Source organism: Methylobacterium sp. GC_Met_2, assembly GCF_026540795.1.
Taxonomy (GTDB): Bacteria; Pseudomonadota; Alphaproteobacteria; order Rhizobiales; family Beijerinckiaceae; genus Methylobacterium.
Genome location: NZ_JALNUM010000046.1, coordinates 1 through 45,733, shown reverse-complemented (window position 1 = coordinate 45,733; position 45,733 = coordinate 1). Strand labels below are relative to the sequence as shown.

The 45,733-nt window shown below is 64.0% G+C and carries 42 protein-coding genes and 2 pseudogenes; 25 read left to right on the top strand and 19 right to left on the bottom strand.

Translation table 11 applies throughout. From position 1 onward, the window contains the following. Window positions 1-350: 350 nt before the first annotated feature. Window positions 351-1,142 carry a helix-turn-helix transcriptional regulator gene (locus tag OXS49_RS16805; protein ID WP_267425753.1) on the bottom strand — a complete coding sequence of 264 codons (792 nt, stop codon included), beginning with the start codon at window positions 1,140-1,142 and terminating at the stop codon, window positions 351-353. 173 nt (window positions 1,143-1,315) lie between these two features. Here OXS49_RS16805 and OXS49_RS16800 point away from each other — a divergent pair, with 173 nt between their 5' ends. The 4 genes from OXS49_RS16800 (at window position 1,316) to OXS49_RS16785 (ending at window position 6,306) form a co-directional block, all read left to right on the top strand. Beyond that, window positions 1,316-2,539 carry an MFS transporter gene (locus OXS49_RS16800; RefSeq protein ID WP_267425752.1) on the top strand — a complete coding sequence of 408 codons (1,224 nt, stop codon included), beginning with the start codon at window positions 1,316-1,318 and terminating at the stop codon, window positions 2,537-2,539. A gap of 48 nt (window positions 2,540-2,587) precedes the next feature. Further along, window positions 2,588-3,169: a peroxidase-related enzyme gene (locus tag OXS49_RS16795; RefSeq protein WP_267425751.1), complete on the top strand. Its 582-nt coding sequence runs from the start codon at window positions 2,588-2,590 to the stop codon at window positions 3,167-3,169. A 246-nt stretch (window positions 3,170-3,415) separates the two neighbouring features. After that, window positions 3,416-3,919: a Fur family transcriptional regulator gene (locus OXS49_RS16790; RefSeq protein ID WP_267425749.1), complete on the top strand. Its 504-nt coding sequence runs from the start codon at window positions 3,416-3,418 to the stop codon at window positions 3,917-3,919. A 149-nt stretch (window positions 3,920-4,068) separates the two neighbouring features. Beyond that, the gene (locus OXS49_RS16785; RefSeq protein WP_267425747.1) at window positions 4,069-6,306 is read left to right on the top strand and encodes a TonB-dependent receptor; all 2,238 of its coding nucleotides are present in this window, start codon (window positions 4,069-4,071) and stop codon (window positions 6,304-6,306) included. A gap of 302 nt (window positions 6,307-6,608) precedes the next feature. Here the strand turns inward: OXS49_RS16785 and OXS49_RS16780 are convergent, their stop codons facing one another. From OXS49_RS16780 to OXS49_RS16770, 3 genes are all read right to left on the bottom strand, one after another. Then, the gene (locus OXS49_RS16780; protein WP_267425758.1) at window positions 6,609-7,121 is read right to left on the bottom strand and encodes a DUF1697 domain-containing protein; all 513 of its coding nucleotides are present in this window, start codon (window positions 7,119-7,121) and stop codon (window positions 6,609-6,611) included. 454 nt (window positions 7,122-7,575) lie between these two features. Continuing rightward, window positions 7,576-8,478 (bottom strand): amino acid ABC transporter substrate-binding protein, encoded by a 903-nt coding sequence (locus OXS49_RS16775; protein ID WP_267425756.1) that lies wholly within the window; start codon window positions 8,476-8,478, stop codon window positions 7,576-7,578. A gap of 67 nt (window positions 8,479-8,545) precedes the next feature. Further along, window positions 8,546-9,556 (bottom strand): D-cysteine desulfhydrase, encoded by a 1,011-nt coding sequence (locus tag OXS49_RS16770; RefSeq protein ID WP_267425745.1) that lies wholly within the window; start codon window positions 9,554-9,556, stop codon window positions 8,546-8,548. A 296-nt stretch (window positions 9,557-9,852) separates the two neighbouring features. Between OXS49_RS16770 and OXS49_RS16765 the strand changes: the two genes are divergently transcribed. Then, complete coding sequence (locus OXS49_RS16765) at window positions 9,853-10,746, top strand: LysR substrate-binding domain-containing protein (RefSeq protein WP_267425743.1); 894 nt, start codon at window positions 9,853-9,855, stop codon at window positions 10,744-10,746. 582 nt (window positions 10,747-11,328) lie between these two features. Here OXS49_RS16765 and OXS49_RS16760 read toward each other — a convergent pair. From OXS49_RS16760 to OXS49_RS16740, 5 genes are all read right to left on the bottom strand, one after another. After that, window positions 11,329-11,886 carry a hypothetical protein gene (locus OXS49_RS16760; RefSeq protein WP_267425741.1) on the bottom strand — a complete coding sequence of 186 codons (558 nt, stop codon included), beginning with the start codon at window positions 11,884-11,886 and terminating at the stop codon, window positions 11,329-11,331. 94 nt (window positions 11,887-11,980) lie between these two features. Further along, the gene (locus OXS49_RS16755) at window positions 11,981-13,291 is read right to left on the bottom strand and encodes an SLC13 family permease (RefSeq protein WP_267425739.1); all 1,311 of its coding nucleotides are present in this window, start codon (window positions 13,289-13,291) and stop codon (window positions 11,981-11,983) included. A 482-nt stretch (window positions 13,292-13,773) separates the two neighbouring features. Further along, window positions 13,774-14,226 (bottom strand): MucR family transcriptional regulator, encoded by a 453-nt coding sequence (locus OXS49_RS16750; RefSeq protein WP_267425737.1) that lies wholly within the window; start codon window positions 14,224-14,226, stop codon window positions 13,774-13,776. A gap of 161 nt (window positions 14,227-14,387) precedes the next feature. After that, window positions 14,388-14,591, bottom strand: a complete 204-nt coding sequence (locus tag OXS49_RS16745; protein ID WP_267425736.1) for a hypothetical protein — start codon at window positions 14,589-14,591, stop codon at window positions 14,388-14,390. 13 nt (window positions 14,592-14,604) lie between these two features. After that, window positions 14,605-15,237, bottom strand: a complete 633-nt coding sequence (locus OXS49_RS16740; RefSeq protein WP_267425735.1) for an acyl-homoserine-lactone synthase — start codon at window positions 15,235-15,237, stop codon at window positions 14,605-14,607. 171 nt (window positions 15,238-15,408) lie between these two features. Between OXS49_RS16740 and OXS49_RS16735 the strand changes: the two genes are divergently transcribed. Beyond that, window positions 15,409-16,140 carry an autoinducer binding domain-containing protein gene (locus tag OXS49_RS16735; protein WP_267425734.1) on the top strand — a complete coding sequence of 244 codons (732 nt, stop codon included), beginning with the start codon at window positions 15,409-15,411 and terminating at the stop codon, window positions 16,138-16,140. 289 nt (window positions 16,141-16,429) lie between these two features. Here the strand turns inward: OXS49_RS16735 and OXS49_RS16730 are convergent, their stop codons facing one another. Beyond that, complete coding sequence (locus OXS49_RS16730; protein WP_267425733.1) at window positions 16,430-17,614, bottom strand: glutathionylspermidine synthase family protein; 1,185 nt, start codon at window positions 17,612-17,614, stop codon at window positions 16,430-16,432. Window positions 17,615-18,848: 1,234 nt separating this feature from the next. On the opposite strand from OXS49_RS16730, the gene OXS49_RS16725 reads away from it, so the two are divergent. The 6 genes from OXS49_RS16725 (at window position 18,849) to OXS49_RS16700 (ending at window position 24,449) form a co-directional block, all read left to right on the top strand. Then, window positions 18,849-19,439, top strand: coding sequence for a TadE/TadG family type IV pilus assembly protein (locus OXS49_RS16725; RefSeq protein WP_267425732.1), 591 nt, complete (start codon window positions 18,849-18,851; stop codon window positions 19,437-19,439). A 3-nt stretch (window positions 19,440-19,442) separates the two neighbouring features. Then, window positions 19,443-19,619, top strand: a complete 177-nt coding sequence (locus tag OXS49_RS16720; protein WP_267425731.1) for a TadE/TadG family type IV pilus assembly protein — start codon at window positions 19,443-19,445, stop codon at window positions 19,617-19,619. Further along, complete coding sequence (locus OXS49_RS16715) at window positions 19,620-20,057, top strand: hypothetical protein (RefSeq protein WP_267425730.1); 438 nt, start codon at window positions 19,620-19,622, stop codon at window positions 20,055-20,057. An 18-nt stretch (window positions 20,058-20,075) separates the two neighbouring features. After that, window positions 20,076-21,416 carry a pilus assembly protein TadG-related protein gene (locus OXS49_RS16710; RefSeq protein ID WP_267425729.1) on the top strand — a complete coding sequence of 447 codons (1,341 nt, stop codon included), beginning with the start codon at window positions 20,076-20,078 and terminating at the stop codon, window positions 21,414-21,416. Between the two features lie 509 nt (window positions 21,417-21,925). Then, on the top strand, window positions 21,926-23,290 hold the full coding sequence (locus OXS49_RS16705; RefSeq protein WP_346016955.1) for an MFS transporter: 1,365 nt from the start codon (window positions 21,926-21,928) through the stop codon (window positions 23,288-23,290). 28 nt (window positions 23,291-23,318) lie between these two features. Further along, window positions 23,319-24,449: a mandelate racemase/muconate lactonizing enzyme family protein gene (locus tag OXS49_RS16700; protein WP_267425728.1), complete on the top strand. Its 1,131-nt coding sequence runs from the start codon at window positions 23,319-23,321 to the stop codon at window positions 24,447-24,449. 299 nt (window positions 24,450-24,748) lie between these two features. Here the strand turns inward: OXS49_RS16700 and OXS49_RS16695 are convergent, their stop codons facing one another. From OXS49_RS16695 to OXS49_RS16680, 4 genes and pseudogenes are all read right to left on the bottom strand, one after another. Beyond that, complete coding sequence (locus tag OXS49_RS16695; protein WP_267425727.1) at window positions 24,749-25,840, bottom strand: DUF1963 domain-containing protein; 1,092 nt, start codon at window positions 25,838-25,840, stop codon at window positions 24,749-24,751. A gap of 376 nt (window positions 25,841-26,216) precedes the next feature. Further along, window positions 26,217-26,615, bottom strand: a pseudogene (locus OXS49_RS16690) (MFS transporter); the annotation flags it as partial. Continuing rightward, entirely contained in the window at window positions 26,614-27,693 is a 1,080-nt protein-coding gene (locus OXS49_RS16685) for an IS630 family transposase (RefSeq protein WP_267425725.1), read from the bottom strand. The pseudogene OXS49_RS16690 and the gene OXS49_RS16685, both read right to left, overlap by 2 nt. Window positions 27,694-27,760: 67 nt before the next feature. Beyond that, window positions 27,761-28,588: pseudogene (locus OXS49_RS16680) on the bottom strand (MFS transporter); the annotation flags it as partial. Window positions 28,589-28,762: 174 nt separating this feature from the next. Between OXS49_RS16680 and OXS49_RS16675 the strand changes: the two are divergent. The 6 genes from OXS49_RS16675 (at window position 28,763) to OXS49_RS16650 (ending at window position 33,905) form a co-directional block, all read left to right on the top strand. After that, window positions 28,763-29,560, top strand: a complete 798-nt coding sequence (locus tag OXS49_RS16675) for a helix-turn-helix transcriptional regulator (protein WP_267425724.1) — start codon at window positions 28,763-28,765, stop codon at window positions 29,558-29,560. A 334-nt stretch (window positions 29,561-29,894) separates the two neighbouring features. Next, the gene (locus OXS49_RS16670) at window positions 29,895-30,728 is read left to right on the top strand and encodes an AraC family transcriptional regulator (protein ID WP_267425723.1); all 834 of its coding nucleotides are present in this window, start codon (window positions 29,895-29,897) and stop codon (window positions 30,726-30,728) included. Between the two features lie 79 nt (window positions 30,729-30,807). Beyond that, on the top strand, window positions 30,808-31,500 hold the full coding sequence (locus tag OXS49_RS16665; RefSeq protein WP_267425722.1) for a hypothetical protein: 693 nt from the start codon (window positions 30,808-30,810) through the stop codon (window positions 31,498-31,500). After that, entirely contained in the window at window positions 31,500-33,179 is a 1,680-nt protein-coding gene (locus tag OXS49_RS16660; protein WP_267425721.1) for an FAD-dependent monooxygenase, read from the top strand. Before OXS49_RS16665 ends, OXS49_RS16660 begins: the two co-directional genes overlap by 1 nt. Then, window positions 33,172-33,468 (top strand): antibiotic biosynthesis monooxygenase, encoded by a 297-nt coding sequence (locus tag OXS49_RS16655; RefSeq protein WP_267425719.1) that lies wholly within the window; start codon window positions 33,172-33,174, stop codon window positions 33,466-33,468. The genes OXS49_RS16660 and OXS49_RS16655 overlap by 8 nt, the downstream gene beginning before the upstream one ends. Beyond that, window positions 33,465-33,905, top strand: coding sequence for a cupin domain-containing protein (locus tag OXS49_RS16650; RefSeq protein ID WP_267425717.1), 441 nt, complete (start codon window positions 33,465-33,467; stop codon window positions 33,903-33,905). Before OXS49_RS16655 ends, OXS49_RS16650 begins: the two co-directional genes overlap by 4 nt. Window positions 33,906-34,055: 150 nt before the next feature. Here the strand turns inward: OXS49_RS16650 and OXS49_RS16645 are convergent, their stop codons facing one another. Continuing rightward, window positions 34,056-34,361: a hypothetical protein gene (locus OXS49_RS16645; RefSeq protein ID WP_267425715.1), complete on the bottom strand. Its 306-nt coding sequence runs from the start codon at window positions 34,359-34,361 to the stop codon at window positions 34,056-34,058. Between the two features lie 302 nt (window positions 34,362-34,663). On the opposite strand from OXS49_RS16645, the gene OXS49_RS16640 reads away from it, so the two are divergent. The 3 genes from OXS49_RS16640 (at window position 34,664) to OXS49_RS16630 (ending at window position 37,153) form a co-directional block, all read left to right on the top strand. Then, window positions 34,664-34,936 (top strand): hypothetical protein, encoded by a 273-nt coding sequence (locus OXS49_RS16640; RefSeq protein ID WP_267425713.1) that lies wholly within the window; start codon window positions 34,664-34,666, stop codon window positions 34,934-34,936. Between the two features lie 230 nt (window positions 34,937-35,166). Next, window positions 35,167-36,546 carry an inorganic phosphate transporter gene (locus OXS49_RS16635; RefSeq protein WP_267425711.1) on the top strand — a complete coding sequence of 460 codons (1,380 nt, stop codon included), beginning with the start codon at window positions 35,167-35,169 and terminating at the stop codon, window positions 36,544-36,546. A 43-nt stretch (window positions 36,547-36,589) separates the two neighbouring features. Next, window positions 36,590-37,153, top strand: a complete 564-nt coding sequence (locus tag OXS49_RS16630) for a S1/P1 nuclease (RefSeq protein ID WP_267425710.1) — start codon at window positions 36,590-36,592, stop codon at window positions 37,151-37,153. A gap of 204 nt (window positions 37,154-37,357) precedes the next feature. Here OXS49_RS16630 and OXS49_RS16625 read toward each other — a convergent pair whose 3' ends face one another. Beyond that, on the bottom strand, window positions 37,358-38,863 hold the full coding sequence (locus OXS49_RS16625) for an FAD-dependent oxidoreductase (protein ID WP_267425709.1): 1,506 nt from the start codon (window positions 38,861-38,863) through the stop codon (window positions 37,358-37,360). 45 nt (window positions 38,864-38,908) lie between these two features. On the opposite strand from OXS49_RS16625, the gene OXS49_RS16620 reads away from it, so the two are divergent. Then, complete coding sequence (locus OXS49_RS16620) at window positions 38,909-39,388, top strand: MarR family winged helix-turn-helix transcriptional regulator (RefSeq protein ID WP_267425708.1); 480 nt, start codon at window positions 38,909-38,911, stop codon at window positions 39,386-39,388. Window positions 39,389-39,786: 398 nt separating this feature from the next. Beyond that, window positions 39,787-40,554, top strand: coding sequence for a site-2 protease family protein (locus tag OXS49_RS16615; RefSeq protein WP_267425707.1), 768 nt, complete (start codon window positions 39,787-39,789; stop codon window positions 40,552-40,554). Window positions 40,555-40,709: 155 nt separating this feature from the next. Here OXS49_RS16615 and OXS49_RS16610 read toward each other — a convergent pair whose 3' ends face one another. Continuing rightward, complete coding sequence (locus OXS49_RS16610) at window positions 40,710-40,973, bottom strand: hypothetical protein (RefSeq protein WP_267425706.1); 264 nt, start codon at window positions 40,971-40,973, stop codon at window positions 40,710-40,712. Window positions 40,974-41,109: 136 nt separating this feature from the next. Between OXS49_RS16610 and OXS49_RS16605 the strand changes: the two genes are divergently transcribed. Next, window positions 41,110-42,540, top strand: coding sequence for an IS1182 family transposase (locus tag OXS49_RS16605; protein ID WP_267425705.1), 1,431 nt, complete (start codon window positions 41,110-41,112; stop codon window positions 42,538-42,540). A gap of 276 nt (window positions 42,541-42,816) precedes the next feature. On the opposite strand, the gene OXS49_RS16600 is transcribed toward OXS49_RS16605, so the two are convergent. After that, on the bottom strand, window positions 42,817-43,707 hold the full coding sequence (locus OXS49_RS16600; protein WP_267425703.1) for a LysR family transcriptional regulator: 891 nt from the start codon (window positions 43,705-43,707) through the stop codon (window positions 42,817-42,819). A gap of 105 nt (window positions 43,708-43,812) precedes the next feature. Between OXS49_RS16600 and OXS49_RS16595 the strand changes: the two genes are divergently transcribed. Then, window positions 43,813-44,676: an NmrA family NAD(P)-binding protein gene (locus tag OXS49_RS16595; protein ID WP_267425701.1), complete on the top strand. Its 864-nt coding sequence runs from the start codon at window positions 43,813-43,815 to the stop codon at window positions 44,674-44,676. 330 nt (window positions 44,677-45,006) lie between these two features. Here the strand turns inward: OXS49_RS16595 and OXS49_RS16590 are convergent, their stop codons facing one another. Continuing rightward, the gene (locus tag OXS49_RS16590; RefSeq protein WP_267425700.1) at window positions 45,007-45,498 is read right to left on the bottom strand and encodes a hypothetical protein; all 492 of its coding nucleotides are present in this window, start codon (window positions 45,496-45,498) and stop codon (window positions 45,007-45,009) included. Between the last annotated feature and the right edge of the window lie 235 nt (window positions 45,499-45,733).

Genomic DNA, 45,733 nt, shown 5'->3' with positions numbered 1-45,733 from the left:
GATGGCCCAGACCTGCTGAGGTTTGAGGGCGCGCTTGGCGCCGAGCTTGCGGCCGGCGTTCCAGGCCGGCCGTCCTTTGGTGGCGGGATCGTGTGCGGAATGTCCCACCGCCTGTCTCCTTGCCGGCCCATGCCGACAAGGCGAGGAGACACCCGAACCGATGGACTGAGATGAGGGCGAGCATTTGCGGACAGCCTCCTGCCGACCCAACCCAGCCACCCGGACCGCCATCGGCGCTTCTCCAAAGCAGCCGTTCGTCAGCCCTCCGGCAACTTCGGCTCAGGGTGGGAAGTGGCTGTTGGCACGATAGCCGGAAGCAGACTTTGGCTCTGCGCCAATTCGATCGTAGATCAGCATTCAATGTGAGCCGACCGCTCGCGCTTGTAGGTCTGCGGACTGCAACCCATGCCGGTGCGGAATGCGAAGACGAACGCGGATGTCGAGCCGTAGCCGAGCTGCATCGCGGTCTGGGTGACGTTCAGTCCACCACCCATCAACTCGACCGCCTTGAACAGGCGTAGGCGTCGCCGCCACGAACGCAGGCTCATGCCAAGTTCGGTCTCGAAGCGCCTCGCTAAGGTACGCCCGGACATCCCGAGTTCGCGGCCCCAGACTTCCGGCCCGCGCGGGTCTGCCGGGTCGGCGTAAAGGGCTTCGCAGAGGCCGACCAACGGGCCTTCGCGCGGCCAGGGCAGTTCCCCCGGGAGGGGTTGCGCGCGACGTAGCTGATCAAGGATCAGGGCGCTGACACGGCCAGCATAGCCATCGTGGCTCTCCTGTCCCTCAATCGCCACGGCCTCGAGGATCAGCGCCCGCAGCAACGGTTGGACGGCGAACACGGTCGGAAGTTCCGCGACACCACGCCCTGCTTCGTCCGCAATCCATAGGCTGCGGAATTCGGCGCTTAAGAGCGACCCGACCCGGTGCCGGACGCCGGTCGGCAGCCACACAGCCTGCTCCGGTGAGATCACGAAGGAGCGTCCCTCAATCGCGACCGTCAGCACCCCGGAGGTGGCGTAGACAATCTGGTGCCAAGGATGCGCATGCTCGGCGAAGTAGCGCCGGGCTGGGATGGGCTGCGCCCGCACGGTGATCGGCCGGGGAGGTGCCAATCCGGGTGGTGCCTCAAGCGGCTCCCACATCGCCCAACGCCCTCATGTTGACAGGTGTTCTACACGCTCTGTCATCTCATCGAGATACGGACAAGCGAGGTGCCGCTATACCCAGCCGCTCACCGCCCCCGATGGGTCCCGGCCATCCGCACAGCCCGAAGCCACCCGTGCACAGGGCGCTCGGTCGAAGTCTGAGTATCTCGATGCCCCACACCTCCGCTTCGGCAGCCGAGCTTGCACCCGTCGATGCCGTCCGATCCGGGACCGCAAACGTGGTGAGGTTGGCAATTGCCCAGGCGCTCGCCGGGGCGAACTCCACGGTCGTTTTCGCCACTGGCGCCGTGGTCGGTGATATGCTGGCGCCGAGCAAGGTGCTGGCGACCCTGCCGATCTCGATCTTCGTCGTCGGGATGGCCGCCTGCACCCTGCCCGCGGGCGCCATCGCACGCCGACACGGCCGCCGGGCTGCCTTCATGGCGGGCACGGGCTGCGGCGTGCTCGTCGGCCTGCTCTCGGCCCTCGCGATCGTGACGGCGAGTTTCCCGCTGTTCTGCGTGGCGATGTTCTTCGGTGGCGCCTACGCCGCCGTGGTGTTCTCGTTCCGCTTTGCCGCCGCCGACTGCGTCCCAGTGGACCGCCGCCCGCGCGCCTTGTCAGCGGTGATGGCTGGCGGCGTCTTCGCCGGGGTGATCGGCCCACAACTCGTCACCCTCACCATGGACCTGTGGCCCCCGCACATGTTCGCGGCGACCTTCCTGGCTCAGGCCGTGGTGGCCGGGATGGCGGCGCTAGTCCTGTCCGGCGTTCGGCTCCCTACGCCCGCTGCGGAGGAGCGGTCTGGAGGTAGGCCGCTCGCAGCGATCCTGCGCCAGCCGCGCTTCCTCGTCGCCGTGACGTGCGGCGCCGTCTCGTACCTGCTGATGAACTTCGTGATGACCGCCGCGCCGCTGGCGATGCGCCTGTGCGGTCACAGCCAAGTGGACGCCAACCTTGGCCTGCAATGGCACGTCATCGCGATGTACGGCCCGAGCTTCTTCACTGGGCGGCTGATCGTGCGCTTTGGGGCGCAGCGCATCGTGGCGGTTGGGCTCGCGCTGACTGGCGGCGCCGCGCTCGTCGGCCTCACAGGCGTGGACGTGGCGCACTTCTGGGCAGCGCTGGTGGCGCTCGGGCTCGGCTGGAACTTCGGCTTCGTCGGCGCCTCGGCGATGGTGCTGGAATGCCACCGGCCGGATGAGCGCACCCGCGTCCAATCGGTCAACGACTTCATTGTGTTCGGGCTGGTGGCCTTAGGTTCGTTCTCGTCGGGCGGGCTGCTGACCAGCTTCGGCTGGGACGCGGTGCTGTGGGTGTCGTTCCTTCCCCTGGCAGGCGCTATTCTAACCCTTGCCTACGCGGCAGTCTCGCAGCGCACCCGCACGGCTTGATGACGCTGGCAGATAACGGCACACGACAAGCAACGATCGGAGAAACACATGTCGCAACAGGATCAGGCAGCGATCAGCCGCTATCCCGTACCCGCGATCGAGGACATGCCGGTAGACATTCAGACACGCATCCTGGCGGTGCAGGAGAAGTCCGGCTTCGTACCAAACGTGTTCCTGATGCTCGCCTATCGCCCCGACGAGTTCCGGGCGTTCATGGCCTACCACGACGCCCTGATGGACAAGGACGGCGGCCTGACCAAGGCTGAGCGTGAAATGATCATCGTCGCCACCTCCGCCGTCAACCAGTGCCAATATTGCGTGGTGGCGCATGGAGCGATCCTACGCATACGTGCCCGGAACCCCTTGGTGGCCGATCAGGTCGCCGGGAACTTTCGCAAGGCGGACATCACCTTGCGCCAAAAGGCGATGATTGAGTTTGCCATGAAGGTCTCGCAACAGGGTCATTTGATTGGGGAGGCCGACAGCGAAGCGTTGCGCGAGCATGGGTTCGACGACGACGACATTTGGGACATGGCCGCCATCGCGGCGTTCTTCGGTATGTCCAACCGCTTGGCCAATTTCACAAGCCTGCGGCCTAACCAGGAGTTCTACATGTTGGGTCGCACGTGATGGCTGCAGCGGGCACAACGCCGAACGTCCACTTCCGGCCGTAAAGCCAACTACCGCTTGCGACCTAGCCCGGACGCTCAGATCGTTATGTTTCCGTCTCGAAAGCGAACACGGACACCGAAGAGCATAGTGACGGGCAGGCGCAAGTTAGGGTTTTGCGTGGTGGCTGCCGATGGCGCGGATGTGATGAGGTCACGCCACAGGTTGATGTAATAACATCACCAAACCATCCGAGGAGCCCTCTCAGTGCAGGCTCAGGCCATCCGCACCGCTTCGCCGATCGCCGAGACCCTGGCGAGGGACGAGCCGCTGTCCTTCGTGGCCGCCGCCACGGAGAGCTGCCACCGCCGTGGCCTCAACATGACCCCGATCCGGCGACGCGTCCTGGAGGTCGTCGCCGCGTCCCCGACGCCGATCGCGGCCTACGCCATCATCCACCGCCTGTCCGACACGAAGCTGCTCGGGCCACCGACCGTCTATCGTGCGCTGGAGTTCTTGGTGGAGGCCAGCTTCGTCCGCCACTTGGCACTGCGCAAGGCGTTCGTGCTGTGCGCACGGCCGGACGAGCCGTTCGTCGCCGTGCTGACCTGCACCGCCTGCGGTGACACGAGTGAAGTGACCTCCGAGGAGATTCGGGCCGCGATAGCGCAGTTCGCTTCGTCGACAGGCTTCGCCCCAGACGGTCACGCCATCGAGATCGAGGGCCGGTGCGCGACCTGCAGAGGCGCAGGCGCCGATCACGTCTTCTAGAGCCCCCCTAATCCCGGCGCGAATGCGACACGGACCAGCTGTTGCAACACTGTTACATCAACGCGTGATGCGACGGCACAGGCTCAAAACCCATTGTCAAGTCAAGGCCGAACAGGGCATCTGAACTGTAATAACGTTCGGTTCGGACCATGATGCATCTCTCCTTCCGATCTGTCCTGCTCGCCGGCACCATCCTCGCGGCCGGTGCCTACGACGTCGTTCACGAGCCGGTCGCGGCCCAGGGCGCGTCGAACGTGGATCTCGGCGAGATCAGCGTGACCGCCCCCCGCGACAGCGCCTCCGCCCCCGGCACCGCCGCGCAGGGGGCGCCGACGCCCGTCGCGGCTCCCGAAGCCAACGGCCCCGCCGCAGTCGAGGAGCGCCGGTTCGGCGAGGCCCGCGACCGGATCTTCACTAAGGCAGGTGCGACCGTCACCACGCTGAACCGCAGCGCGATCGAGTCCCAGCCGCAGGGGGACAACCAGGCGTTCAACCAGCTCGTGCTGCAGTTGCCGGGCATCACGCAGGACAATGCCTCCAACGGCGGCTTCCACGTCCGCAACGAGCACGCCAACGTCCAGTACCGCATCAACGGCATCCAGATCCCCGACGGGATCTCTGGCTTCAACCAGTTCCTCGATCCCGCCTTCATCGGCAGCGTCTCGCTCATCACCGGCGCGCTACCCGCCCAGTACGGCCTGCGCACCGCCGGGATCCTCGACATCCAGGCCCGCACCGGGGCATTCGAGGGTGGCAGCGTCAGCCTCTACGGCGGCGTGCGCGGCACCATCACCCCGACCTTCGTCTACGGCGGCCACGACGGCGCCACCGACTACTTCTTCTCGGGGCGCTACTTCCGCTCCAACCTCGGCATCGAGAATACGACGTCGAGCTTCAACCCGGTCCACGACCACACCGCGCAGGGGCGGGAGTTCTCCTACGTCTCGACGCAGATCGATCCGGATACCCGGTTGACCTACATCGGCGGCACGTTCGTCGGGCGCTACCAGATCCCGAACACCCCGGGTGTCGCGCCCTCGTTCACCGCCTTCGGCCAGAGCGACTTCGACTCGTCGCGCATCAACCAGCGGCAGAACGAGTTCGTCAACTTCAACGTGGTGGCCGTGCAGCGCTCGGCCGGCGACGTCGACACCCAATTCTCGTACTTCCAGCGCTACAATACCGTGCACGCCAAGCCGGACGCGCTCGGCAACCTGCTGTTCAACGGCGTCGCCTCGGACGTGTACCGCTCGTCGCTCGTCAACGGCATCCAGAGCGACAGCGCCTGGCGGGTTGCACCCGACCACACCCTGCGCTTCGGCTTCTTCGGCAGCGCGGAGCAGACGCTCAACAACAACAACAACATCGTCCTGCCGATCGACACATTCGGCAACCCGATCGACGCGCCGTTCAACCAGAACGACCGGGTGAGCAAGACCGGCGGCCTCGTCAGCGTCTACGCACAGGACGAATGGCGGGTCGCCGACCGGCTGATCCTCAACTACGGCCTGCGCTTCGACCAGATGTACCAGTTCGTCAACGCCAACCAGGTCAGTCCGCGCGCCAGCGCGACCTGGACCCCGTTCGACGGCACGGTGTTCCACGCTGGCTACGCGCGTCAGTTCACGCCGCCGCAGCAGGTGCTGGCCGCCCCGGTCAATCCGGGTCTTACGGTAGGGACCACCAACCAGGCCGAGGTGCTGGCGGCCTCCCCGGTTCAGCCCGAGCGGGCGGACGTCTACGACATCGGCGTGACCCAGCGGATCCTGCCGGGTCTCGATGTCGGCGTGGACGGCTACTACAAGCTCGCGCACAACCTGCTCGACGACGGCCAGTTCGGGCAGGCCTACGTGCTCACTGAATTCAACTACGCCCGTGCCTACAACCGCGGCGTCGAGATCAAGGCGACCTACACGGAGGGTGACTTCTCGGCCTATGGCAACGTCGCCTTCGCGCAGCAGAAGGCCCGGCTGATCGACACCGGGCAGTACCTGTTCGGCGCGGACGAGCTCGCCTACATCGCCACGCACTACATCTACACCGACCACGCGCAGAACGCGACCGCGTCCGCCGGCTTCTCGTACCTGGTCCGGGGAATGTCGCCCGTGTTGGACGGTACGCGCTTCAGCATGGACGGGATCTTCGGCAGCGGGCTGCGGTCAGGCTTCGCCAACACGAGCCACGTGCCGGCCTACTACCAGATCAACCTCGGCGTGACGCGCGACGTGCAGCTGGTCCAGGGATGGAAACCTGCGCAGCTGCGGCTGGACGTGGTCAACCTGACCGACAAAATCTACCAGCTTCGCGACGGTACCGGGCTCGGCGTGTTCGCCGCGCAGTACGGCCAGCGTCGCGGGGTGTTCGCTGGCATCGCCCAGGCGTTTTAGCTTGGTATGGATGATCCTGGCGTAGCCGATGTGCAAATTGGACGTCCGCTTTCATGCATTGCTTCTCGGAAGCGGACCGACGGAAATCCACCCAACCTCGACGTTCACTGGCGCCGGCGGATGCGACCGAACTTGGCCGAAAACGGCCTGTCCGCTTCGGAGACGGATTGCCGGAAAAGCGGACAAGCTCCTACCGACCTATGTCGGGCATGCGGAAGACCGCTGAGACTTTCGGGAAGCAGCCATGCCTCGGCCGCCGTTCAGAGCGGGCTCAGGATGGTTTGCGGACGTTGCGTATCGGTTCACCCAGTCGCCATGACAGCAAGCTTGGACACGGTGTTCATGTTGCGCGCCGTACCCGCTTCAGCGGTGGGAATGCGCAGCTTGGAATGTGCCATGCCGGCGCCATAACGCACGTAGATCTCACGATTACTGAGTTTGATCGCCTCATCCACGCCTTGGCCGATCACCCCGGTCAAATCGGCGGGCGATGTGGGTCGATCAAGGAAAATCGCCACAACGCGGTTTCCCGGCACATCCGGAAATGGATTGCCTGCAAGGACCGCCGCCATCTCGCCCGCCGTGCGGACGATCACGCTCGTGGATCGTCCTGTGAAGGATTGGAGGCGCGCTTCGAGTGCGTTCTTCGTTTCTGCAACGCCTAGGGCACTTGTAAACACGGCGTTGCCGCTCGCGATGTAAGTTCGCACGCTGCGGAACCCGGCCGCTTCGCAGATGGTGACGAGGTCAGTCATAGCCAGCTTGCCAGTGCCACCAACGTTTACCGCACGGAGAAGAGCGACTAGAGACTGCATTGCGCCATGATACACCAAGCCGTGCTCGACGTGCGGTTGTGGCTGAACGGCACCTCGTGGTCGTGAGCGAGCGGGACGCCGACTTCAGCTCTGATGCCTCTGCCGCTCGGAAGCGGATCGCCAGAAATCTACCCATCTGAGATGTTTGGTCGGTCATCGGCACCGGCAGAATTGGGCCGAAAGCGGTCGGTCCGCTTCGGGATCCAGGTTTCCGGTAAGCGGCCGTTCTGCCGAACGCGGATGAAGGCCTCAAAGTGATGCTCTCGGAAGGGTGAGACCTGTACTCCCCAATTTCTTATGGAAGTTCATTCGAATCCAGTAGGTCGCTATGTCTGGCGTGTACGCATCAGCCCAAACACGGTTTAGATCAATTCAAGTCGGCGAGCCAATAGTTCTCGAGCGTGAGGCCGGCAGGAGCGAGGATTAGCTCGCAAGGCTGTGCCTCCGATCATAATCAATAGGAAGCCGGGTCGGGTGAATCTGACGGCTCGGCGTAGGCCTTCTGGAGCGCCGCGCTCATCGGCACGTTCAGGGTGAGGCCCCGGGGTGGGATCGGCGCGTTGAACCACTTGTCGTAGTTAGCCTTCCCGGCGGCGCTCTTGAACAGTGTGGCCACAGCTTCGTCGACGACCTTCTTGAAGCCCACATCACCCCTCGGGAGCATGATGCCGTAGGGCTCAGGCAATGAGAATGCGTCCTGAGACAGGACGTAGTCCTTCGGCACCTTCGCGCTCGCGATGAGGGACGAGAGGAGGACATCGTCCATCACAAACGCGACGGCGCGGCCCGTTTCCACCATCAGAAATGCCTCGGCATGATCCTTGGCCGGAAGGATGGTCATGCCCATACCCTTAGCCGAGTTGACCTCCGACGCCTGCTTGATGTTCGTCGACCCCGACGTCGACACGATCGTCTTGCCGCGCAGATCCTCGATCGTCCGCAGGCCGGCTGCAGCCTTGGAGACAAACCGGCTCGCGGTCAGGAAATGCGTGTAGGTGTAGCCGACCTGCTTCTGGCGCTCGATGTTGTTGGTGGTAGAGCCGCATTCCAGGTCGATCGTTCCGTTCGCGATCAGCGGGATGCGGGTCGATGACGTGACCGGGACGTATCTGACGTCGAGCTTGTCGAGCTTCAGATCCTTCTTCACCGCTTCGACGATGGCGAGGCAGATATCGATCGCGTAGCCGACTGGTTTCTGGTCCCCGTCGAGGTAGGAGAGGGGCGTTGAGCTGTCGCGGAAGCCGAGCGAGATGGCATTGGATTCCCCGATTTTCTTTAAGGTTCGCGAGGCGTCCTGGGCCTGAGCGAGACTGGCCGTCAGTAACACCGCCGCGACTACGGCAAGCATGCGCCTCATCATGAAGTCCTCGTTGGATCGATGTGACGGTACAGAAGGCTGGGAAAGGAAGGCTGGGAGCAGCAGGTCAGGACGTCCCAACGCCGGAGAAGAGATCTCGATAGGCGAACAGAGCGGCCGAGCCGCCGGTGTGCAGGAAGACGATCCGCTCGCCTTTGCCGATCTGCCCCTTGCGAATGAGGTCGATCATCCCGGCCATGCCCTTCCCGGAATAGACAGGGTCCAAGAGGATGCCCTCAAGCCTGGCGAGCAGCCTGATGGCGTCTACCATCTCGTCGGTCGGCTGACCGTAACCTGAGCCGACGTATCCATCGAAGGCGACAACGGCTTGCTTCGGCAGCTCGCCCTTCACGCCGAGAAAGTCGAGCGTCTGTGCCGCTAGGCGGTGGACGTTCTCTTCCTGCTTGTGCTTGTCGGCCCGGACTGAAATACCCGTCACTTGGATCGGTGCGTTCATCGCGTGGAGGCCCGCGACGAGGCCCGCCTGTGTCCCGGCGCTTCCCGTCGCGTGGACAATGCGGTCGACCCGCAGACCCAGCGTGTCGATCTGGTAGAGCAACTCGGCAGCGCAGCTCACGTAACCGAGCGCCCCGAGGGGCGTGGAACCACCGCCCGGTATGAAATAGGGCTTGCGGCCCTCGCCACGCAGATTCTCCGCGAGGGCCAAGCCCTCGGCGTTCATGTCGAGACCCGCGTCCCGGAACTCGACTGGGCACCCGATGAGGTCGTCCAGCAGGACGTTCCCATCTCTCTCGTAAGAGGGGCCACCGTTCGTCACCCGCCGCTCCAGGAGCGCTCGACAATCGAGGCCAAACCGTCGCGCTGCGGCGGCTGTCTGGCGCACATGGTTCGATTGCGTCGCTCCCTGGGTGACCAAGGTGTCGGCGCCCTGCGAGAGGGCTTCGGCCACCAAGAATTCCAGCTTGCGTGTTTTGTTGCCGCCGGTCGCCAGGCCGGTACAATCGTCGCGCTTGATAAAGATCTCCGGACCACCGAGGTGAGCAGTAAGTCTATCCAGACGCTCGATCGGCGTCGGGAAATGTCCGAGGGCCACCTTGGCGAAGCGTGCGAGATGCATCTTTGTGGGTATCCTGACGCTGCGACCGATTGCTTGACGCATGCAAGGTCGAAACTAAGCCCTTTCGCGGCGTGATTGCCAATGCATTCTTTCGCTGGTTCTATTCCGGAATCGTTTGAGTGCGCGGCTGGACGTCGCTTCCGCGTCGGCCAACAGGTTATTCTAGTTGAGTTCCAGTCCGGCCCTTCGATGGTTCAACGGCGAGTGTCGGTTTAGGCTTTTGCCTCCCGAAGCTCCGCTCGGCCTGCGGCGTGCATGCCTCATGAAGGCAATCGGCGAGGAGGCATCCCTTGGAGTTGGCGTGGCTCGAAGATTTCATCGTCCTCGCCCGCGAGATGAACTTCACGCGGGCAGCGGCAAAGCGGAGTCTCACGCAGTCGGCCTTCTCCCGGCGTATCAGGCTCCTTGAACTCTGGGCAGGTGCACCGTTGTTTGATCGATCCACCTACCCCATCAAGCTCACCACGATCGGTCAGGATTTCCTGCCAACCGCGACGGAGATCGCCTTCGCACTGCGTTCCAAGCAGGCGGGCATGAAGCAGAAGGCTGGGAGCGGCGTCGCATTCCAACGCTTCGTCACGACCCACTCGATCGCAGTGAACCACCTGCCGGGCGTGCTGATGGCGCTGCGAACCGATTGTCCCGAGCTTCGAGCCGACGTTGTGTCAGACAACTTCCACGCGTGCGTCCACCAGCTCGTCTCAGGGACCACGGACTTCCTGTTGTGCTACCTGCACGAATGCATCCCGCTTGAGATCGACGAGCGCCGCTTCGCTCGTATCGATTTGTGCAAGGAAGAACTCGTCCCGGTCTGCTCCCCAGGCGCAGACGGCGAACCCTGTTGGCAACTCACCGCTACCGCCGACGCACCGATACCGTTCCTGGCCTACGCGGAAGGCTCCTTCCTGGGAACGGTCGTGAAAGGCATCCTCGAACGCCACCGGCACAGCTTGGCGATCGTGCACCGCGACGCCTACGCGGAGGGGCTGAAGAGCATGGCGGTGAAGGGTGGAGGCGTTGCGTGGCTTCCCATTATGGGCATCCAGCGCGAACTCGACGAAGGGCGACTGGTCCGGGCCAGCTCGTCGCAATGGTCGGCGGACTTGATACTCGCTGGCTTCGCGGAACTCCCGTCCCTCAATCCGACGGGCGCGAAAGTCTGGGCCGCTCTCAAATATGCCGCCTCCTAGACAAGCGTGGCTGCGTGGTACACGACGCAAACAAATCGCCGCTTTCAATTTCTGCGACGCAAGGACGAGAGAACGACGTTCGCAGGTTGTTCGAGGTAGAACATTCGCGCTCGTCGGCGTGGTGTCGGTTTCGGAAAAAACGTCTGACCGGATCAACGGCTGTAGTGGGCGCGAAGTGGCCGACCGAAACTGGCCGAAAGCCGTCGGTCCGCTTCCTGGCACGAGATGGCTTAAACCAGACGTTCCCGCTCGCGGCAGCGTTTTACCGACGCTTGATAAGCCGTCACGTTTTCCCGACAGAACGGAGGACGTTCTGGAGCTTGCCAACTGGTGCGGGGGTTCTGTCGGTAAACCGGTCGTTTTCCATACATAGAGGTTGTGAGCGCGGAGTGGCCGCTCGGGGTGGATTTCTGCCAGTCCGCTTTCGGGCGGCCATGAACAAGAGCAGACATCACCACCGCGCCCGCTCCCGACCCGCTGCGGAAGCTTGAACCGTCCGCTTACGGGCTGCTTGGTGGGTCGGAGGCCATAGCCGGTATGGGATGAAGCCGCTGTTCATTCCTCTGTCGTACACGCGGCAGCTTAGCTGACGGCGGCTGCGCCGAGCTTGCATTCGACATCTTCTGCCCTGATCCGGCTGATTGGCATCGGTGCGCCGGTCTTTAGGTTCCACATTCCGAAATAATCGTAGCTGGGCTTGAGATGGTACACGACGGTGGCGTCGCAGCCGTCCGGGCGAAAGGTAATTGTGATTGTCTCCACGAAGCTCGGGAAGTTGGTCTCACGGACGACGGTCTGCGGCCCATCGAGCCGCCAGAGCAGCGAGGTCCGCCCAATCTTGGTGGGCGTCCCAATGCTGCCCTTCACCTCCTGCACGCGCTCGTTCGGCAGACCTAGCCGCCGTGCATTCCAATCGGACACGCTCGAACGGTCGACCACGCTCAGGTCTAGGTTGCGTGCTTGCCGGTAGACATGAGGTTTCGAGGCGACCTCGTCCGCCACTTCGACGAAGGATAGCGCAGCGTCCAAGCTCTCCGCATAGGCTGCGATCGGCAAGAGGACGGCTATGGCGGCCAGGAAGGGGGGAACGCGTCGCCCGAAACTGGTTACGAAGCTAACGTCGCAGAAGCGGATCCTCATGGGTGGATCATGGTTGGTGCGTTCTGGGCGGCAGGCGAAATGACGGTTCTAGGTACAGGGTTCTGGGTACACGGCGATCATCAATCTTTTATGCTCATCCGCTCCAGCCGAGCAGCCGAAACCATGCCCAATCGAGTGGCATGAGCACGAGGAAGGTGATCGCGGCTAGCGCGACGCTCAGCAATATCCCGTCACGCGCCGGCACCGCGCCCATACCCATCGCGACCACGATGGGTGAGGCTTGGTAGGGCAGGATCGGCGTGGCGTAGCCGATGACCTGGGCCATCAGCACGGCAGGCAGGGGCAGGTCAGAGACATCGGCCAGCGTGCCAGCCAGGGGAGTGAACAGCGCGGGCACGCCGTTGGCGGTCACGACGAAGTTCAGTAGCGTAGTGATCCCCACGAGCGTGGCGAAGTCTTGAAACGACGCTCCGGGCTTAAGCGGCGCGACCGCGAGGAGGGCATGACCGAGTAGGCCGCCCAGCCCCGAGCGAGCGACGACAGCTGCAAGGCCGAGAATACCGGCGACATATAGGCAGGTGCGGATGTTCACCCCCGTGGCGAATTCCTCGCCGCTCAGGAAGCCGACGCGCGGCAGCAGGCAGAAGCAGGCCGCAGCCAGGCCGACCCAGGCCGGGGCGATGCCATGCCACGCCTCCGTCACCCACAGCGCGAGCGTGGCGAGCAGAAGGAGGCCCAAGCGCCACTCCGCAGCGGAAAGAGGCGCGGCAGTCTCGATCGACGCCATGGCCCGGGGGCGGCCGGGGAACAGCAAGCAGATGCACGCGGTCAACGCGACGCCTTTAAGCAGGCCTAGTACGGGCGCATGCAACGCGAGATAAGACAGATAGGACAGGTGGACGCCGTAGGCGGTTTCGGCCGCGCCGGCCATCACGAGGTTAGGCACGTTGGCGGTCAGGATGCTGGCCGAGAGTTGGAAGGTGCCGAAGCCGACCGCCAAGGCGAGGCCGGTCCGGCCACGCCGATCGTCTCCAACCCCCACCTGGTCGCCCAAGGCCACGACGATGGGCATCAACAGGGTAATGCGGCCCATGTTGGAGGGCATGACGAAGGCCAGGGCGTAGGTCAGCATCACGACGCCGCCGACTAAACGCGGCCACGACCCAGATAGGCGGGCGGCGAGCAGGCGGGCAACCCGGTCTGCCAGGCCGACTTTGCGGATGGCGACGCCGAGCACGAAGCCGCTGAGCACCAACCAGAAAGCAGACGAGAGGAAGCCCGAGAAAACTATCTCGACCGGAGCTACACGCAACACCATCGCGGCGGCAAAAAAGAGCAGCGCTACAAGGTATTCCGGTAGGCGGGCTGTAGCCCACAAAGCGACGGTCAGTGCTGTTAGTACGGCGGGCAGCAACAAGCCCCCACCGTCGAGCCCGCTCAGCATGACGCCTCCCGACCGATCTTGAACGGCGAAGATTGCAGGCGGTGCATAGGCTGAGAATGCGTCGTTTCGAGAGGATGCCTTCGCCTCTTACGAAGGTTTGCTCAGGACCGGATGCGACACGTCCGCTTCGGGACGAAAAATTTAGGTCGGCTTGCCACCCCGAGCCGAAGTTGGCGGATGGCCGACGAAGGGCTGCTTTCAGGAAGCAATGACAGCGGTCCGCACGTCTCGCATGGGTCGGTAGGAGGCCGTCTGCTTTTCCCGCGGACCCTCTCCGAAGCGGACAGACGGCTTTCGGCCAGTTCCGGTCAGTTGCCCCGCACCCATGGTGAACCCAGGGCGGAAGGTCGCCTTCTGGGAAGCAGCGGCCTCCACATCGCAGAACCAGTCAATGACAAGCTGTCGATCACTCCGGTAAGGTCAATCGTGGCGCGCGACACCCAAGATCATTGGTTGACAGGCCTGTAGAGATCCTCAGCACTCTACTCAGCTGCCTGCCGTACGATCTGTGCGCCCGGCACACCGAGGCCGATCGCCTTTGCAAGTGCCGAACGTTTAGCCGCGTAGTCCTGAGCGATCATCGGGTAATCGTCGGGCAGACCGAACCGCGCGCGGTAGCTCTGAGGCGAGAAGCCGTGAGCAGTCAGATGCCGCTTGAGCGTTCGGTACGCACGGCCGTCGATGAAGCTGGTCAGCGTCTCAGCTCTGATGGACCGCCGGATCTCGGCGGTGGTGGGTGAGCTGGTTTCGTTCGCCGGCGCGGTCTCGACGACAAGCCCACCATCCAACGAGCACAGTGCACGATGAATGTCCGCGATGAGCTGTGGAAGCTGAGCGGGCGCAAGATGGTTTCTTGAAACGTAGGCTGAGATTATAGAGGTGGTGGTGTCTGCGTATCTAACGACTTTTGCCTCGTGTGCTCGGTTGTCACGCATAACTCTTTCCCTTTTGCGGCCTGGCATGGACATTGGCCCCGCTCTCAGACGGCAAATGTCGTGGTGAGAAGCTCCGCCGCCGGTTCGTCCCTTCGATCCGACGGCGGAGGCGGTTGATTGGCGGCTACGACTGGCCGGCGCATCGATCCTCATTCGATGCGTCAGCTGAGTTTGGATCGTCGAAGCGTCTGTTCGGCCACACGACGCCCGAGCTCGATCAGCACGACATCCACAATCTCGCGAAGGGCGGGATCCTGAAGCTCCGCGATCGTTCGGCGAAGATCGATCGCTTGCTCGACCGCTCGCTCCAAACGCGATCGCATGCCGTCATGCGGGTCGATATTGACTGGTGTCGTTCGTGGCACGGCAGGACCTTATTCAGCTCGCCAAACGGGCCGCGACGCGGCTCTCGGGGGACAGGACGGACTCTGTGGTCCCGCGCATCTTCTGCAGCTGGCGCAGGCTCCGTGCGTCAAAGCCTGCGTTGACAGCAACGATCTCCACATCGTCGATCATCTGCGGAAGTCCGAGTGGTAGCGCGTGAATGTGCAGTTGGAGCAGCCTCAAGAGCCAACTCGTCGGCATCTCGGAGACGAAGCCCTTCAATCCTCGCGGCAGTCCCCACTCGACGATCGCGGTAAGGATCGCCAGCGCGGTCGGGTTAAGCCGCCGGCCGGACGTACGTGCCGGGCCGGCGACGCCGATCCGGCTCCATTCCACGATGTGCGGGGATGATGGAGGAGCGGACTCACAGAGCTGGGGGAGATGCTTCGACATGACATAGGGACGTACAGTCGGCAGCAAGCGGGAGTATCCGACCACCTCGTCGTCTTCCACGGCCAAGAGGTGGACGGCGTGCTCATCGTCGAATTCATCGATCTCGCGCTTATCGTCCCGCGCGATCGCAGTCCAACCCATCTCTTCGACGAAGATCTTATGGCGTAACCGCCAAGCTTGCTCCATCAACTCGGCGTTCTGCGCGATATCAGCTGTAGTAATGACTTGGATCATGGAAACACCTCTGTACGTGGTGTGCCCGCCCGTTCGGGCGCGCGATACCACGCGAACGCGTGGTATCGGCATGTTCGTTGCGCGATCGCCGGCTTCGTCTGGATGTATGGCGTCTCATCCCCTAACTTCGTCGGGGATGGGCGCCCTCAGCGGTCGTGGTCAGGATATGCCGTGAGCAGAAAGTCCCTCGATCACACGCTCAAGCTGCTCACAGAGCTCGACCGAGCCGGTAGCATCCCGGAGGTCATCGCCGCCGTGCAGCGACAGCTCACGGGCTTCGGCATCGACGCGATCATCGCGGGGCTTCTCCCGACGCCGACGAGTTTGGTCAGCTTCAACCGCCAGTTCCTCGTCATGGAGAGCGTTCCTGCGGAATGGCGTACACGGTACCTGAGCCGGGGGTATGCCGCGCACGACCCGATCGTCGCGCTGACCTTCCAGCAGCAAGTCGGCTTCGGTTGGGGTGATCCCACTCTGCCCCCGCCCGCGACGACGACCGCCAGACGGGTCATGAACGAGGCGGCCGATTTCCATCTTCGTGATGGCTATACGGTACCGCTGACCACCGTTGAAGGCGAAGTCGGAGGGATGAGCTTTGCCGGATCTCACCTCGAAATCGCCCCGGAGCATCGCGGCATGCTCACGCTGATCGCGAGCTACGCCTTCGGTCATGCTCTGCTCATGCGAGGCCAGCCCATAGCGACGCGGTCGAAGCTCTCACCACGGGAACGTGAAACTTTGCAGTGGGCGGCGGAGGGCAAGACGGACTGGGAAATCGGTGAGATCATGGGCATCTCGGAACACGGGATCGACTCCCATCTCCGCCGCGTGCGCACCAAACTGAGAACCCGCAACCGGGCTCAGTCGGTGGCAGAGGGTTTTCGGTTAGGCTTAATCGTCTAGGTAGCTGGGTCAGCATGGGGCGACTGGTGCCCCGGAGGCGTGACGTTGACGGATGACGAGCGGGACGAACGCCTCATAAATTCAATTTCAGACGCGCTCGGCGTGAACATGGCTGTGTTTTATGACGGACACGTTGAGACACAGGGCAGTCCTGCCGACTATCATGGCTTGATGGTCCTCATACGTCTGATAAAGGCGTTTCGATCGATCTCCGACGAAGAACGTATGACCGTACTAAAGATGGCTGAGGAGATAGCTGCGCGTAAATCTTAACCGATGGCAGGTTTATCTAATCTTCAGGTTCGATAAAGTGGGGGACAAGCTGCGACGTATCGTTTGAGATGACCCCTACGCTTTCGCGTAGGATCATCCCAGCAGGCTCGTCGCCCACCACCCACGATCCAATCACGACACGTCGGCCGTCGAACTTGGGGACGTTCGCCAGCGCTTGGCGGACATAGCCGCTCCGGGCGTAGGGGCCGTCCTCCGCCGCAGCGACCTGCCCGTTCGTGACAATGGTGACGTTGGCCCCCTCGCGCCCGAGCAACGGCTTGCGGGCGAAACTCTTGCCGAGCTCGAACTTGCGCGGATCGTCCTCGAAAAAGGCCGGCAGTAGGTTCGGATGGCCCGGATGGCGCTCCCAGAGTAGGGGCAGGATGCCCTTGTTGCTCAGGACCATCTTCCAGGCCGGCTCGACGAAGGTCGTGCCGCTGGCGGCGATCGCCGGCCCAAAGCTGTCCCGCAGGAGCCACTCCCATGGGTAAAGCTTGAACAGGAGGCGGACTGGCTCGCCGCTGCGATCGACGAAAGACGAGCGTCCGCCCTTTTGCTGCAGTCCGATGTCCGACACGTCCACGAGGCGCACTTTGAGCCCGGATTGCGCGGCGCAATCGGCGAGGTAGCCGATTGTGCCGCGGTCCTCCGGGAACTCGGTCATGCAGGTCAAGTGCAGCACGTCGCCAACCCGGGCCCGGATCTCGACGAGGCGGGCGAGCAGGCGCTCTTGGACCGAGTTGAACTGATCCGCGTCCGCCGGCAGCGCGCCGCTCGCGCGCATGCCTTCCAGCCAGCGCCACTGGAACACTGCCGTCTCGAACAGGGCGGTCGGGGTGTCCGCGTTGTATTCCAGGAGCTTCGCCGGCCCAATGCCGTCGTAGGCCAGATCGAAGCGACCGTAGACATGCGGATCGCGGGCGCGGTGGCTGCGCGTCACTAAGCTGTGGGCCCAGTCCGGGATACCGAGCCGCCGCATCAGCGCCGGGCTCTCTGCGATCTCGGCGGCGAGGTCGAGGCACAGCCGGTGCAGCTCGGCGGTCGGCGCCTCCAGATCATCCTCGATCTGCGCGATGGTGAAGCTGTAGGCCGCGCTCTCGGACCAGACCTCGTGCTCGTCCTCGGCAGTGTGGAAGTCGTATCCGTCGTCGGCGGCGACCGCGCGCCAATCTTCACGTGGGTTGAGGATGTGGCGGCGCATTATGCACCTGCGCCGTGCGCGGCCACCGCACGGCCCGATCCCCCGAAGCCGCCGAACGTCGTGGTGCCCGTGGCGGCGCTCGCACCGGACGCACCGGACGATGCGCCACCATGGAAGAAACCGAAAAACCCACCATGGCCGCCGGATGACGATGTCCCGGTGCTCCTGCCGGTGGGATCCAGTGCGGGTGATCGCCCATCGCTACATCCAGGTGAGGCGGAGCTCCCGCTACGATCACACCCTGGTTGGGCCAGGCTCCCTACTACCTGCTGCGGTTGGGGGCTCGGCGGGGCGGTCCGGCTGTACTGCCAGCCGGCGAGTGCCGTTGAGCCGAGCAGCACGAGGGTGACCTGATGCGATCGCTTCAGAGTCGGCCTGCTGCGCTCGCCCAATGGGCTCGGACCCGGTGACGAAACAGCGCGACGGCCGAAGATCGGTTGAGCACCGCGCCGCAGCATCGGGGATCCTCTGTTTTCGACCCAGACGTTACCAAAGCGTCGGTTACTTTTCTCGTTCTGAATGCGATTGCGGCGCTGAAAACCCAGGTTGGCCCTCCCATGGATAATCAAGTGCTCACGCAGCATGTGTAACTGACAGCAACACCGTGGGGAAATCCAACCCGGAACGATAGAGCGTCGTGGCGATCGGCGACAGCACCACCCGTCAGATTGCGCGTCGTGCGCAGCTCGCCAGCGGAACGTCCGCTTTTCCGTTGGATCTTCTCCGAAGCGGACCGACCGCTTTCGGCCAATATCGACCGCTGCAAACGGGCAGCCTGAGCGTCTGAGACGGGTGGTTTGCTGCCGGCCCGCTTGCGGGCGGTTCAACAACGAAGCCGACATTGCCGTCGCGACTACTCACAATACATAGCCAAGCTTGGTGAGCAGTTGACGTATCGCTGCTTGCGAAAAGCGAGTTTGGCGACGCGGGCGGCCTGGTCGTGTCGACAAGTGGATGCCTGCTCGCGAAGCAACTCGGCTCGAAAGTGCACGGACGGCTTTCGACCAGCCCAGGCCGGTGGCAGACAATTTCGGCCGTCGACCCGCTCCGAAGGGGCGGGAGCAAGAGGCGGCTGATTTCTAAGTAACTTTCTCTCGATCCGCACCTTGAGTGCCCTAGACCGTAAGAGAGTCTCAATATCTGGGTCTATACACTCCAAGAAAATGCCTATGATCGGCTGTGCCAGGTCCGATCTGAAGGCACTAAGCAATGAGGCAAGCTTTAAGAGTGGGCTGTGGCGACGAGAGTAGCGGAAGAAAGAGGGGGATGCGCACGCTTCTGTGATGCTCAGGACGGCACCGCCGCCGTCGAGTTCGCAATGATAGGCGGATTGCTCATCTTCCTGTCCATGGGGATCATGCAGGTCGGCTTGTACGTATACACGTCAGCCGCTTTGGAGAATGCCGTCGCCAAGGCGAGCCGCCAGATCATGACTGGAGCAGCGAGCGCTGGTACACTGACAGCCGCACAGTTCCGCTCGAATGTGCTATGCCCAGCGCTCCCAAGCGGGCTTTCCTGCGCCAATATTATCACGAACATCAACACTATTCCTGAAGCGTCATCGCCCGGCGGGTTCTACCAGTACGTTAACAGCCAGCAGTCGTGGATCATTCCGCCGAGCATGGACAATACCAAGACCAGTTTCTGCACCGGCACCGGCGGGTCCGTGATCTACGCTCAGGTGTATTACGCGATGCCAGTTCTGTTTCCGGCCCTTATCGGCACTGCGGCGACGACCTGGGGCGGACGCTCGGTTTACTTCGTGGGATCGTTCGCAGCATTCCGGAACGAGCCGTTCCAGAGCTCGTCGAATACCGGTTGCTAGCGCATGCTCACACCCTGTCTGCGCCTGCGCGCTTTCCCGTCAGACCGCCGCGGCGTATCCGCAGTCGAGTTCGCCCTGTGCACGCCCGTCTTGATGGTGCTCCTCCTCGTCGGGTTCGATACCGCCCGCTACATCGTGGCTGCTCGTCGACTGGCGGTCCTTGCAGCCACCATCGGCTAGATGCTGTCGGTCTCGACCACTGGGCAGGTCGCCGTCGCCGACCTGCAATTCTACGAGGATGCCACAGTCGGCGTCTTTCCGCAGGTGCTGCAGGACTCTTACCAGCAAGGTGTCGCATGGCGTAACGACATGGGCATGACCGTGTCGGTGGTGAACTTCACAGGCTCTAACCCGACATACACCGGCAAAGTCGGTTGGAGCGCAGGCACGAATTTGCGCCCGTGTAACACGTCGATGATCGTAGCGTCCGATACGGCGCCGCCCAGCCCCACCGCCCTGCCAAGCGACACGTTCGGCCCCGGATCGCTTATCATCGTCGACCTGACCTACACGTTCCGCCCGACCATCGCGACGCGGTTCATGACGGCGCTGACGATCCCGCGCTCCTTCTATGTCCCGCCACGCTTACATATGGGGGCGCGGCCAGCGCCACAGTAAGGCAATGCTGAGGCTGTTATGATCCGCGCGAACCTTCTGAACCGCTTCGGCCGCGACGCAAGCGCTTCAACGGCGGTGTTCTTCGCCTTTTGCGCGATCCCAATGATAGGCATCGTCGGCATCGGGATCGACTATTACACAGCGCTTGCCAACAAGGCTCGCCTCGATGCTGCAGCCGACGCCGCCGCGATCGCCGGTATTACAGCTGCGCAGCAATACATAAGTGCCAACTCAAGCTCACAGACCGACCCCGGCTTGACGAGCAACGCGATCAGCGCCGGGCAGACCCAGGCTGGCAAGGCTTTCTACGCCAATGCTGGCAAGGCCAAGACGCTGGTCAACGCCGTAGCGAGCGCCGTCGTCGCCCGCAGCGGCCAAACACTAACGGCCAGCGTAAATTATACCGGGGCGCAAGCGACCGCTTTCGGCAAGCTGTTCCGGGTCCCAACGTTCAGCCTCGCTGGCCATTCCGGATCGAGCCTGACCATGGGCTCATACCTTGATTTCTACCTCGCCCTCGACATGTCGGGGTCGATGGGTCTGCCGACTAGCACAGCCGGCCAACAGCAGCTGATGGCGATCAATCCCGACGACCGGAACCAGTATCCCGGCGGGTGCCAGTTCGCCTGCCACTTTTCAGGCTATCAAGGCTACAGTGTCGCCAAAAATAACAGCATAACCCTGAGAGTCGACTCCGTTGGTAAAGCCGTTCAGAACTTGATTCAGACCGCAAATAGTACGCAAACGCTGAAGAACCAGTATAGAATCGGGATTTATCCATTCGTCGTCAACGTGATGCAGGCGGCGGCGCTGTCGTCGAATTTTACAACCGCCACGACCGTCGCCGGTCAGCTCGGCACGACCTACCTCGATACCGGCTTGGCGAACACAACAACCCAAGTCATGGGTTCGGGCGGGACGCATTTCGAGAACGTCTTTCCGGGCGTGCAGCAGTACGCCCAGACCTTCGGTGACGGCTCGTCGCCTACGAAGCCGAAGGCATTCTTGTTCATCGTCACTGACGGTGCAGACAACAATCAGACCTACGATGGCAATGGCAACTGGACCGGATCGCAGCCGCAACGGCCGAACAACTTCCAATACTGCCAGACCGCCCAGCAGCAGGGGGGCACTGTGGCGATCCTATACATTCCCTATCAGCCGATCTATAATCCGAACTTAAGCTTCGCCGGGGACGAGGATGGTAAAGTCAATGCCGTAATTCCAAATATACCGGGCGACTTGCAGGCCTGCGCTTCTCCCGGATACTTCTTTACAGCCAATTCGGACACTGACATCAACAATGCAATGCAGACCATGTTTGCTCAGGCGCTTCGGGCCGCCCGGCTGACACAATAAGATGTACATTATACCACAAGCTGAGCTTATCCTGGCAATCTGCCAACAGAAGACAACCACAACGTAGCATCGACAATTTTTATTTAGTGTCTGATCGAGGCGAAGTTCCACGTTTATAGTGCGCGCTCGGGGCAAAACTAGATCATGGAGTGAGGGAAATCTTCCAGCGTCGGGGCATAAGAGCGATTCCAAGTCTGACCGAAATTCATGTCTGCTTCGGAGATCCGACCGCAAGCCCCATACCGACAAGGTTGGGTCGGTTTCGGAATGTCCGCAGCGGGTGGAAAACGGACCAACCGCTTCTCACTCGCATTCGCGCATACCTGACGTGTGACTGCCGCTCAAAGCTACGAATTTGCGACTCGTTTCCAGCATTGATGCCGATTGTGCATCAATCGATCCAGAAATGATCTTGGACATGGAAACGGCCCTGTTCCACAGTTCGCGTTGAACGAAGGCTGCCGTTGCTCCGTGAGCAGCGAGATGGGCCTCGATATCGGAGGATCGCTGTGGCTCAGGCAGGGCAAACGCTGAAGAAGTCCAATGTTAGATACGTCATTCTGGCACTGATCTTCCTTGCAACGACTTTCAACTACGTTGATCGGGCTACCCTGTCGGTCGCCGCCTCGTCGATGCGGACCGAGTTCGGCTTTGACGCGATCACGATGGGCCTCGCTTTTTCGGCCTTCGGTTGGTCCTATACGGCGATGCAGATCCCAGGCGGCTGGGTGCTCGACAAGTACGGCGCCCGCCTCGTCTACGGCATCGGCCTGATCCTTTGGTCGGCCTTCACAATGATGCAGGGCCTCGTCCACGCCGTCTCGTTAACCTTCCTGGCGCTGTTCGCCCTGCGCTTTCTCATGGGCATCGCGGAGGCGCCGGCCTTTCCGTCCAACAGCCGCCTGACTGTGATGTGGTTCCCCACGAAGGAACGCGCCTTCGCAACCTCGATCTTCCAGTCGGCTCAATATTTCGCCTTGGCCGTCTTCACGCCGATCATGACGTGGATCCTGCACGCCCATAGCTGGCAGGCGATCTTCTACTGGGCCGGCGGCGTCGGCATCGTACTGGGTGTCGTGTGGCTGCTCTACGTTCACGAACCGCGCCACCACCGGGGCGTGAACCAGAGCGAACTCGACTACATCGAGGCCGGCGGCGGCCTGCCCAACATGGGCGACAAGCGCGATCGCATCCGCTGGTCCGAGGTCAAGGCTCTCATCAGCAACCGCATGATGATCGGCATCTATATCGGTCAGTTCTGCCTCACCACGATCACGTGGTTCTTCCTGACGTGGTTCCCGACCTACCTGCTCGAAGCGCGCGGCATGTCGATCCTTAAGGTCGGCATTGTGGCAGCAATCCCGGCGATCTGCGGCTTCTTCGGCGGGTTGGCGGGTGGCCTGTGGTCAGACTGGATGCTCCGGCGCGGCTTCAGCCTGACGACGGCGCGCAAGCTGCCAATCGTCTTGGGGCTGCTGTTCTCCTCGACGATCGTGCTCGCCAACTACGTACAATCCGACGTATTCGTGATCGTAGTCATGAGCGTCGCTTTCTTCGCCAAGGGCATTGGCAACCTCGGCTGGTGCATCGTCGGTGACGTGTCGCCTAAGCAGATCATGGGCGTCAGCGGCGGCATCTTCAATCTGTGCGGCAACCTCGCCAGCATCGTCACGCCGCTCGCCATCGGCATCATCGTCAAGGAGATGGGCTCCTTCGACCTTGCCCTTGTCTACATCGGCGTGGTCGCGCTGGTCGGCGCCCTCTCATACCTCGTCATCGTCGGGCCGCTGAACCGCCTTGAGATTCGCGGCGAAGAGGGCGCTCCGGATGTCGAGCCCGCCCTGCCGCGCGGCGTCGGCACAGTACGGGCCTGAACGCCCCATCCCGCTCATGGAGGACATTATGGCTCAGGACACCGTCACCGGCATCCGCCTGCGCTCAGTCTATCTGCCGCTCAAGACGCCGATCAGCGACGCCAAGGTGCTGACTGGCCGCCAGAAGCCGATGACCGAGATCGCGATCCTGTTCTGCGAGGTCGAGACCGGCGACGGCCATCGCGGCCTCGGGATCAGCTACTCGAAGCGGGCCGGCGGGCCGGGGCAGTTCGCCCATGCCTGCGAGGTCGCTCCCTCGCTCCTCGGAGAGGATCCGAGCGACATCGCCAAGGCCTGGGACAAGCTCGCCTGGGCCGGCGCCTCGGTCGGCCGCAGCGGCCTCGCCGTGCAGGCGATCGGCGCCTTCGACGTGGCTCTCTGGGACTTGAAGGCGAAGCGTGCCGGCCTCTCGTTGGCCAAGCTCCTCGGCGCGCAGCGTGACAGCGTGCGCTGCTACAATACCTCTGGTGGCTTCCTGCACACCCCGCTGGAGGAGCTTCTCGTGAATACCGACCGCTCCCGTGAAAAGGGGATCGGCGGCATCAAGCTCAAGGTCGGGCAGCCAGATTGGGCCCTCGACATCAATCGCGTCTTCCGCGTCCGGGAGCACCTTGGCGAGGCGTTCCCCCTGATGATCGACGCCAACCAGCAATGGGACCGGCCGACCGCCATGCGGATGGGCCGGATCTTCGAACAGTTCAATCTGATCTGGATCGAGGAGCCGCTCGATTGCTACGATGCGACTGGCCACGCGGCGCTGGCGGCCGCCCTCGACACCCCGATCGCCACCGGCGAGATGCTGACAAGCGTCTCCGAGCACTGGGACTTCATCCGTCAGAACGGCGCCGACTTCCTGATGCCGGACGCCCCACGGGTCGGTGGCATCACGCCCTACCTGAAGGTCGCGACGCTCGCCGAGTTCGCCGGCATGACCATCGCCCCGCACTTCTCGATGGAGTTGCACATCCACCTCGCTGCCGCGATGCAGCGGGAGCCGTGGGTAGAACATTTCGAGTGGCTGGAGCCTCTGTTTAACGAGCGCCTAGAACTCCAGAACGGCCGGATGCTCGTGCCGACGCGCCCCGGCTTGGGCATCAGCCTTAGTGAGCAGGCCCTCGCCTGGACGCGCGATACAGCCGGCTTTGGCAGCCTCGGCTGAGCGCTTGGAAGCTTAGCAGCCGGTACCGCTTGCTGAAGCATACGCTCCCAACTGTCCGCTTTCTTGGCCAGCGTTCTCCGAAGCGGTCATTCTGCTTTCGGCCAGATCCCGCCATGGTGGCGGGCGCCTTTGAATGACTGGGTTGGGTGGATTTCTGTCGGTCAGCTTCCGGGCGGCAATGTGTGAAAGCGGACATCGTCTTCATGCCCGCTCACGATCCATCTCGGACTCTGGAGATGTCCGCTTCAAAGTAAAACGCCGATGTCGTTCATCACTCCGAGGATCACCGATACCGGGCTCTATGTCTGCTGATACACAGTCTGTGCTCGCTCGAAGCGCCGGGCACGCAGGTCGTCTTCATGCAGGAACACGTAGGTGTTGCCGTCGCCCTCGAATAGCGACTCCATCAGCCGCGTACCCCCATGATGTTCGTTGCCGTAAGAGAACAGGTGCCGCCACGGCGTTTGACCGGGCTGCGTGATCGGCTTTGCACGCACACCCTCGACGGTGATCTCCTCCTCGGGATGCCCCTGAATGTCTTCCGGCCAGCCGCCAAGTTTGTCGCCGAAGTTCATCACGTCACCGTCTGCTCCCACGTCTGACGCGCTTGGGTAAAACCCCGGCTGGCAGTCCAACCAGTCGTAGACGGCATCTGCCTCTACGGTGCCGTGTGGGTACGCGGATTTCCAGTGCTGCGGCACGCTGAACCTCGACGACGGGTGCAGGCGCTCCGCCATGATCCGTTCGCTCCAGGGTACGTCGCCGCTGGGGCTCATGAGCGCCTCTAGGGCCTCGCAGTGGGCGACGAGGCGCGGAGGCGGCGATGTGCGCACGAGTTCGGCAACGGGCTGGTCGTGCCAGAACACCCAATGCGCGCCGGTCGCTCCATCCCAAGTCGTGTCGTTGAAGATGCTGAGGAGCCCTGTGCGCGGCAATTCGGAGTCAAACCCCGCTTCCCGGATCAGAAACGCAAGATCGAGTTGGGCGACGAAGGCAAGCGGCATCGGCTCGGATAGGGCGACGCAGCGCGTTTCGTACTCGGCCGTGACCCTATCCAAGTCTTCGGATGTAATCTGTCTCTGATGCGGCCCCCGGGGCTCGCGCATCATACCCTCGTACATCGTACGCATGCGCTCGGCCCCACGTCGCAATTCGGCGACCTTGCGCTCGGCGTCCGGGTAGGCGGGACGCTCGGGCCAAGTGAAATTAGCGGGCAGGTCTGGATAGCCACCGATCTTGCTCACGCCTGTAGGAAGTGGATCATCAAGCACCTGCTGGCGGACGAAGAGCACGACTGGCCGAACGGTCGCCTTCACAAGCTGGACGTCGAGCGGCACCTCCATCTCGCTCAGCGACTCGTCGAGGTCGTCAAGGCTGGGAAAGGTCGGCACGGGTACCTCCGGGTGATATTGTGTCCACAATACCCCGTATCATCGAGTTCGACGACGCAAAGCTTCGTGCGCGTGAGGCCATGACTACGAGGCGGAACGTCTGCTTGCGGGCGACGAGACAAATCACGCAAACCACCCTGGGCCGAAGTTGCCAGTCGGCCTGACGAATGGCTGCTTTCAGGAAACGCCGACGGTGGTCCGCATAGCCGACCTGAGTCGGAATCAGCCGCAAACGGCGGTTTGCTAAAGGCGCACCCATACTGGACTCGCAGCACCGGTTCCCGGCCGCATACCCAAACCGAACCAGCGGGGTTGGCCGCCTAGGGTGATTTGCATACGTTCCCTATGAAACCGAAGAAGTAGCCGTTCGGCCGCCTCAAGCCATTCGGCGTGTCCCTCGCGCATCCATCACCGCCAGCGCCGTTGCTGCCAGAGCCAGTGGCGCGAATGAGACCCAGAGGACCGTGTCCCAGCCATAGCTCGTCAGCAGACCGCCGGATGAGAACGAACCCAGGGCCACCGCCCCGAAGACGATGAAGTCGTTGACCGACTGCACCCGTGTCCGCTCCTCCGGGCGATGACACTCCAGCACGAGGGCGGAGGCCCCTACGAAGCCGAAGTTCCAGCCGAGGCCGAGGAGGATCAACGACAGCCAGAAATGAGTCACGTCGATACCGGACAGCCCGACGATGGCGGACGAGCCCGTCAGGGTAAGACCGGCCGCCACGACGCTGGAAGCACCGAAGCGCGTAATTAGCCGTCCTGTGAAGAAGCTAGTGGTGCGAGTCTAACACTTGGTGCCCGCGCTTTGCGGCCTGGATGATGCGATCCGGGTCGGCGGTCCAGACGAAGGGCTTCGGATTGCCGTTACTCTCGGCGATGAAGCGTTTGATGGCGGCCTGCACCTCGATCAGCGATCCGAACACGCCCCGTCGGAGCCGGCGTTTTGCGAGCTTGGCGAAGAAGCCCTCGACGGCATTGAGCCACGAGGCTGAGGTCGGGGTGAAGTGGAAGGTCCAGCGCGGGTGGCGGTCGAGCCAGGCACGGACCTTCGGGTGCTTGTGGACGGCATAGTTGTCCAGGATCGCGTGGACGATCTTGCCCGCCGGAACCGCCGCCTCGACCGCGTTGAGGAAGCGGATGAACTCCTGATGCCGGTGGCGCTGCATGCAGCGGCCGATCACCTTGCCCTCCAGCACGTCCAGGGCGGCAAACAGGGTCGTCGTGCCGTGGCGCTTGTAATCGTGAGTGCGCGTCGTCGGCTGGCCCGGCTTCATCGGCAACGGCTCCTGCGTGCGGGCGAGCGCCTGGATCTGGCTCTTCTCGTCGACCGAGAGCACGACGGCGTGGGCCGGCGGGTCGATGTAGAGCCCGACGACGTCGCGCAGCTTGGCGGCGAAGGCCGGGTCGGTGGAGAGCTTGAACTGCCGGACCCGATGCGGCTGTAGGCCGTGCCCCCGCCAGATCCGCTGCACCGACGAGACGCTGATGGCCGCGGCCTTGCTCATGGCGGCGGCCGTCCAATGCGTGGTCTCGCCGGGTGGTTCTCCTTGCGTCAGAGCCACCACGCGCGCCGCCACCTCCGGCCCCAGCGGCGGGATGCGCGCCGGTCGCGTCTTGTCCCGAAGGAGCCCATCGACGCCCTCCTGCGCGAAGCGGTCCTGCCAGCGCCAGACCACCGTCTTGGACACGCCCGCCTCACGCATGATCGCATGCGTCCCCAGCCCATCGGCGCTCAGCAGCACGATACGGGCGCGCCAGACGTGCTTCTGCGACGTGTTTCGATCCGCCACGAGTGCTTCGAGCCGAAGGCGATCCGAGGTGGAGAGCGTGAAAGAGATGCCACTGCGCATCCCGCCAGACTCGCAGGATGGGCCTCAAACCGAAACCCCACACGGACTCAACCGTCAGGGCTCAACCACTAGGACCGTACATGGCGATCACGTGCCACTGGAGACCGAGGTTCGCATCCTCTTGGGCGTGGCCGCACAGGCGCATGGCTAGCGGCGCGGCCGTCATCACGAAGTTCATCAGCAGGTAGGACACGGCCCCACAGATCACTGCGATGATGAAGCGCGGCTGAGCCAGGATCGCCGCCAGAGGCCGCCCGCCGTCGAGATCCTCCGCAGTGGGTCGCGGCAGGCGGACGCCGGAGAGGACAATGGCTGCCAGAACAGCGACCGCGGCTTGAGCCAGGAAGGTGGCGGCGAACTGGTAGGGCGGCCACAGGTCCATGGTGTAGGTGACGAGCTGCGGGCCGATCACCCCCGCAAAAATCCCGCCCGCCATAACGGTGGACAGCGCGCGCGGGCGCCGCCCCGGCGGGACGCACTCCGCCGCTGCGAAGCGGAAGGAGAAGACCACGGCGGCGTAGGCGCCCCCGAAGAACATGGCGGCGCTGAACAGCCAGAAGTTAGCAGCCAGGATGGCCCAGGCCGACAGTAGCCCGACGAGCACGCCGCAGCCCGTCCCGGTCATGAAGGCCGCGTTCCGGCCGTAGCGGCGGGCAATGCTGCCGGCCGGCAGGGAGCAGGCGGCCATCCCGACGACGAAGATCGAGATCGGCAGGGTCGCTAGGACCTTGCTCGGCGCCAGCATGTTGCCGACGACCGCACCGGTCGAGAACACTACGACCGAGTTCGCTCCGGCGAGCGCCTGTGCGACTGCCAGCCGTAAGATATTGGCCGTTCCAGATTGGGCAACGGAAGCGGGTGCGCGTTCAGCGGTCAACGTGGAGGCTTGGGGCATCGGACGCTCGGGTTTCGGCAGACAGCTTCCTCGTGCCCACAGGTCGGCAGCACGAGAGATCGAACTTGGAGGGCCGGGTTCGGTAGGCTGAGCGGGCCATAGATGGGCGCAGCTCGTCCGTATCTCGACGAGATGCCAATTCGTGTAGAATGGCTGCCAACCTGAGGACCGGCGATGGTGTGGGAGCCGATCGAGGTGCCACCTGGGCTGGTGCCGCCCAGGCCGATCACCGTGCGCGCGCAGACCATCCCGGCGCGCGGGTACTTCGCCGAGCATGCACACCGCTGGCATCAGATTGTCTACGCCACCTCAGGTGTGCTCACGGTAGCCGTTGAGGGGCGTTCCTTCGTGATCTCGCCGGAGCAAGCCGTGTGGGTGCCGACTGGTGTCCGGCATCGGGTTGGATCGCTCTTGGGCGCTCAGTTCCGCAGCCTGTGGGTTGCCGACAAGGTCGGGCGCGACGTAGCGGAATGTCCGACGGTGTTCGCCGTGCAGCCGTTGCTGCGAGCCCTGATCTTGGAGGTGGTGGCGATTGAGGGGGCAGAGGACGATGACGGCTATGCCGGCCGCGTCACCACCCTGATCCTTGATCAGTTCCGACGGGCCTACTCTGTGCCGGGAGCGCTACCCTGGCCGCGAGAAGGCCCATTGGTCAGTCTCTGCGAAGCCCTCTACGCCGATCCGGCAGATGCCCGCGGACCGGACGAATGGGGGCGTGAACTCGGGTTGTCAGGGCGGACTTTGGCGCGGCGGTTCGAGACTGACATCGGCATGAGCCTGCGGTCTTGGCGGCGACGCCTGCGCTTGTTGAGGGTCGTCGAACTGATGGGCGGGGGCTTGAGCGTGACCGAGACCGCGATGCAGCTCGGCTACGGCTCGACTTCCGCGTTCGTGTACGCGTTCCGCACAGAACTCGGGAGCAGCCCGCAAGCCTACATGCGCGAGCAGGTGGTAGATCGGCCCAGGCGCTAATGAACCGGCTGCATCACTAAGCGAGGAAACGTCTTCGGAGACCTCGTCCTTACAGAAGCTGCTTCGGGTCGGAAACAGCTATGAGGGTCGGTTCGTTAAAGGCGGACCCATAGCGAACCGGCGGTGCCGGTCTTCATACGCCTACCCAAACCGAACTAGCCGGATCGGCTGCCAAGGGTGGTTTCCTGCCCAACCGCTTTTGACCGGCGGATGCATCGAAGCGGACATCAGTTTGCTCTCTGCCGGAGCGCCTCCAGACTTCGGGGATCTCAGCTACTAGTGTCCTGGCAGGGCGGCCAGCGGGACGTTGACCGCCTGCTCGGAGTGAGCTCTCATGGCTGGTCTCGTCGCTGCTGTCCGTCAGACCTCGGCCCTGGTTCGCGACGCGCCGGCGCGCCTGATCCACCGCGTGCGGCACGGCGACGATCACATCCGGATGGATCCAGCCAACGCCGTCACCATCGTCATGAATCTGAGCGAGTCGCATTCGGCCCGCTGCCGGTTGGACGGACGGGCGGCCACAACCGAACCGTTCGTCGGCGCGGTGACGCTGGTGCCACCCGGCAGTCCGGCAGCCTTCACGCTGACCGGCACCGCGAACGTCCTGATGATGCAGGTGCCCTGGTCGAGCGTCCGCCAAGTGGCTGAGACTGAGGGGCGCGATGCCGCTCGCGTCGAGGTGCGGCCGCGCATCGCCTTCGACGACCCCGTTCTGGCGCATCTCCTCTACGCCGCAGCTGCGACCCCGGACGGCGAGGTGGAACCGGTCGAGCCTGTCATCGTACGCCTGCTGGCCGCGCACGACACGCGGCATCGCGCCGGGGTCCCCGCCCTCGGTGGATTGACGCCGAACACCCTGCGCCGCGTGCGCGCCCGCGTCGAGGCCAGCCCGGAGGACCCGCCGAGCTTGGACGAACTCGCCACTGAGGCCGGCCTCAGCATGTTCCACTTCGCCCGTGAGTTCCACCGATCGACCGGATCGCCGCCGCACCGCTTCATCCTACGGCGACAACTCGACCGCGCCACCATGCTGCTCGCCGACCGGAACATGGCCGTGGCTGACGTCGCCGCGGCCGCCGGCTTCGCCCACGCGAGCCATCTCGCGCGCCACCTGCGGCGGCGCACCGGCCTGTCGCCCGACGCCTTCCGGACCCGCATCCTGCCCTGATCGTAGCAAGAACGTGCTCGCATCCTTCGGCACCGGGCGATCACACTGGCAGCCTCTCGACAGCCAGGGACGACCCGACATGCCCGAGCAGGCCGACATCGACTTTCCCGCCCGTGCCCATATCGGGGACCGGACGCTCGCCAACGCCGACATCCGGGACATCGAGCTGGCGCGCGCCCGCCGCGCCCTGGCCTACCTCAAGGCTCGGATTGGCAATACTGGCATGCGCGAGCTGCTGAGGGACGATCTGGACCGCGCCCGGGCGCAGAACCGCGCCTGGGTCGAGGCCTCGGGCGGGCGCTGGAAGTCCGGCACCGTCGAGCTCGTCGTGCCGGGCCCCAGGGCGGCGGCCTTCCACGCCTTCTTCATGGCCATGATGAAGGAGGACCGGCAGTCCGAACTCCGGGCTGCCCATCCCGAGCACTTCATGAACGTCCCGCTCGGCCCCCACGCCGAGGTCATCGAGAATGTCGGGCAGGACGACCTACCCTGGTTCATCCGCCTCACCTTCACGGCGTCAGACGCGGAGTTCCCGACCCCTTGGGACCCGGCCTACCCGGCCGAGCACCGGCTCGGCGCGATCATCAACGACGCCGACGGCCAACGCATCGGCTCGGCCATCCATGAGATGCGCGACGCCGAGGACGGGCTGCACGTCAAGCTAAGCATCCATTTGCCCGAGGCGGCGCCGGACGCCCTGGTCACCGGGCACTTGCACCACTTCAGCGTCGAGTTCCGGAACTGGACCCGAGCGGCGATGGAGGCGGCGTGATGGTGGGGACCACGACGAGCCGGACGGACTGCGACGTCCTCGTGGTGGGGGCCGGGCCGACTGGGCTCATGGCCGCCACGCTGCTCGCGCGCCGCGGCGTGCGGGTGCGGATCCTCGATGCCCGCAGCGAAGCCTCGCGCGAGTCCCGCGCCTTTGCCATCCAGGCGCGCACGATGGAGCTGTTCCAGCAGATCGGCCTCGTGGACACCTTCCTCGACCAAGGTATCGTTAACCCGGGGATCGACTTCTTCGTGGGCGGTCGACGCGTCGGCGGCTTCGACTACGACCGCGCCGCCTCGCCGGACACGCCGTACCCGTTCATCTTCCTGCTGCCGCAATCCCGGACGGAGGCCATCCTGATCGACGACCTCTCCCGGCACGGCGTCATGGTCGAGCGGGACGTGACCGTGACGGGGCTCGATCAGGACGGGGGCGGCGTCACCGTCCACGCGGACAGCGCATCGAGCGGCTCGATCGAGGTCCGCGCGCGCTACGTGATCGGCGCCGACGGAGCCCACAGCGCGGTGCGCAAGGTGCTGGGTCTCACCTTCGCGGGTGCAAAGTATGCCCCGACCTTCCTGCTCGCGGATTGCCGCATCGACTGGCCCGCGGGAAGCGGCCTCGACCACGACCGCTTCCGCGTGTTCCTGCATGGTGCCTCGGTCGCCCTGTTCCTGCCGCTGAACGGCACCCGGTGCTCACGCGTCATGGCGACGGACCACAGCGGCCGTGTTGATGCCGGTGGTGAAGCCGCAACGCGTCTAGGCCTGCCCGAGCTGGAACGGGCCTTCTCGGAGGCGGCGGGCTTGGCCGTGCGGCTGTCCGAACCGGCCTGGACGACGCGCTACCGCGTGCATCACCGGGGCGTCGACCATTACGGGCGCGGTCGCGCCTTCCTGGCGGGCGACGCCGCCCACATCCACTCGCCGGCCGGCGGCCAGGGCATGAACACCGGCCTGCAGGACGCCGCCAACCTCGCCTGGAAACTCGCGGCGGTGATCCGCGACAGGTCGCCGGCCGATCTGCTCGACACCTACGACGCCGAGCGTCGACCGGTCGGACAGCAGGTCGTGGATACCTCCGACCGGATGTTCACGGCAGTGGCCGGCCAGACCGGCTGGGAGGCAACCATCCGCGACTGGCTCGCCCGGCCCGTCTCGGCCGCCATCGCGCACCTCGACGCAGTCCAGCACCGCGCGTTCCGGCGTCTTGGGCAGTTGGAGATCGCCTACCCGGTCGGCAGCTACGTCGGGGACGGAGCGAGCGCGTTGGGACATTCGGGCCCCCAGGTGGGCCATCGGGCGCCAAACGCCGCCGTCTCGCGCGACCAAAGCGTGTTCGACCTGACCACCGGCTACGGCTTCACCGTGCTGGCCTTCTCGCGCAAGGCGCTGGAGCGGGACATGCGTCACCGCATTGTCGACGAGCTCGATGCCCTCCGGCGAGACGGCGTCACCGCCTATCTTATAGCCCGCAACGCGATCGGGCGCGACGGGCGCAGCGTCGCCGCCACATCGCCCGACGCGTTCGATAGATACGGACTGCGTGAGAGGGACGGGCAGGCGATCTACGTGATCCGCCCGGACGGCTACGTCGCCTGGCGCGGCGAGGGTCTCGATGTGGCTGGTTGCGGACGCTTCCTCGAACGGCTCGCACCGAAGGCTGTGTCCCATGGATAAGCGCGCGGTCTGGTCGACCTTCAGGGCCAAGCCCGGTCGGGAGGATGAGGTCGAAGCGTTCCTGGAAGCCTGCGCCGCCGGCATCGCCGGCGAGCGGGGTACGACGACGTTCTTCGCGCTGCGGCTCGTCGACGGGCGCTACGCCACCTTCGCCGACGACGCGGCCTTCCAGGCGCATCTCACTGGGCCGACGGCCCTTACGGTCATGGACCGGGCGCATGACCTGTTCGCCGACGGCGTCGACATCGTGCAGGCACAGGTTCTTGCCGCCAAGGAGCCTGAGCGATGACGGAACACACGAAGAGCGCCGAACTCATCCGCATCGGTGGGCTCACGCTGCGCTTCCTCCAGGACCGGCACAGCACGGGCGGGGCGCTCGACCTGTTCGAGATGACGGTTCAGCCCGGGGCCGCGATGCCGGTGGCGCACTATCACGAGACCTGGGACGAGACCGTCTACGGCCTGTCCGGCACGACGTGGCGCATCGCGGGACAGGACGTGCCGGTCGGTCCAGGTGAGTCCGTCTTCATCGCGCGCGGCGTGGTCCATGGCTTCCGCAACGACGGCAATGGCGAAGCCACGTGTCTGAGCCTGCTTACGCCGGGCGTACTCGGGCCGGAATACTTCCGGGAGATGGCCACCCTCGCGGAGGGAGCAATCCATGATCCCGCCGCCATGAAGACTGTAATGGAGCGGTACGGCCTGATCCCGAGTGAGAATGGCTGACGCGGAAACCTTTTCTCGAATGATGGCGTCCGCCATCCACCCGACCTAGACCTGCGGAAGCAGCGACATCGTCGTGGGTGGTCGAAAGCAGTCGGACAGCCTCGGGGCGCCACCGAGGATGCAGAAAGGACTTCAGCTGGGCCTTCCTTATCAGTGCGCCGGCGATTTCCCGGCGGCACCGGAGGAATGCTTCTTCTTTTTACGCTTGCCGGTCCGCAGAACCACCTCCGCGTTATCTTCGGCGACGCGCTCGGCCAACGCGAAGTTATGCAGCTCCGGCGTCCCATCCTGGTTCGCTGACGACGCTTCGGTCACGGCAAAGAAGGCCGCACGCACGATCTCCTTCTTGCTCGCCTCTGGATGCCGCTCCCGGACGGCGGCGCGGATCGCCTTCGGCTTCATGCCCGGCACCGCGATGCTGCGCAGCGTCGCGGTGATCTCCTCGATGGAGGTCATGCAGTCTCCTCGGCTCTGAAAAAGGGTCGAGCTGCTACCTTTAACCTATGTGACGCTCCGATGACACGGCCACACGCCGCGCTTCTCGTTCGGCCCACCTTGTTCACGCCTGTGTGAAGCCATATCGAACCCCTACGTTCCTTCCCGAGACCGGAACGCACTCAGGGCGCGCCTCTCCGCGAGGCGGCGCCGCTTTTTATCGCCCCTCTGGACGCCGTAGCCGGCAAGCTCGCCGGAAAATGTAGCCGATCGTCTGGAGCCGTAGCTCTGCGGTCGTCGTCTTGTCGCGGATACACACCTAGATGGCCGACATGGCAAAGCGGCCGATGACCCTCGACCTGTTCGCCACCCTCGACATCATCGACGATGATGTTTCGGCGGTCGTGGATGCCTATTTGGCTGATACCACATCCCGAAACGTGGCGTTCGGGGAGGGCTATAGCATCGACCCCGCGGCCGCGGTGGCCGCCCATCCGTTTGCCCGCACCTTGATGGGCCAACCTTGGGCCGACGAGGAGCTTCGGCGCGCGGCTGTGCGAGCCGCCATCCTGCTAGCCGAGCCCGAGCGAATTTGAACGTATGCGCGGCGATGCCGCGAACTTTGGAATTCGACCACTGGCAAGTAGTTCATAGATCGCTTGTGCCGGGCAACCGGCATCCCGCCCTTCGTAGCAGACGGAGGTTTGGACGCAACGATCCACGGGCGAGGATGTGAAGCGGCCCTCGTCCTCTGCCGCCTCAGGCCGTCGTGCAAGTGTCATGACATCGGAGCGACATCGGCGGCTGTCGCTGCCGAGAGGTCGTTTTGCTCGCTTCCCTGACGCCAGGCTCCCCGACCACCTTGAGCCTGATCCTCGGCTGCCTCGTCCTGGCGCTCGTCTTCGAGTTCTCGAACGGCTTCCACGATGCCGCCAACGCTGTCGCCACGGTGATCTACACCCACTCGCTGAAGCCCTTCCCGGCCGTCGTCTGGTCCGGCCTGATGAACTTCGCGGGCGTCATCCTCGGCGGCATCGCCGTCGCCTACGCCCTCGTCGAACTGATCCCGCCCGACGCGCTCACCCCGCCGAACGGCGGCGCCGCGGTGGGCATGCTCGCCGCTCTGTTCGTCTCCGCTCTGTCCTGGAACATCGGCACGTGGTGGCTGGGCATCCCGAACTCCTCGTCACATGCGCTGATCGGTTCGCTCATCGGCATCGCCGTCGCCGACACCTTCCTGCACGGCCGCGGCCTCGCACAAGGCGTCGATTGGCACCAAGTCTGGGACGTACTTGCCTCGCTGCTGGTCTCGCCGTTGCTCGGCTTCGGCCTGGCGCTGCTGGTGTTCCAGTTGCTGAAGCGCGCCGTGCACGACCGGCACCTCTACGAGCCGCCGAAGGAGGGACAGCCGCCAGTCTGGTGGATGCGCGCGCTGCTGATCTTCACCTGCACCGGCGTTTCGTTCGCCCACGGGACCAACGACGGCCAGAAGAGCATCGGCCTGATCATGCTGACCATCATCGGCCTGTATCCGGCCGAGTACGCGCTCAACCCGCAGATGACCCAGCCGCAGATCGCGCAGGTCGCGTCGGACTTGAACCTCGCGGCCGACCTCATCGCCCGCTTAGGCAACGACCGGAAGAGCGAGGGTGCTCAGGCGGCCCACGAGATCCATAATCGGCTCGAACGGATTGGCAGCCTGGGCGACGTGGCGGCCGACGAACGGACCGTGATCCGCGACCGCCTCAACCGCGTCCTCACCGAGCTGAAGGCGGTCGAGGACAACGGCGCGACGCCCGAAGCCGACAAGAAGACCGCCGAGGCGCTCCATGGCCGGCTCGGTCGCACTGTGCAGTACGCCCCCTGGTGGGTCCGCATCGTCAGTGCGCTGTGCCTCGGGCTCGGCACGATGATCGGCTACAAGCGCATCGTGCGCACGCTGGGCGAGCGGCTGGGCAAGCAGCACCTCGTGCCGGCGCAAGGGGCCGCGGCGGAGCTGGTTGCCGCGGGCCTGATCGGCGGGGCCGGTATCACAGGCTTCCCGGTAAGCACCACGCACGTCGTGACGGGCGGCATCGCGGGGACGATGGTGGGGTCGGGCGCGGGCGTGCAGCCGGCGACCCTGTGGCAGATCGCGACGGCCTGGGTTCTCACCCTGCCCGCGACGATCGTCTTGTCGGGGACGATGTTCTACCTGATGTCGTGAGATTAGCATCATGAGTGCTACAACTGACGGCCGGATCTTCGGCATGGTCCGTTCCCTGTCGCTCGTCGTTCTCGCAGGTGCGGCCGTCAGCCTCACTTCGGCAAGAGGTGCCAATGCTTGGGGAGACGAGGGACACCGCATCGTCGGCCGCATCGCCCTTTCGCTCCTGACGCCGCAAGCCCGGAGGCAAGTCGACGCGCTTCTCGCCGCAGACACGGATACGCTTACGGCCCCGGATTTTGTCGCGCGCACGACCTGGGCCGATCACTGGCGCGACTCGGACCGCAACACCACGAAGATCCGCTACACCGCCACACAGCAGCGGCATTTCGTCGACATCGAGCTCACAGCGCCCGACCTCGCCCAGGCCTGCGCGGGATCGCCGCTTCCCGCCGGCAGCCCAGCCAGCATCGAGCTTGCGCAGGATTGCGTCCTCGACAAGGTTCGGCAGTTCGCAGCGGAACTCGCCGATCAGGAGACCGCTGGGCCTGAGCGCATTCTGGCGCTGAAGTATCTCTTGCACTTCACCAGCGATCTGCATCAACCGCTGCATGCAGCCGACAACCACGACGGCGGCGGCAACGACGTTCCGCAACCAAACAGTTAGGTGCCCGTTCACCCGGAACCGCTGCGACGCACAATTGTTGCTGCACCGCACGTCTCAACAGCGTGCTGTCCCTAGTGGGCGTTTCCTCCCTAGACTGGCCGCTCCCCTGTGGGGCGGCCTTTTTTGATAGCCTGATCCAATCCTATCCCTGATGTGGCTCGGTACTTTTAGGGTATGTGAAAGGAGACCCTCGCGGCTGGTCCGTTATGGATGTGCCTTCAGACCGACTGTCTGTAGGTAGCCGTTCAGATCAGCGACGTGCTCAGCCGAGACGACAGCGCCGATGTAGCCGTCCGGCCTTACCAGAACCCAATCCCCGCTTCCGAGACCATAGGCGTCGCGGAAATGGCCGCGCGTGTCGATCAGATCGCCGCGGGCGCCGATGGCATGGATGCGCAGACCTTGTTGCGGTGCTTGGGCCGCGCGATCCGTCTCGTAGCCGATCAGCGTCCAGTGCGGACCTTTGAGGAGGTCGAAAACGCGCACAGCCTTACCACCGACACCCATTAGTGGCGCGTCCGGGGCGCGATCACCCGCGAGGATGCCGCCGTGGCGTTCAGGGGCCTCAAAGGCCAGAGAAGAGGTTGGATAGGCGAGATCGAGTTGCTGCACTATGCGGCCCCGGCGCATGTCGCCGCGCTTGGCCGCTTCAAGCAGCCCCGTGGACAGCCCCAGCATCGCCGCCGCAATCGGTCGTCGCTCCTCCTCGTAGGTGTCCAGCAGGGCGCCAGGCGCGCCGGCCAGTACCGCTGCCAGCTTCCAGCCGAAGTTGTAGGCATCTTGCACGCTGGTGTTCAGCCCTTGTCCGCCGGTCGGTGGGTGGATGTGCGCCGCGTCACCCATCAGGAAGACGCGGCCCGTGCGGTAGCTGTCGGCCAGCCGCGCGTTCATGGCGTAGGCGGACGCCCACGACACGTTGTGCACCACGATGTCGAACCCCTCCAGGGCCCGGTCCGTGATGAACGCCTGCAACCCCGCGACGGACAGGTCCGGCTCGCCCTCGGCGGAGATTGGGGCCTGCAGTTGGAACAGATCCGTCTTAGCCAGCGGGCACAGCGCTAACTGGCGCGCCATGTCGCCCTCGTTGAAGCGATGCCACATCGCGCGGTCGAGACCCGACAGGCGCAGGTCAGCCACCACGGCGCGCACGCCGAGCGTCTTACCGGGGAACCCGGTGCCCAGAGCATGGCGCACGAACCTACGGCCGCCATCAGCACCGATCAGGTAACGCGCTCGGATCGTGTGCTCGCCGCCAGCATCAGTGACCTTGGCTGTGACGCCTTCAGCATCTTGGTCAAAGCTCGTCAGTGCGCAGTCGTAGTATGGCCGGTGACCCAGTTCGGCTAGACGCTCGCGCATCACCTGCTCTGTGCGCCCCTGCATCACCATCAGCGGAGCGCTGTATGGCTCATCGGGTGCGGGCTTCCCGTCGATGAACATCGCCTCGTCTGTGTAGGTGCCGTCTGGCCGGTATGTCCGCTGGTTGGGATAACGGCCGCCGACCGCCGCGATGCGATCGACGATGCCAAGGTCCTCGAAGATTTCGAGCGTGCGAGGCTGGATACCCTTACCGCGCGAGCCTCCGAACGGAGCCTGCGCCTTCTCGATCAGGCGGAAGTTCACGTCACGTCGGGCGAGATCGATGGCGAGGGCCAGTCCCGCTGCACCAACCCCGCAGATGAGCACGTCGGTGGTGAATGGGTTTGTCATAGCGACCTCTGTATGTGTATGATGCACATAAATCCGAGGATCGCGATGTCGTCAATAGAAAACGTGCAAAATGCACATATCGGCGTGCAGATCCGCACGCTGCACGCCGCGCTACTCGACATTGTGGCGGTGATGAACCGACCGCAGCGCGACGAGGCGATGGTCCGCGCGGCGGGCATTCCGCTCGACCGCGCGCTGTTTCCCTTGCTGGTCAGCATCGAGCGGTTCGGCCCGATCGGCGTGGTTGATCTCGCGGACCGGGTTGGCCGCGACTACACGACGGTCAGCAGGCAGGTCGCCAAGCTCGATGAGTTGGGTCTCGTGCGGCGGCAGGCGGGCGCTGCGGACGGGCGGGTCCGCGAGGCCGTCGTGACGCCTCAAGGCAAGGCCATGACGGACGCTGTCGATGCCGCGCGGGAGCGGTTGGGTCAGGCGATCTTGGCCGATTGGGAGCCACGGGACGTGGGCGAGTTGGTTCGGTTGATGAGTAAGTTCGCCGAAGCGCTCAACTCAGCGCCAGAGTGATCATCTGACCAGACCCCGAGTCTGAGGCGCCTGACCCACACGGTTCGATTGGGGTATGGGAGTGGGAACCGGCGGTTTCAGTTCGGTATGGGTCCGCCCTTAGCGAACCGCCGTTTGCAGCCGGTTCCGACCCTTAGCCGACCCTATTGGGCAGGCACTTGCGACGCCGAACCAGCCGTTCGCCAATCGGCCAGCAGCGGAACTCCGAGCGCCAAGACAGCTAGCAGGACGCAGGCAATGACGAAGCATACAGCCCGCCAGCCGCCCCGGACGCGGGCTCCCAAGGCGCTGGCGAGCAACGCCAGAACTAGCGTCACGGGCCAGTAGACGGCACCCATGACAATGAGGATGATAGGAAGGGTCATCGACCCTGCTATAGACGGTGAGACACCCGCAAGGTGCAGGCCTTTCAGAATATTCTCGGCGATCCCGAACAGGGATCCCTGCTTTTCACGTCCTCGGTTGGGCTTCTTGTCAGCCTCGTGCTCGGCATCCTGGTGCACGAGGCCGGACACGCCGTCGTCGGTCGCCTCACCGGCTCTCGCATCCGTTTGATCCGTATCGGTCGAGGACCGGTGCTCTTCCGCATACCGCTCGGCTTGGGCCTTTTGGTCTGGCGCCTGTTCCCAACCAGCGGTGCTGTCGCAAGCTATCGGCCGCTCGTGACCGTGCGGAGGGCGCGACTCATGCAGATTGCAGGCGGCAGCTTCGCCAACGCTCTGATTGCCGTCGTGCTTGCCGCCGTTCTGCCATCGCCGACTGATCCGGTGATGCATCCGGTGCTGACGCCCGTGCTTCTCATCCAAGCTGGTTTCGCCATCCTCAACCTTGGCGTCGTTATCGGGCCTGGACGGAGAGGTACGACAGATGGCGGTCTGTTCCTGGCGGCGCTGCGGCAACCGCCAGTTGCGACGGATCATGTGCTCACGCGGTTGTATGCGACGCGCGTGACCAACCTCACGCCCGATCTACCCTCGGAACCACCGTCCGCTCTCGCTGCCGTGGTCCTACATGCGCTGGTGATCGGCACGCCCGAGGCGACCTACACGCACTTGGAAGCCCTTGGCGCAGCGCAGGCGCCACGTCAGGGGGCACGTCTTCGCGAAAGGCTGCTGGCACAGGGCGGCCTAACGCACCGGGAGCGTGCCGCACTGCGCAACGCCTGATCGACAGGCGTTCACCCAACTGTTGGTGCGTTTCAGCGGCTCGCTAGGTGGACCGACAAGCGTCGGCTTCCACGCAGATTGAGCCAGAAGTAGACCGTCGCAAAATCACCCCCGAGCGGCCATTCGGCTTCCGGCCCGAGCGGAAGCTCAGAGGATCATCGTTCCGGGAGCGTGGCGATCAATTCGGAAGCGAGAGAGCGATCCTCCTCGGGTGAAGCTTGAACGGCTGTGCGCACCATCGCTGCGGTTGCCGGATTGCTCTGAGCAGCCTCAAGCACTGCTCGGCCGACCGCAGCTTGCATCCTCCCCAGCGATGGCGGCCCCGCCCGATGAGCAGCGCCGGGCTGGAAGAGCATGTAGAGGATCGTCGCCAATAGGACGATGACGCCAAGGAGGGCGACGAGGATTGCGATCTTCATGCAGCCCCTTATCACGAGCGGCCATAGCTCCGACGTCAGGATAGAGCGGCTACAACCGTCCTAAAGTCTGCTTCCCATCGAGGCTGTGTGAAAACGCCCTGTTGTGCTACCTTTTCGGGAGCGCTGGAGGGGTCGAATGGGCCGTTTCATCGAAGGTTGCGAGCGGCGCCAAGCGCTTCTTCTAGCGGACTGCGTCGACGACTATGTCGGCGAGGAGAACCCGGTCCGAGTGATCGACGTCTTCGTCGATGAACTGGACCTTGCCACACTCGGCTTTGAAGGCGCGGCTGCGACAGGGCGGCCCGGCTACCACCCGGGGACGCTCCTGAAGCTCTATCTCTACGGTTACATGAACCAGGTGCAGTCGAGCCGACGCCTCGAGCGCGAGGCAGGCCGCAATGTCGAGGTCATGTGGCTGACCGGTAAGCTTGCCCCCGACTTCAAGACGATCGCGGACTTTCGACGCGACAACGGCGAAGCAGTTCGGGCGGCGTGCAAGCAGTTCGTCGTCCTGTGTCGGGAGATCGGCCTCATCGCCGGCGGCACCGTGGCCGCGGACGGCAGTCGGTTCAAGGCCGTGAATACGCGCGACAAAAACTACACGCCCGGCGCGATCCGCCTTCGCTTGGCGCAGGTGGAGGCGAGCATCGAGCGCTATCTCGATAAGCTCGACACCGCCGACCGGCAGGAGGCAGACGTCGCCGAGATGCGCACCACGCGCCTGAACGAGAGGATCGAGGCGCTTCGCCAGCAGATGCGCACGCTGCAAGCCATGGCGCACGAAGTCGAGACAGCGCCCGACCGTCAGATCTCGCTGACCGACCCGGACGCCCGTGCCATGGCCACGAACGGCAAGGGCACGGGCCTCGTCGGCTACAACGTCCAAGCGGCCGTCGATACGGACAGCCATATTGTCGTGGCGCATGAGGTCACGAACCTCGGCCATGATCGCACCCAACTCGCCAATATGGGCCGGCAGGCGAAGGACGCGACCGGGGTCGAACACCTGACGATCCTCGCTGATCGCGGCTACTTCTCAGGAGCGGAGGTCCTGGCCTGCGAAGAGGCGGGCGTCACACCGATCTGCCCAAAGCCTTTGACCTCGGGGGCCAAGGCGGAGGGGCGCTTCGGCAAACCGGACTTCCTCTACGATGCGCCGAGCGACACCTATCGGTGCCCTGCCGGCGAGACCCTCATCAAGCGCACGACCACCGTCGAGAACGGTCTCGTTCTGAACCGCTACTGGTCGAGCCACTGCCGATCATGCGCGTTGAAGCCCGGCTGTACGACCGGCAACGAGCGACGGGTGACGCGCTGGGAGCACGAGCATGTCGTAGAAGCCATGCAGGATCGGCTCGACCGCAGGCCGGACGCTATGCGCATCCGGCGACGGACCGTCGAGCATGTGTTCGGCACGATCAAGGACTGGATGGGACGCGGTCACTTTAAGATGCGGAGGCTTCCGAACGTCGGGACGGAGATGAGCCTCCACTTCCTCGCCTACAACGTGAAGCGGGCCATCGCCCTGCTCGGAGCGCCAGGGCTCATCGCCGCGATGCGGGGATGAGCCGAGAACGGCTCGCTCCGCCCGTTACCGCTTCCGCCACAACGCGTTTCCACACAGCCTCCATCCATAGCAGCCGATCAGCATAGTTCGTTTTGGGTATGCGATCGGGAACCGGCGCTTTCAGTTCGGTATGGATGCGCCTTTAACGAACCGCCGTATGCAGCTGTTCCGACCCAACTCGGACGCCTCCAACGACACAAGGTTTTTCTGTTAGCGGACATGCTTGGGGAGGCAAGTTCAGCTACTCACGTCGATCGCAGGCCTGAGGAACCTCGATCAGGCGGTCATGAAGGCCGCAAGCTCCTCCGACGTGCCTTGGGGAAACGTCTGCCGCAGATGGTCCAGAAAGGCGGATACGCGGGCGCTGAGAAGGCGACGTGTCGGGTAGAGCGTCCATAGCGCCGTGGGAGGCAGATCGACGTCGCCCCAATGGATGAGGTGGCCCGCTGCTATATCTTGGCTGATCAGTGAGTAGGGAAGCGCTGCAGCGCCGACGCCCGCTCGTACCGCATCTCGGACCATAATGGGCGAGGATAGCCGAAGGATCGGCTCGAAGGCGATATGCGACCGCCCGCCATCCTTTATCACGGTCCACCCATTGCCGCCGCCTGCGCCTCGCATCACCGCCCGCACGATCTCGCCTTCGTTCAGGCGGACGAAACGAGGGCTCGCCGCGACTACGAGCCTATCGCGCAGGAAAGCCCGCCCAACCAGACCCTCGTTGGTTTTTGGATTAACCCGGATCACGAGGTCATACCCTTCCTCGATCATATCCACTTCCCGATCGTCGGTCGTGACCTCCAATTGGATTTCTGGGTAGCGCAAAGCGAACTCGGCCGCGATCCGACCCATCGCTATCTGCGAGAAGAGCAACGGTGCGCTGATGCGCAGGCGACCGCGCGGCGTTCCACCGCCCGAGGCGATCACGGCCGCCGTATCATCGAGTTCACTGAGCAAGGCATAGGTTCGCTCGAACAGCGCCCGGCCTTCCTCGGTCAGCTTGATCGTGCGCCCGCCCCGCTCGAACAGACGCAGGCTCAGGGCCTCCTCCAATTCCGTGACACGGCGCGACAGCGTGGCCTTTGGGCGTCCGGCGGCACGGGAGGCTTTGCCGAACCCGCCATGCTTCGCGACCAGGGTGAAATCAGCGAGGGCAAGGAGGTCCATACGTTCCACTCACGAGACAGAGCGTCTAGATATAAAGCCTATCAGCATCGTTATGGATCGCTAATTTGGGTCTCAGCCAAACGGCTCAGCCCAAGGAGCAGACCAATGACCATCCTTGTTACCGGTGCCACCGGCCGCGTCGGCCGCAACGTTGTCGAGCAGCTCACCAAGCGCGGCGCGAGCGTACGCGTCCTCACCCGCGATCCGGCGAAGACCACTTTCAACGGGGATGTGGAGGTGGCGAAAGGCGACCTGCTCGACCTCGACGCCCTGCGGAACGCCTTCACCGGCGTCCGCACGCTGTTTCTGCTGAATGCGGTGACGGGGGACGAGTTCACCCAAGCGATCATTGCCCTGAACGCTGCCCGCGCCGCAGGCATCGAACGGGTCGTCTACCTGTCGGTGTTCGACGCCGACCGCGCCGTCAACGTCCCGCACTTCGCGGTGAAGTTCGGGGCCGAGCGCATGCTGGAGGCGATGGGCTTCAGCGCCACGGTCCTGCGGCCGAGCTACTTCATCGACAACGAGGTCATGATCAAGGACGTGATCATGAACTACAACGTCTACCCCATGCCGATCGGGTCGAAGGGCGTCGCCATGGTCGATGCACGCGATATCGCCGAGGTCGCTGCGATCGAACTGATCCGCCGCGACCAAGCACCGGGCAAGCTACCGAGCGAGACCATCAACCTCGTGGGTCCCGACACGCTGACCGGCGCGGACGCAGCGGCGATCTGGACCGAGGTCCTGGGCCGCCCGGTGGCTTATGGCGGCGACGATCCGAGTGGGTTCGAGGCGAACATGGCGACGTTCATGCCGAAGTGGATGGCCTACGAGATGCGCCTGATGGCCGAGCGCTACGTTAGCGACGGCATGATCCCGGAAGCGGGCGACCGCGAGCGGCTGACCGGCATCCTCGGCCGCCCGCTGCACACCTACCGTGACTTCGCCGCCGCGCTGGTTGGCTAAGTAACATCGACTGCCAGGGCAGTCGTCTCCTTTGCGGCACTGATTGGCGAGGGCGAGGCTCCAACCTCGTCCCAAGCCCCAACGCTGCTGCTTCGAGGTCCGCCACTCCTGGCTGATGTCAGCTTCCCCTTGATGCTACCTGGAACCGGTCGGACTGCTTTTCGCCCTTAGCAGCAATTCCACCTAGTTCGGTTTGGGTATGCGAGCGGGAACCGGTGCTTTCAATTCGGTATGGGTGGGCCTTTATCAAACAGATACTCCCGGCCTCTTCCGACCCGACTTCGCCGCTGGCAGCATCCAGTACCGCTCCCGAAAGCGGTCGTTCGTCGCTTACGATGTCATGCGCGGATCGACGTATTGCTTCAATACGGCGAGGTTTGCGAAAGGCGCAGGCCACAACATGATCCGGTAGTGATCGTCCCCATCGAGCCGGTCTTCGCTCAGGGTCTGCAGCCCGCCGTGATAGGCCCTAACCCGGTACGCGCCCGGCGAAACCACCAGGATATCGATTGATCCTCCGGTGCACTCGTGGATTTCGAGCCTGCCTGACGGTAGGTTGAGACTGGCCTCAGCCACATGATCCCATGCGTCGAGGTCGAGGTCCGGCGGTTCGTGCGTGATCTCGACCTCGACTGGCACATCCATATCGCGTTCGGGCTGAATGACCACCACGAACGGAGCTGTCTTAATACGGCGGACTGTATCCTCCTCGGTGTACTCGGTCGGCGCATCCGGACTCGCCCCGTGATCCCACAGGTAAAACTGATGGTAGTCGGCGAAGATGCTGTAGCGCTTGATCATGTCGATCTCGAAATCCACCATGCGTCGAAGTTCGCTACCACGACGGGTCTAAAGGCGCATTGTCGGACACCCGCGAGTGGTCGTGAGGCGGCGCATCGGTGACGGCAGCTTTGGTGCTCTCTCCGCTCGGGAACGGCCCGGCACGAACCCACCCATAGCAGCCGATCCAGCCCGTCCAACTTGTGTGGAGATGGGAATTGGTGCCATCAGTTCGGTATGGGCGCGCCTTTGGCGAACCGCCGTTCGCGGCTGCTTC

Coding starts and splice junctions, on each gene's coding strand:
- OXS49_RS16665 (WP_267425722.1), top strand. CDS start 30,808: ATGCCCGAGCAGGCCGACATCGACTTTCCCGCCCGTGCCCATATCGGG.
- OXS49_RS16670 (WP_267425723.1), top strand. CDS start 29,895: ATGGCTGGTCTCGTCGCTGCTGTCCGTCAGACCTCGGCCCTGGTTCGC.
- OXS49_RS16595 (WP_267425701.1), top strand. CDS start 43,813: ATGACCATCCTTGTTACCGGTGCCACCGGCCGCGTCGGCCGCAACGTT.
- OXS49_RS16610 (WP_267425706.1), bottom strand. CDS start 40,973: ATGAAGATCGCAATCCTCGTCGCCCTCCTTGGCGTCATCGTCCTATTG.
- OXS49_RS16625 (WP_267425709.1), bottom strand. CDS start 38,863: ATGACAAACCCATTCACCACCGACGTGCTCATCTGCGGGGTTGGTGCA.
- OXS49_RS16720 (WP_267425731.1), top strand. CDS start 19,443: ATGCTCACACCCTGTCTGCGCCTGCGCGCTTTCCCGTCAGACCGCCGC.
- OXS49_RS16600 (WP_267425703.1), bottom strand. CDS start 43,707: ATGGACCTCCTTGCCCTCGCTGATTTCACCCTGGTCGCGAAGCATGGC.
- OXS49_RS16645 (WP_267425715.1), bottom strand. CDS start 34,361: ATGACCTCCATCGAGGAGATCACCGCGACGCTGCGCAGCATCGCGGTG.
- OXS49_RS16700 (WP_267425728.1), top strand. CDS start 23,319: ATGGCTCAGGACACCGTCACCGGCATCCGCCTGCGCTCAGTCTATCTG.
- OXS49_RS16755 (WP_267425739.1), bottom strand. CDS start 13,291: ATGCTGAGCGGGCTCGACGGTGGGGGCTTGTTGCTGCCCGCCGTACTA.
- OXS49_RS16750 (WP_267425737.1), bottom strand. CDS start 14,226: ATGCGTGACAACCGAGCACACGAGGCAAAAGTCGTTAGATACGCAGAC.
- OXS49_RS16740 (WP_267425735.1), bottom strand. CDS start 15,237: ATGATCCAAGTCATTACTACAGCTGATATCGCGCAGAACGCCGAGTTG.
- OXS49_RS16805 (WP_267425753.1), bottom strand. CDS start 1,142: ATGTGGGAGCCGCTTGAGGCACCACCCGGATTGGCACCTCCCCGGCCG.
- OXS49_RS16730 (WP_267425733.1), bottom strand. CDS start 17,614: ATGCGCCGCCACATCCTCAACCCACGTGAAGATTGGCGCGCGGTCGCC.
- OXS49_RS16620 (WP_267425708.1), top strand. CDS start 38,909: ATGTCGTCAATAGAAAACGTGCAAAATGCACATATCGGCGTGCAGATC.
- OXS49_RS16685 (WP_267425725.1), bottom strand. CDS start 27,693: ATGCGCAGTGGCATCTCTTTCACGCTCTCCACCTCGGATCGCCTTCGG.
- OXS49_RS16780 (WP_267425758.1), bottom strand. CDS start 7,121: ATGCAGTCTCTAGTCGCTCTTCTCCGTGCGGTAAACGTTGGTGGCACT.
- OXS49_RS16675 (WP_267425724.1), top strand. CDS start 28,763: ATGGTGTGGGAGCCGATCGAGGTGCCACCTGGGCTGGTGCCGCCCAGG.
- OXS49_RS16785 (WP_267425747.1), top strand. CDS start 4,069: ATGATGCATCTCTCCTTCCGATCTGTCCTGCTCGCCGGCACCATCCTC.
- OXS49_RS16630 (WP_267425710.1), top strand. CDS start 36,590: ATGGTCCGTTCCCTGTCGCTCGTCGTTCTCGCAGGTGCGGCCGTCAGC.
- OXS49_RS16775 (WP_267425756.1), bottom strand. CDS start 8,478: ATGAGGCGCATGCTTGCCGTAGTCGCGGCGGTGTTACTGACGGCCAGT.
- OXS49_RS16800 (WP_267425752.1), top strand. CDS start 1,316: ATGCCCCACACCTCCGCTTCGGCAGCCGAGCTTGCACCCGTCGATGCC.
- OXS49_RS16760 (WP_267425741.1), bottom strand. CDS start 11,886: ATGAGGATCCGCTTCTGCGACGTTAGCTTCGTAACCAGTTTCGGGCGA.
- OXS49_RS16795 (WP_267425751.1), top strand. CDS start 2,588: ATGTCGCAACAGGATCAGGCAGCGATCAGCCGCTATCCCGTACCCGCG.
- OXS49_RS16655 (WP_267425719.1), top strand. CDS start 33,172: ATGGATAAGCGCGCGGTCTGGTCGACCTTCAGGGCCAAGCCCGGTCGG.
- OXS49_RS16715 (WP_267425730.1), top strand. CDS start 19,620: ATGCTGTCGGTCTCGACCACTGGGCAGGTCGCCGTCGCCGACCTGCAA.
- OXS49_RS16660 (WP_267425721.1), top strand. CDS start 31,500: ATGGTGGGGACCACGACGAGCCGGACGGACTGCGACGTCCTCGTGGTG.
- OXS49_RS16605 (WP_267425705.1), top strand. CDS start 41,110: ATGGGCCGTTTCATCGAAGGTTGCGAGCGGCGCCAAGCGCTTCTTCTA.
- OXS49_RS16650 (WP_267425717.1), top strand. CDS start 33,465: ATGACGGAACACACGAAGAGCGCCGAACTCATCCGCATCGGTGGGCTC.
- OXS49_RS16590 (WP_267425700.1), bottom strand. CDS start 45,498: ATGGTGGATTTCGAGATCGACATGATCAAGCGCTACAGCATCTTCGCC.
- OXS49_RS16710 (WP_267425729.1), top strand. CDS start 20,076: ATGATCCGCGCGAACCTTCTGAACCGCTTCGGCCGCGACGCAAGCGCT.
- OXS49_RS16640 (WP_267425713.1), top strand. CDS start 34,664: ATGGCCGACATGGCAAAGCGGCCGATGACCCTCGACCTGTTCGCCACC.
- OXS49_RS16770 (WP_267425745.1), bottom strand. CDS start 9,556: ATGCATCTCGCACGCTTCGCCAAGGTGGCCCTCGGACATTTCCCGACG.